The 57,073-nt window shown below is 45.6% G+C and carries 58 protein-coding genes (1 of these 58 cut by a window edge); 42 read left to right on the top strand and 16 right to left on the bottom strand.

Going from position 1 to position 57,073, the window contains the following annotated elements; translation table 11 throughout:
- Positions 1-38 precede the first annotated feature (38 nt).
- Positions 39-998 carry a nitrilase family protein gene (locus tag ACRRSW_RS20880; RefSeq protein WP_432455637.1) on the bottom strand — a complete coding sequence of 320 codons (960 nt, stop codon included), beginning with the start codon at positions 996-998 and terminating at the stop codon, positions 39-41.
- A 96-nt stretch (positions 999-1,094) separates the two neighbouring features.
- On the opposite strand from ACRRSW_RS20880, the gene ACRRSW_RS20875 reads away from it, so the two are divergent.
- The 3 genes from ACRRSW_RS20875 (at position 1,095) to ACRRSW_RS20865 (ending at position 3,235) form a co-directional block, all read left to right on the top strand.
- Positions 1,095-1,985 carry a LysR family transcriptional regulator gene (locus ACRRSW_RS20875; RefSeq protein ID WP_432455638.1) on the top strand — a complete coding sequence of 297 codons (891 nt, stop codon included), beginning with the start codon at positions 1,095-1,097 and terminating at the stop codon, positions 1,983-1,985.
- A 152-nt stretch (positions 1,986-2,137) separates the two neighbouring features.
- The gene (locus tag ACRRSW_RS20870) at positions 2,138-2,668 is read left to right on the top strand and encodes a hypothetical protein (protein ID WP_432455639.1); all 531 of its coding nucleotides are present in this window, start codon (positions 2,138-2,140) and stop codon (positions 2,666-2,668) included.
- A gap of 21 nt (positions 2,669-2,689) precedes the next feature.
- Entirely contained in the window at positions 2,690-3,235 is a 546-nt protein-coding gene (locus tag ACRRSW_RS20865) for a DUF2301 domain-containing membrane protein (RefSeq protein WP_432460340.1), read from the top strand.
- Positions 3,236-3,289: 54 nt separating this feature from the next.
- Here the strand turns inward: ACRRSW_RS20865 and ACRRSW_RS20860 are convergent, their stop codons facing one another.
- Entirely contained in the window at positions 3,290-4,084 is a 795-nt protein-coding gene (locus ACRRSW_RS20860; protein ID WP_432455641.1) for a TSUP family transporter, read from the bottom strand.
- A gap of 100 nt (positions 4,085-4,184) precedes the next feature.
- Between ACRRSW_RS20860 and ACRRSW_RS20855 the strand changes: the two genes are divergently transcribed.
- Complete coding sequence (locus tag ACRRSW_RS20855) at positions 4,185-5,090, top strand: LysR family transcriptional regulator (RefSeq protein ID WP_432455642.1); 906 nt, start codon at positions 4,185-4,187, stop codon at positions 5,088-5,090.
- 70 nt (positions 5,091-5,160) lie between these two features.
- On the opposite strand, the gene ACRRSW_RS20850 is transcribed toward ACRRSW_RS20855, so the two are convergent.
- Positions 5,161-6,567 carry a PocR ligand-binding domain-containing protein gene (locus ACRRSW_RS20850; RefSeq protein WP_432460339.1) on the bottom strand — a complete coding sequence of 469 codons (1,407 nt, stop codon included), beginning with the start codon at positions 6,565-6,567 and terminating at the stop codon, positions 5,161-5,163.
- A gap of 448 nt (positions 6,568-7,015) precedes the next feature.
- On the opposite strand from ACRRSW_RS20850, the gene ACRRSW_RS20845 reads away from it, so the two are divergent.
- Both ACRRSW_RS20845 and ACRRSW_RS20840 read left to right on the top strand, forming a co-directional pair.
- Positions 7,016-7,552, top strand: a complete 537-nt coding sequence (locus ACRRSW_RS20845) for a YbhB/YbcL family Raf kinase inhibitor-like protein (protein WP_432460338.1) — start codon at positions 7,016-7,018, stop codon at positions 7,550-7,552.
- 3 nt (positions 7,553-7,555) lie between these two features.
- Positions 7,556-8,347 (top strand): helix-turn-helix transcriptional regulator, encoded by a 792-nt coding sequence (locus tag ACRRSW_RS20840; RefSeq protein ID WP_432460337.1) that lies wholly within the window; start codon positions 7,556-7,558, stop codon positions 8,345-8,347.
- 401 nt (positions 8,348-8,748) lie between these two features.
- Here ACRRSW_RS20840 and ACRRSW_RS20835 read toward each other — a convergent pair whose 3' ends face one another.
- Positions 8,749-9,174 (bottom strand): DoxX family protein, encoded by a 426-nt coding sequence (locus tag ACRRSW_RS20835; RefSeq protein ID WP_432455646.1) that lies wholly within the window; start codon positions 9,172-9,174, stop codon positions 8,749-8,751.
- 573 nt (positions 9,175-9,747) lie between these two features.
- On the opposite strand from ACRRSW_RS20835, the gene ACRRSW_RS20830 reads away from it, so the two are divergent.
- The 7 genes from ACRRSW_RS20830 (at position 9,748) to ACRRSW_RS20800 (ending at position 16,249) form a co-directional block, all read left to right on the top strand.
- On the top strand, positions 9,748-10,701 hold the full coding sequence (locus ACRRSW_RS20830; RefSeq protein ID WP_432455647.1) for a hypothetical protein: 954 nt from the start codon (positions 9,748-9,750) through the stop codon (positions 10,699-10,701).
- Between the two features lie 398 nt (positions 10,702-11,099).
- Entirely contained in the window at positions 11,100-12,224 is a 1,125-nt protein-coding gene (locus tag ACRRSW_RS20825; protein ID WP_432455648.1) for an efflux RND transporter periplasmic adaptor subunit, read from the top strand.
- A complete protein-coding gene (locus tag ACRRSW_RS20820; protein WP_432455649.1) occupies positions 12,217-12,912 on the top strand; it encodes an ABC transporter ATP-binding protein in 696 nt (231 codons plus the stop codon). Before ACRRSW_RS20825 ends, ACRRSW_RS20820 begins: the two co-directional genes overlap by 8 nt.
- Positions 12,899-14,116 (top strand): ABC transporter permease, encoded by a 1,218-nt coding sequence (locus ACRRSW_RS20815; protein WP_432460336.1) that lies wholly within the window; start codon positions 12,899-12,901, stop codon positions 14,114-14,116. The genes ACRRSW_RS20820 and ACRRSW_RS20815 overlap by 14 nt, the downstream gene beginning before the upstream one ends.
- Entirely contained in the window at positions 14,113-15,312 is a 1,200-nt protein-coding gene (locus ACRRSW_RS20810; RefSeq protein WP_432460335.1) for an ABC transporter permease, read from the top strand. The genes ACRRSW_RS20815 and ACRRSW_RS20810 overlap by 4 nt, the downstream gene beginning before the upstream one ends.
- 210 nt (positions 15,313-15,522) lie before the next feature.
- Positions 15,523-15,729 carry a hypothetical protein gene (locus ACRRSW_RS20805; protein ID WP_432455652.1) on the top strand — a complete coding sequence of 69 codons (207 nt, stop codon included), beginning with the start codon at positions 15,523-15,525 and terminating at the stop codon, positions 15,727-15,729.
- A gap of 85 nt (positions 15,730-15,814) precedes the next feature.
- The gene (locus ACRRSW_RS20800; RefSeq protein ID WP_432455653.1) at positions 15,815-16,249 is read left to right on the top strand and encodes a GNAT family N-acetyltransferase; all 435 of its coding nucleotides are present in this window, start codon (positions 15,815-15,817) and stop codon (positions 16,247-16,249) included.
- Positions 16,250-16,264: 15 nt separating this feature from the next.
- On the opposite strand, the gene ACRRSW_RS20795 is transcribed toward ACRRSW_RS20800, so the two are convergent.
- Positions 16,265-17,050: an ABC transporter permease gene (locus ACRRSW_RS20795; RefSeq protein ID WP_432455654.1), complete on the bottom strand. Its 786-nt coding sequence runs from the start codon at positions 17,048-17,050 to the stop codon at positions 16,265-16,267.
- 130 nt (positions 17,051-17,180) lie between these two features.
- On the bottom strand, positions 17,181-18,326 hold the full coding sequence (locus ACRRSW_RS20790; protein WP_432455655.1) for a GGDEF domain-containing protein: 1,146 nt from the start codon (positions 18,324-18,326) through the stop codon (positions 17,181-17,183).
- A gap of 297 nt (positions 18,327-18,623) precedes the next feature.
- On the opposite strand from ACRRSW_RS20790, the gene ACRRSW_RS20785 reads away from it, so the two are divergent.
- Entirely contained in the window at positions 18,624-19,256 is a 633-nt protein-coding gene (locus ACRRSW_RS20785) for a YceH family protein (RefSeq protein ID WP_432455656.1), read from the top strand.
- A gap of 346 nt (positions 19,257-19,602) precedes the next feature.
- On the opposite strand, the gene ACRRSW_RS20780 is transcribed toward ACRRSW_RS20785, so the two are convergent.
- Both ACRRSW_RS20780 and ACRRSW_RS20775 read right to left on the bottom strand, forming a co-directional pair.
- Complete coding sequence (locus ACRRSW_RS20780; protein WP_432455657.1) at positions 19,603-20,745, bottom strand: HlyD family secretion protein; 1,143 nt, start codon at positions 20,743-20,745, stop codon at positions 19,603-19,605.
- The gene (locus ACRRSW_RS20775) at positions 20,745-21,131 is read right to left on the bottom strand and encodes a DUF3302 domain-containing protein (protein ID WP_432455658.1); all 387 of its coding nucleotides are present in this window, start codon (positions 21,129-21,131) and stop codon (positions 20,745-20,747) included. Before ACRRSW_RS20775 ends, ACRRSW_RS20780 begins: the two co-directional genes overlap by 1 nt.
- Before the next feature lie 179 nt (positions 21,132-21,310).
- On the opposite strand from ACRRSW_RS20775, the gene ACRRSW_RS20770 reads away from it, so the two are divergent.
- A complete protein-coding gene (locus ACRRSW_RS20770; RefSeq protein ID WP_432455659.1) occupies positions 21,311-22,237 on the top strand; it encodes an exo-alpha-sialidase in 927 nt (308 codons plus the stop codon).
- Positions 22,238-22,406: 169 nt separating this feature from the next.
- On the opposite strand, the gene ACRRSW_RS20765 is transcribed toward ACRRSW_RS20770, so the two are convergent.
- From ACRRSW_RS20765 to ACRRSW_RS20750, 4 genes are all read right to left on the bottom strand, one after another.
- A complete protein-coding gene (locus ACRRSW_RS20765; RefSeq protein WP_432460334.1) occupies positions 22,407-23,408 on the bottom strand; it encodes a DUF2860 family protein in 1,002 nt (333 codons plus the stop codon).
- A 247-nt stretch (positions 23,409-23,655) separates the two neighbouring features.
- Entirely contained in the window at positions 23,656-24,114 is a 459-nt protein-coding gene (gene pyrI / locus ACRRSW_RS20760) for an aspartate carbamoyltransferase regulatory subunit (RefSeq protein WP_432460333.1), read from the bottom strand.
- Positions 24,114-25,046, bottom strand: coding sequence for an aspartate carbamoyltransferase (pyrB, locus tag ACRRSW_RS20755; RefSeq protein ID WP_432455662.1), 933 nt, complete (start codon positions 25,044-25,046; stop codon positions 24,114-24,116). Before pyrB ends, pyrI begins: the two co-directional genes overlap by 1 nt.
- 105 nt (positions 25,047-25,151) lie before the next feature.
- Positions 25,152-25,511, bottom strand: coding sequence for a TraR/DksA family transcriptional regulator (locus ACRRSW_RS20750; protein ID WP_432455663.1), 360 nt, complete (start codon positions 25,509-25,511; stop codon positions 25,152-25,154).
- 308 nt (positions 25,512-25,819) lie between these two features.
- On the opposite strand from ACRRSW_RS20750, the gene ACRRSW_RS20745 reads away from it, so the two are divergent.
- From ACRRSW_RS20745 to ACRRSW_RS20675, 15 genes are all read left to right on the top strand, one after another.
- A complete protein-coding gene (locus ACRRSW_RS20745; RefSeq protein WP_432455664.1) occupies positions 25,820-26,917 on the top strand; it encodes an extracellular solute-binding protein in 1,098 nt (365 codons plus the stop codon).
- Positions 26,918-27,647: 730 nt separating this feature from the next.
- Positions 27,648-28,235, top strand: a complete 588-nt coding sequence (locus ACRRSW_RS20740; RefSeq protein ID WP_432455665.1) for a PEP-CTERM sorting domain-containing protein — start codon at positions 27,648-27,650, stop codon at positions 28,233-28,235.
- A gap of 90 nt (positions 28,236-28,325) precedes the next feature.
- Complete coding sequence (locus ACRRSW_RS20735) at positions 28,326-29,738, top strand: undecaprenyl-phosphate glucose phosphotransferase (protein ID WP_432455666.1); 1,413 nt, start codon at positions 28,326-28,328, stop codon at positions 29,736-29,738.
- Between the two features lie 41 nt (positions 29,739-29,779).
- Positions 29,780-30,976 carry an outer membrane beta-barrel protein gene (locus ACRRSW_RS20730; protein ID WP_432460332.1) on the top strand — a complete coding sequence of 399 codons (1,197 nt, stop codon included), beginning with the start codon at positions 29,780-29,782 and terminating at the stop codon, positions 30,974-30,976.
- Positions 30,977-31,510: a polysaccharide biosynthesis/export family protein gene (locus tag ACRRSW_RS20725; protein WP_432460331.1), complete on the top strand. Its 534-nt coding sequence runs from the start codon at positions 30,977-30,979 to the stop codon at positions 31,508-31,510.
- Between the two features lie 31 nt (positions 31,511-31,541).
- On the top strand, positions 31,542-33,839 hold the full coding sequence (locus ACRRSW_RS20720; RefSeq protein ID WP_432460330.1) for a GumC family protein: 2,298 nt from the start codon (positions 31,542-31,544) through the stop codon (positions 33,837-33,839).
- Between the two features lie 92 nt (positions 33,840-33,931).
- Positions 33,932-34,996: a polysaccharide pyruvyl transferase family protein gene (locus tag ACRRSW_RS20715; RefSeq protein ID WP_432460329.1), complete on the top strand. Its 1,065-nt coding sequence runs from the start codon at positions 33,932-33,934 to the stop codon at positions 34,994-34,996.
- Positions 34,997-36,007, top strand: coding sequence for a hypothetical protein (locus ACRRSW_RS20710; RefSeq protein ID WP_432460328.1), 1,011 nt, complete (start codon positions 34,997-34,999; stop codon positions 36,005-36,007).
- Positions 35,991-37,067 carry a hypothetical protein gene (locus ACRRSW_RS20705; RefSeq protein ID WP_432460327.1) on the top strand — a complete coding sequence of 359 codons (1,077 nt, stop codon included), beginning with the start codon at positions 35,991-35,993 and terminating at the stop codon, positions 37,065-37,067. The genes ACRRSW_RS20710 and ACRRSW_RS20705 overlap by 17 nt, the downstream gene beginning before the upstream one ends.
- Complete coding sequence (locus ACRRSW_RS20700; protein WP_432460326.1) at positions 37,064-38,137, top strand: glycosyltransferase; 1,074 nt, start codon at positions 37,064-37,066, stop codon at positions 38,135-38,137. The genes ACRRSW_RS20705 and ACRRSW_RS20700 overlap by 4 nt, the downstream gene beginning before the upstream one ends.
- A 59-nt stretch (positions 38,138-38,196) precedes the next feature.
- Entirely contained in the window at positions 38,197-38,964 is a 768-nt protein-coding gene (locus ACRRSW_RS20695) for a hypothetical protein (RefSeq protein ID WP_432460325.1), read from the top strand.
- Positions 38,955-39,371: a VanZ family protein gene (locus tag ACRRSW_RS20690; RefSeq protein WP_432455675.1), complete on the top strand. Its 417-nt coding sequence runs from the start codon at positions 38,955-38,957 to the stop codon at positions 39,369-39,371. The genes ACRRSW_RS20695 and ACRRSW_RS20690 overlap by 10 nt, the downstream gene beginning before the upstream one ends.
- Entirely contained in the window at positions 39,358-40,146 is a 789-nt protein-coding gene (locus tag ACRRSW_RS20685) for a tyrosine-protein phosphatase (protein WP_432455676.1), read from the top strand. The genes ACRRSW_RS20690 and ACRRSW_RS20685 overlap by 14 nt, the downstream gene beginning before the upstream one ends.
- Positions 40,147-40,154: 8 nt before the next feature.
- Positions 40,155-41,564, top strand: a complete 1,410-nt coding sequence (locus tag ACRRSW_RS20680) for an O-antigen ligase family protein (protein WP_432460324.1) — start codon at positions 40,155-40,157, stop codon at positions 41,562-41,564.
- 393 nt (positions 41,565-41,957) lie between these two features.
- Positions 41,958-42,209 carry a hypothetical protein gene (locus tag ACRRSW_RS20675; protein WP_432455678.1) on the top strand — a complete coding sequence of 84 codons (252 nt, stop codon included), beginning with the start codon at positions 41,958-41,960 and terminating at the stop codon, positions 42,207-42,209.
- Positions 42,210-42,366: 157 nt separating this feature from the next.
- Here ACRRSW_RS20675 and pckA read toward each other — a convergent pair whose 3' ends face one another.
- The 3 genes from pckA to hslR all read right to left on the bottom strand — a co-directional run bounded on the left by pckA (position 42,367) and on the right by hslR (position 45,461).
- Positions 42,367-43,992, bottom strand: coding sequence for a phosphoenolpyruvate carboxykinase (ATP) (gene pckA / locus ACRRSW_RS20670; protein ID WP_432460323.1), 1,626 nt, complete (start codon positions 43,990-43,992; stop codon positions 42,367-42,369).
- A 179-nt stretch (positions 43,993-44,171) separates the two neighbouring features.
- On the bottom strand, positions 44,172-45,053 hold the full coding sequence (hslO, locus tag ACRRSW_RS20665) for an Hsp33 family molecular chaperone HslO (RefSeq protein ID WP_432455680.1): 882 nt from the start codon (positions 45,051-45,053) through the stop codon (positions 44,172-44,174).
- A gap of 12 nt (positions 45,054-45,065) precedes the next feature.
- A complete protein-coding gene (hslR, locus tag ACRRSW_RS20660; protein WP_432455681.1) occupies positions 45,066-45,461 on the bottom strand; it encodes a ribosome-associated heat shock protein Hsp15 in 396 nt (131 codons plus the stop codon).
- Positions 45,462-45,716: 255 nt separating this feature from the next.
- On the opposite strand from hslR, the gene gspC reads away from it, so the two are divergent.
- From gspC to ACRRSW_RS20600, 12 genes are read left to right on the top strand one after another with little or no spacing between them, the layout of a single operon-like run.
- Entirely contained in the window at positions 45,717-46,601 is an 885-nt protein-coding gene (gene gspC / locus ACRRSW_RS20655) for a type II secretion system protein GspC (protein WP_432460322.1), read from the top strand.
- Between the two features lie 18 nt (positions 46,602-46,619).
- On the top strand, positions 46,620-48,725 hold the full coding sequence (gene gspD / locus ACRRSW_RS20650; protein WP_432460321.1) for a type II secretion system secretin GspD: 2,106 nt from the start codon (positions 46,620-46,622) through the stop codon (positions 48,723-48,725).
- Complete coding sequence (gene gspE, locus ACRRSW_RS20645; protein WP_432460320.1) at positions 48,725-50,263, top strand: type II secretion system ATPase GspE; 1,539 nt, start codon at positions 48,725-48,727, stop codon at positions 50,261-50,263. Before gspD ends, gspE begins: the two co-directional genes overlap by 1 nt.
- Positions 50,264-50,271: 8 nt before the next feature.
- Positions 50,272-51,489, top strand: a complete 1,218-nt coding sequence (gene gspF, locus ACRRSW_RS20640) for a type II secretion system inner membrane protein GspF (RefSeq protein WP_432455685.1) — start codon at positions 50,272-50,274, stop codon at positions 51,487-51,489.
- Positions 51,490-51,517: 28 nt separating this feature from the next.
- Positions 51,518-51,958, top strand: coding sequence for a type II secretion system major pseudopilin GspG (gspG, locus tag ACRRSW_RS20635; protein ID WP_432455686.1), 441 nt, complete (start codon positions 51,518-51,520; stop codon positions 51,956-51,958).
- 2 nt (positions 51,959-51,960) lie between these two features.
- Positions 51,961-52,551 carry a type II secretion system minor pseudopilin GspH gene (gspH, locus tag ACRRSW_RS20630; protein ID WP_432455687.1) on the top strand — a complete coding sequence of 197 codons (591 nt, stop codon included), beginning with the start codon at positions 51,961-51,963 and terminating at the stop codon, positions 52,549-52,551.
- A complete protein-coding gene (gspI, locus tag ACRRSW_RS20625; RefSeq protein WP_432455688.1) occupies positions 52,548-52,910 on the top strand; it encodes a type II secretion system minor pseudopilin GspI in 363 nt (120 codons plus the stop codon). Before gspH ends, gspI begins: the two co-directional genes overlap by 4 nt.
- A complete protein-coding gene (gspJ, locus tag ACRRSW_RS20620) occupies positions 52,910-53,608 on the top strand; it encodes a type II secretion system minor pseudopilin GspJ (protein WP_432460319.1) in 699 nt (232 codons plus the stop codon). The genes gspI and gspJ overlap by 1 nt, the downstream gene beginning before the upstream one ends.
- Complete coding sequence (gene gspK / locus ACRRSW_RS20615) at positions 53,608-54,591, top strand: type II secretion system minor pseudopilin GspK (protein ID WP_432460318.1); 984 nt, start codon at positions 53,608-53,610, stop codon at positions 54,589-54,591. Before gspJ ends, gspK begins: the two co-directional genes overlap by 1 nt.
- Entirely contained in the window at positions 54,588-55,790 is a 1,203-nt protein-coding gene (gene gspL / locus ACRRSW_RS20610; protein ID WP_432460317.1) for a type II secretion system protein GspL, read from the top strand. The genes gspK and gspL overlap by 4 nt, the downstream gene beginning before the upstream one ends.
- Positions 55,787-56,260, top strand: a complete 474-nt coding sequence (locus ACRRSW_RS20605; RefSeq protein WP_432460316.1) for a type II secretion system protein M — start codon at positions 55,787-55,789, stop codon at positions 56,258-56,260. Before gspL ends, ACRRSW_RS20605 begins: the two co-directional genes overlap by 4 nt.
- Entirely contained in the window at positions 56,257-57,012 is a 756-nt protein-coding gene (locus ACRRSW_RS20600; protein ID WP_432460315.1) for a type II secretion system protein N, read from the top strand. Before ACRRSW_RS20605 ends, ACRRSW_RS20600 begins: the two co-directional genes overlap by 4 nt.
- Here ACRRSW_RS20600 and yrfG read toward each other — a convergent pair.
- On the bottom strand, positions 57,001-57,073 hold the final stretch of the coding sequence (yrfG, locus tag ACRRSW_RS20595; protein ID WP_432460314.1) for a GMP/IMP nucleotidase. 611 nt of this gene lie beyond the right edge of the window; the window shows 73 of its 684 coding nt (coding positions 612-684); its start codon lies off the right edge, out of view; its stop codon occupies positions 57,001-57,003. The genes ACRRSW_RS20600 and yrfG overlap by 12 nt on opposite strands.

The raw sequence follows: 57,073 nt of genomic DNA, 5'->3' as shown, positions 1-57,073 counted from the left end.
AGCGGCTGACGCAAGCGCCGATCCACGGTTCTGTTTCGTTAGTTTTCCTGAAACCTCGCTGCATATGGATTTAGTTGGTCATCAGTGGTTTCGCAGATGGGATGATATAAGCTTGGGCGACGTCCGCGGATCCATCGTCGACCGGTGCACATTTCCAATTCATCGCCTTTTAGATCGGCTACAACCATGTCATTGTCGATCTTGTCAGATTCAACAATCACTTCTCCATATGGGTTCAGTACCATGGCATTGCCGGTCCGTACTTCATCTAAATCTAAACCAACGCCATTACTAAATATCAGGAACATTCCATTGTCGTGCGCCCGAGCAGGTAACCAACGCATCAGCCATTGACGTCCTTTTTTGCCTTGCATTTCAGCCCGTAGCGCATGTGGATTTTGTTTACGTTGATGCCAAAGTTGTGGGTCGATGAGCCCCATGGCTTGAGGGCTGCGCGAGTTACAGCCGCCAGTTTGGTGGGGCGCAATGAGAATGTCAGCGCCCATCAGGGCCGTGATTCGAGCATTCTCAACCAAGTTATTGTCCCAGCAGATCAAGATACCGACACGGCAACCGTGCGGAGTGTCGAAAACAGTATAACGATCGCCACTCGACATGTATTGGCTAATAAAGGTATGTAGTTTTCGATGTTTCTCTAGGCGACCATCGGGCATTGCCATCACATAGGTATTAAATAGTTGGTTATTGTCGGCTAACTCAATTAAGCCTGCGCCAATAGTCATCTGATATCGCTTGGCTAAATCTAATAAATGTTGGCAGCTTGGTCCTTGCGGAACGGGTTCTGCTAGCCCTCTGATCGCGTCTTCACTCAACTGAGAAACATGCCAGTAGCCAGTAATGCACATTTCTGGAAAGACGATGATTTTTACAGCTTGTGCTGCTGCCGAGATGACATAGTTTTGTATCACCGATAGATTGAAGGATTTATCATCGGCTTTATGATTAAACTGGACGGAAGCGACGCGTAGATCTTTCATGTTGACCTCTTTCTAAAACAAACGGGATGAGTAAGTGTAGAAATTTCATTTCATTCCGTATAATGAATAATTCTCAACTATTGATGAGTAAATGGAATGGATATCGATCTTATTCAGGCTTTCTGTCAGCTTGCAAAAGATAGAAATTACACGCTCGCTGCGGCTCGCCTTTTTATCAGTCAATCAGCATTGACTAAAAAAATTAAACGCTTAGAAGAGAGCATTGGGGTGGCATTGTTTACTCGCGGAAGGAATGGTGCCGAGTTGACTCAAGCGGGCGCAAGCCTTTTGCCGGAAGCTGTAAGCCTCACCGCTCGATTTGTAAGTTTCGAGCGTTTGGCCAGTTGTGTTGCTGCAGGTGAGTATGGCCATTTAAAGGTTGGTTTTGGTATTTCAACTTATCTTCAGGCTCCTTTACTGATCGCTAAATTTAAGCAGCAATTTCCCCATGTTCATATCACGCTAAATGACCTCCCTTCATCGGACCAAGTGGAGGCTTTGCTCGATGGTGACTTGCACTTGAGCTTTAACCGTTTGCCGGATATTAAGCCGCCTTTAAAAGGCATGCAGCTGTTTTCCGATGGTTTGGCTATTGCGGTGAACAGCAGTCAAAGGGTCGACGAATCTAATATTTTGGCGTCATTGGCTAAGCTAAATTATCTACAACTGCGCCCTTCTCGTGGACAGGGTTTAGCGACTCAAATTGAGCGCTATTTTAGTGCAAACCAACTTAGCGTAAGAGCGACGCAAGAGGCGAATGATATCCTGACCTTGCTGACTTTAGTTTCTGCGGATCTCGGCTATACCATTGTTCCTCAAAGTACCAGTACCATCTGCCAAGATAATATCCGTTTAATCCCGATTCATGGTCCTGATGCTGTTTGGGATGTCGGTTTAATTTGGAACGATAGCCAACAGGACGGGGTGCGTGATCAGTTTATCAATGCAGTCTCTATCAATGAAATGATCCCGCTGGGCGGTCATTAGATGTTTCTGGATGAAAGCTTGGGTCGGGGTTTATTGGGCTCTGTGGTGATTTTGATCGCGACCGTGCTTGTGAGCAATTTATCTGCAAGACCGATCTTTTAGTTAATCTGTCGCTAAACTTAAGCATCGTTCAATGATTAAGGATAGTGAAGATGGCCTGGGCTTTGACGCGAACCCAATGGGTGGTATTAATCGGTTTGCTGTTTAATATTGTGGCCGCCTTAATGACCAATTTTTATATTGACCGGGTCAGTCAAGATGCCCATGGAATGGTGCAACGCCAGCAGCAGCATGACAAATTAATCGGACAAACCTGGCAACAAGTTGACGGATTAGAGCGCAAACGAGAACTGATCTATAGCCTGCTGGCGAGTGAAGCTCAGACTCAGCGCTCGATCCCCGTTCATGTACAGCAGCTGGTCGCTAAAGATTTGCAGTATTGGTTGGAGCAAGGGGAAATTTCGGCCATAAGTTTGGATAATCTGGCGAGTCTGGACTTTTTTATTGATAAAATTCAAAATAGTTTGCGCCAGCGCATTGATCATTGGTATTTGCAGAATATCGATTTAAGCAGTCGTTATACTGAGCAAATGGCGACCATTTCAGCTTTGAGAAATTTAGCATTATTTCTACAAATTATTGGCTTGGCGCTGATTTTAGCACGCGACTTAAGTCGTCATTGATAAGCAAATAAGGGCAGTATTGTGGCCAATACCGAACATCAGGAAAACTTAGATAGTATCGATAAATTGAGTGTCTTGTCTTATCGCTTAGGCTGGCTAGTGCTGGCTTTTGCCTTTGTCTGGGCCGCTTACAGCGGTATTTATCAGCATGCCATTAGGCAGCCCTTATGGCTATTAGCCGCGGCTTGTAGTTTGTTGGCACACAATTTACATATTTACAGCAAATCGATCCGTTACTTAGTGCAAGCCTGTGGATGGGCGGCACTTTGGTTAAGTTTACTTTTCTATCTATGGCATTGGCCGCTACTGGCAAGCCTCGCGATGGGGGCTTTTTATGTGGTGGTATCGGCCTTGGTCTATAAAGAGAGCTTTTGCTTCGATTTAGGTCTACTGCGTTGGTTGCCCACGGTATTACTGGCGGATTGGTTAATTTATTTAAGTCCCTGGAGTCAATTGCGGCTGCCTTTGCTATGTTTCATCAGCATTGGCTGCGTGATTATTGCCTATCAGAAACTCAAGCAGCCGCTGCACTTTGATATTGGCAAGCGCAGCAATTACCAATTGTAGCCGCTGTGAACAAGCGCAGCGCTGGTATTGCCAAGCACAAGCGGTTTACTGCGCTTAGGCGAGTAGATTGAGCGGTAGTTGCTCGTACAGTAGCTTGGCGCTCATCAGTAGCGTAACCGAGATAAATACCGGTCTTATCAGTCGATTTCCTTGCGACATCACCAGTCGACTGCCCAGTAGTGAGCCTAAGACTTGTCCTACCCCCATGGTGAGTCCGATAGCATAATCAATACTTCCCAGATGAATGAAAAACACTAGCGAGATGATATTCCCCATTAAATTGAGGGGCTTGGTCATCATGGTGGCTTGTTTGAGGGTATGACCTAATAACATGACAAAGGCTATCATCCAGATTGAGCCAGTTCCGGGTCCAAAGAATCCATTGTAGAAGCCAATGATCGGCCCGCATATCAGCATAAATTGGGTGATGGAGAGCTTGGCTGGTGAGGCCGCACTGGTTTTTAATTGTTTGGACAGGATCGAATAAACGGTGATCGCCAACATTAAAACAGGTAACAGCACTTCCAATAGCTCTTTATTAAACAGACTGACGCAGTAGGATCCCGCTAAGGCTCCCGCGGCAGTAGTGGCGATCCCCAGACCCAGCCCCTTCAGGTTCAATTGCTTGTGCAATAAAAAACTGAGGGCGGTGGTGAGCTCTCCGATCACCGCCTGAAAGCGGTTGGTTCCTAGTACTGTCATCGCAGGAAGTCCGGCGAGCATCAAGCCTGGCACGGCAATCAGTCCGCCTCCGCCAGCAATTGCATCCACCACGCCCGCGACAATCGCGACCACAAACAAGATCAGATAAATATTGCTGTTCAGCTCGGCAAGTAGACTGGTTTGCATCGATTTTTCCATGATAATTGAATAACTGGCAATAGTTGTAACATGGCTAAGCATGTAGTTAAATTAACAGATCTTTATTCCATCATTAAGGTGAAGCTTAATGCTTAATTCTCAGGATCTGCAATTTTTTGTCGTTATCGCGGCCAGTCGGTCTTTGGCTGCGGCGGCGCGAACAATGAATGTGACTCCGCCGAGTGTGTCGCAACGCCTCAAAACGATTGAACAAAAGCTAGGGGTTAGCTTGGTGGAGCGAACCGCCCGAGCGATATCGCTGACCAGTGAAGGGCAGCTGTTGGCGGAAAGAGGCCGTTTGCTGTTAACTCATCTGGCAGCGATTAGTGAGGATATTTCAACCAACAAACTGACCGTTTCCGGCCATCTTCGGCTGGTGGCACCACTGGGACTAGGGACAAAGCATATCGGGCCAATTATTGGCGAATTTCAACAACTTTATCCCTTAACCGAGATTGAATTAATTCTGTCTGATGCCCCAAAATGGTCGGTGCATCAGAGTCCTGACTTGCTGTTGTATATTGGCGCGCTGCAGGATTCATCATTAAAGCGTGTGGTCTTGGCGCAAAATCAAAGATTATTGCTGGCATCTCCAAGCTACCTCGCCACGGCTCCGGCCCTCGTCAAGCCAGCCGATTTAGCCCAGCATCGCTGTATTGTGCTCAGAGAAAACGATGAGGATGCCAGCATGTGGCGTTTTACTGAAACCGCCACCAGGACGCCCCATTCGGTCAGAGTTGAACCTCATCTGGCGAGTAATGTGGGTCAAGTGACGAAAGACTGGTGTCTTGCTGGACGAGGGCTGATGTTGCGCTCTGGCTGGGATGTGAATAAAGAGTTGGCCCAAGGGCAACTGTTGCCGCTATTGCCCGATTACAGCTTAGCTGCGGCGGATATTGTTGCCCTGCTTTCCGCCGATAGCGATCATCGAGCTAAAAAAGTGACCGTTTTTCTCGATTTTTTAAAAGAAAAGCTTAGGCAAAGGCTTGCTTAGCGCGGGCCTCTGTTTTCAGACTGGTGGCATCAGGCGGTGTTTATATTTGCTTATAGCCATGCCACTGTCATCATAAGCTCTGTTCCAGACTCGTGGTTAACTTCTGTGCCACGCTGGCTGCATGTTGCATGTCGTTATCTACGGTTTCCATTTCGGTGGAGGTCTGCAAAATATTCTCTGACATTTCTTCTGCCATATTGGCTTGGGTTTTAACTGCACTTTCAATGGCGAGTACCGTATCATCAACTTGTTTGATGACTTGATTAATCAGTGAAATATTGGCTTGAGCATCGCTTGATGCTTGTTGAATGTCGTGTATTTTAGTACCAATATCAATAGAAGCATCCTGAGTTTGGCCTGCGAGGTGCTTCACTTCATTGGCTACGACCGCAAATCCTCGGCCAGCGTCTCCAGCCCGAGCGGCTTCAATCGCGGCATTTAAAGAGAGGAGATCGACCTGGCTGGAGATCTTACTAATTGTCTCTAATACCATGCCGATTTCTTGTGCCGCGGATTCTAGATTATCCATTTGTTTGGTCGAGTGTTTCACCTTTTCCACTGCTTGCAAAACAATGGTTCGGCTTTTACTGGCATTGTCGGAAATTTCTTTTACGGTGTTCGACATCGCAGAGGATTTTGTGGCGACTTGTTGCAAACTTCCCTTTATTTGGTTTGAAGAATTAGATACCAGCGTAATGCTGCTGGTCATTTCACTTAGGCCTGATAAGGAGGCATCGAGCAATTTTCTTGTTTTTAATCCCGTTTGAGAAAAAGCCTTGGCAATGAGTTCAAGTAGCTGGGCTGCAGAGATCAGTTTATCGGGTGAAATAATAGACACTTTACTTAAGGCTTCAAGATATTTATCTTCGTCAATATTCAGTTTTCTAGCATGCGCTCGAAATTTATCGAGATCGGGGGCTTCGGTGAGAACTTGCCCTCCGACGATACTGCCCACTTGTTTATCTTCAATGATAATTGGCACCGCAAAATCGACCAGCCCACTATGGCAACGGTATATCGCAGGTTTCGACAGGTTTGCCGCTAAGGTTCCACCCCCCGCATCACACTGGCAACATAATTTTAAACCTTCAGGATTACCGCGGTTTAATTCCATGCAAAATGACATAAAGTTACTTGGCTTTGTGATTGGAGCACCTTGATCATCAACGGTGATACTGGCGACACCAAAGGCATTGGAAAAGGCATCTTGAACTTGCTGCAATAATTCAACATCAATTAGGTCTTTCACTGAATACTTTGCGTTATTTTGAGTCGATGCGGTCTTCGGTTGAATACTCACGTGTTTTAATTGTTCATCGATGGTTTTTATTTCGATCGATAAAGAGGCATGTGGAGGGATTTTATTGGCATGCGTCGATTCTTTAGCGGAGGCAATTTTATTCTTGTAAAAGTAGCGGACAACAGAGCTTGCAACAATAAAAAAAAGACCAAAAAATATCATTTGTGCATTCGACATTAGCTTACCCTAACTCTTCTTTAAAGTATTATCCGGACTCATATAATGCGCAGCAGAGCACGGATCGGCGATAGTAAATTTAGATACTGATGTCGTAGATTGTTGATCATGTTAATGAAAATCAAGTGCTTGCCGCACAATAAAAAACATAGGATTATTTTTTACAATTATTTTTGTCAAAAAAGACTAATTTTTACAATTAAAGCGAAAGCTATTTGATATTGGCGCAAGATAAAGGTGTTTTTATCGAACTAAAAGCGGTGTGAAATGGTTTCTAAAGCTTTAAAAGCTTGGTATTTCTAGCACGCTATCAAGCGAAATAGTCCTATTAACTAAAAGTATCAACTTCGTCTGATTTTTGGTTAAATTTGAAACTTATTGGCCATTAATATCCCTTCCGCTGGGCTATGCTTATTCAGGTTGTTAATCATTAATACAGGAGTAAGCGATGAAATATATCAGTTTAGCTTTATTGGGATGGGCGAGTTTGCTTTCGATGAGTAGTCAAGCCTTACAGCTGAGTAGCCCAGATATTGCGGAAGGGAAAAAAATGGATGCCAAATTTGAGTATCAGGGTTTTGGTTGTAATGGGGGAAATCAGTCGCCTCAGCTGAATTGGCGAGACGTTCCCGAAGGCACCAAAAGTTTTGCTCTGACCGTTTATGATCCTGATGCGCCAACGGGCAGTGGTTGGTGGCATTGGATCGCTATCGATATTCCAGCTAGCACTCGACAACTCGCTGCGGGGGTTGATATTAAAAAATTGGGTGGTCTTGAATTGAACAATGACTATGGCAGTGCCAGTTTTGGAGGTGCCTGTCCGCCCAAGGGGCACGGTATGCACCGCTATGTGTTTACCCTATGGGCCTTGCCGACCGAATCGCTTAAACTTGATGTAAATGCTAGTCAGGCTGTTGCTGGCTACAAGCTTAATGCTTCGGCCTTAGCAAAGGCCAAGTTAACTGCGACTTATGTGCGTGAATAACAAATGGTGAAAGCGAGTAAGGCCTTGGAGGTGGTGTATTATCAGGGCGTTTATCAGCAGCGTTTACGTAATGTCTCCTTATTAGTACCCAGTATTATCTGGGTACGTAAGGGCACTAAGCAGCTGAGTTATCGCCAAGGCTCGTTGGATTTGGATGCTAGTCATCTGTTCATTGTGGCGGCCCATGAGCGCTTTACCTTTGTCAACCTGCCCCTTGAGCAGTGCTTTCACTCGACGCAGTTTTGTTTTCATATTGCCCCCGAAGCGTCGATGTTAAAGCGTAGCTTGGCGGTATCTAAGCGTTTCATCCCTGTGGTCACCCTTAGTCCTGCGATGCAGCAAACATTATTGTCACTGAGTGCGATCGATCTCAGTTTAATCAGTGATGCGGTGCAGAGTCATTGGGTTGCTGGCGTATACCAGCAGTTAGCCGAGGAGGGGGCGCTGCATTTGCTATTTCCCACTGCTGTGCTCAGTTTTAGCCAGCAGTTATGTCGGTTCTTGCAACAAAATCTGGCAGCGCCAAGCCTGATCGACGATGCTTGTCAGCATTTTGCTATTAGTCGGGCGACTTTAATCCGCCGCTTAAAAGCGGAAAATACTCAGTTTGGAGTATTATTGCGCGAGCTACGAATGAATCATGCGCTTGGCTTAATGCAAGCTGGCCTTGCCAATCAATTAGAGCTAGCTATTGCTTGTGGTTATCTCTCGCAGAGTCGTTTTAGCCAGCGCTTTACCGAACATTTTGGTTTAAGCCCAAAGCAATATCGAGACACCTTAGCGCTTATTGAATAAACCGGCACTGCGCGCTTTAGATGATGGTGGGAGTGTGTCAACGTTTAGGGAACATTGGCTTCAAAAGAATCTTATTTGCCGCGACTCTTGATGACTATATGTGGTTGGTATCGTTGCCTAAATCAGAATCAATCTTTTGCGCTTTCAGTTATTGGATGCTTACCGCGAAACCGATAGCTCGCATCGTGGATAAAGCAAAATGCAATATCGTGAGCCGTAAGTCATACCACCAGAGACTTACCTAGCGAGGCCACGCATTTGGTTTGGAAACTACAAGCTTGTTAGCTTTTTTCTTAAATTTAGTTGTTGAGTATGCAGTGTTGTCGAAATGTTTCGTTTACTCATGCGATAAGCGGGGGTTTTGATTCGCTCGCCTAAGACGAGCGAATTGACTGAGCATATTATCTAGCGTCAGGACGCAGCGCATATTTGCCGGGGCCGATTAGCAGTAGGGTTATTGCAGCAAATAAATATGTGGCAATACTTTCGACTGACCAAGCGCCTGTACGAGTGAGAGTGAAAAAGTCATCTATATGCATCAGGCCGATGATCACTAGACAGGTTCCTATCGTTATGCCTGCGCAGACGCGTGTATAAATCCCTAAAATAATAAGGATTGGCGCGACAACTTCACCTAAAAATACGGCGTAAGCAAAATAGCCTGGTAAGCCTAAGTTAACGAACAGTCCTTGAATAAATCCGGTGCCTGCAATTATTTTATGGATGCCGTGAAGCAAAAGCATGCCACTGAAACTGACACGCAACACCAATTTTCCTAAGTTTGGAAAATCGAACCAAGACTCAAGTTTATCTAAAAGGTACATCATTTACTCCTAATGTGTCTCTAACAAAAACATATCGTATTGTTATACCACGGTTTTTTATGTTTATTTAATATAAAAATACTAATGCCAATGATATTTGTTTGAATCTTGATCTAGATCTTTCTCAAATTAGATAGCGATCAAGGGGCCGTGAGCGTTAGTTTCGCACTGCTGAAGGGCTATGGTCTGATTTAAAATGGAGCTGGCGACTGTTTGGAGAGGGAGCAAAAGTACCGCATATCACGCCTTGGTGATTGCGAAGGTCTGATCATCCAACATGTGGCTAGCTGTTCTTTGGGAGCTTGTATGTTTTGTTTATCGCAGAAATACTGTCATGGGAAGTCGGCTGCTCTTTAGCGTCGTCAGCGCAATAAACGGCCTCGGTGGTTGTTTGTGAACCTGAGTCCTATAAAAAGTGTGCTAGCTTTAAATATGTGATCGTCGGTTCTGTTATGGCTATAGAACCAACAGGGTGGTTCTGGTTTTACCAACCCTTAAGATATGCAGTCGGTCGACGCTTTCACCTAGGGGAATGATGTCTATATAAAGCATGAATATAGCGAGGAATAGATATAAATGGATAAGCCGATTAGACCTTTTGCCCACGCAATTGATGGCAGGATTGTCGCCAATAAAAAGCTTGTTAATGTTGATGACCGTCATTTAACTCCTGGGAATAAGGAAGGCTCGCAACGCGCCTTTACCACGGTATTTGCACCAGCAAAACCGGGTTCAGCCTATAAAGATATTCATGAAGGTCTAGGGGGGAAAATTACTCCTGTTGAAGGGAGCACGAAGCAAACCTGGATCAATTTTGGGGATGCTCAAAGAGCGCAATACTATGTAGCCAGCTACTCTGAACAGCACATTAAATCGGATCTTAAGCAATCATTCAATATTGCGCAGCAGGCGGCTGATGTTGGTAGAATTATGCAAGAACGAAAAAAAGCAAAAGGTAAAAGTTCCGGCTTTAGTTCGATGAAAACAGCACTAGAAGCTCATAAAGCACGTAAAAATCGTAATCAATTTCAATTACAGGCCCCTTCGTTATTTATCAACAGCCAAACTGCTACACGGGAAAAAATCGCTAGTCAAAGAATGAATGCATGGGGGGATGCTGGCCCGGTTATTCGTGGTTTTGACGTAGAGAATAAAACTACTCGTGAAATTTTAATGTCATCGGTGGTGGAGGAAGATAAAAAAGCGACACGTTCCGAAGTGATTAATGTCGACCAAAATAAAGCCGCTAATCAGGTTGGGGTTTCAGGCAAAGGCAAGCAGCATCTATTTAAGGGAATACTGCCGAGCTCACTCGGCAGCGTCGTGTTTAACCCACAGAATATGTCTGATCAGTTTAGTAATACTTCGGGACAGGTCTCAAGCTTAAATCACTTTGAGAAAAAGTATGGCCTTTTTTCCACTGTGGGGGTCGTTGCCAGATTAAACCAACCCAGCCCAAATCGGCCGACAGTGGCTGCTGAATCGATAGTGGATAGGCGATCTAAGCGGCCAAGAAGAGAAAGAAAGTAGTTATATAAAGGTGGCTCGTATCGTCGGCTAGCCGGCTCTTCTCTGGCTTCCGGTACTACAATATCTGGCACGCGATTCCTCGCAGAGCGTTTTACTTATAATCGTGAAGTCGAATCATCCATATCCAAGCGAAAATAGAATTTGGAACTTTAAATCCGTATTTGATCATGCTGGTTGCAGCCGGGTCGTTTTGAATTTATCTAATTTGGTGATAGCACATGCCAGTGCTGTGCAAACCGATAAGTTTTGAGGCCTTTTGGGTTTCTCTATTGTTGCCTGTCTTTATTTACCAAATATCACACCCTCTCGTGTCACTTATGTTCACAGGACACTCGAACTTCTGGCGTTTATTGACCACACTTATTACATGGTTTTATGCAGAGGGTTTCGCACCGCTGATGAAGAAAATTATCACGCTCTTGCTGATTGTCGCACTGCTCATCTTCACTGCTTGGTGGTTGCGCAGTAAACCACTGTCAGTGGTTTTGGTTCGGGTGGAAGTTGGCGATGTGATCGAAACGGTGGTTAATACGCGCGCCGGTACTATTAACTCTTGCCAGCGAGCGCGTTTAGCTTTGTCGGTGGGTGGCGTGATCGCTGAGTTGCATGTTCGAGAGGGGGATCGGGTCAAGCGAGGCGAGCCTTTGCTGGCACTCTGGGATCAAGATCTGCAGGCGCAGCAAGAGCAAGCTCAGGCTCGTGTTACCTTGGCCCAGCAACACGCCCAGTTAGCTTGCTTGCAGGCTCGCTTCGAGCAACGAGAGTCACGGCGTTTACAACCGCTACAAAAGCATGCGCTGACCTCGGAAACGAGTATTGATCGGGCCGATACCTTGGCTGCTACCAGTGCCTTAAACTGTGAGGCGAGTGAAACGGAGCTGCTGATAGCGCGCGCTCAGCTTAAGCTGGCCGAGGCTCAGTTGCAACAAACCCATTTATTTGCACCCTTCAGTGGCATTGTGGCGGAAGTGAATGGCGAGCTAGGCGAGTATCTTACGCCTTCTCCGCCGGGGGTCGCGACCTTGCCTGCTATCGATCTGATTGATGTTAGTTGCCTGTATGTCTCAGCTCCCATTGACGAGGTCGACGCAGCCAAATTACGGGTCGGACAAGCGGTGAATGTGCTGCTCGATGCCTTACCAAAGCAAGTTTTTCCTGCTCGCCTAAGTCGTATTGCTCCCTATGTTCTCGATTTGGAGAAACAGGCTCGCACCGTGGAGGTGGAAGTGGAGCTAGGGGCATTGCCGAGCGATATTCAGTTACTGATTGGTTATAGCGCTGACTTGGAGATCGAGATCCAGCGCCGCGAACAGGTACTGCGCATTCCGACGGAAGCCATCACTGCTGAAGGCGTGGTCTATCTGTTTGAAAATAATAGCCTGAAGCCGCTTAAACCTGAGCTTGGACTGAGCAACTGGAGTTGGCAGGAAATCTTTTCGGGGTTGCACGAGGGTCAGCAGATTGTTCGTCAAGCGGCTCGGGTTGAATATCAGCCGGGAATGCAGGTCAGCGGCGATGATTAAATTGACTCAGGTAGATCGCAGATTCAAATTGGGAGAGCAGTTGATCAATGGTCTTAAGCAAATCAACTTGACCATTCAAGCGCAGGAGTATGTGGCAGTGATGGGGCCATCGGGTTCTGGAAAATCCACTTTGCTGAATGTGCTTGGTTTATTGGATCGTCCTGATAGTGGGCAATATCAACTGCAAGGGCAAGACACCGCCGCGATGAACGAGCGTCAACTGGCTTATCTTAGAAGTACCGCGATCGGGTTCATTTTCCAATCCTTTCATTTAGTTCCTCGTCTCACGGCGATGGAAAACATCGAACTACCGTTGATATTGGCGGGGATTACTCCCCATATTCGCCAACAAAAGGTGAGCCAGCTGCTCAGTCAGTTAGATTTAACTGCCCGTGCTGAGCATCGACCCGAGCAACTCTCTGGTGGTCAGCGGCAACGCGTGGCAATTGCGCGCGCCATGGTGATGAACCCGGCCCTATTATTGGCTGACGAACCGACTGGTAACCTCGACAGCCACGCCGGTGGTGAGGTGATTGAGCTGCTGGAACGCTTAAATCGAGAGACCGGGATCACCTTGGTCGTTGTGACTCACGATCTTAGCCTTGGTGAGCGAGCGAGGCGAATGCTGCAAATGGCCGATGGTGCGATTATTCAAGACTCGGGTGTGACTCCGCATGCGCTTGCTTGACGCCATCGGCTATGCGCTCGCTGCTTTGTTACGGCAACGGCAACGGCTACGGGCGGTAATGTTATTGGCAGCGATAGCCATCAGTGTTGGCTCTGTGGTGATGATGACCGCCCTGGGGCAAGGGGCGCGTAATTTCGTAGAGCAGGAATTCTCATTTTTAGGCAAAGATGTGCTGATCATCTTACCTGGGCGTAAGGAGACAACGGGTGGTATGCCGCCTGTGACGGGCACTAGCCTGCGAGATCTGACGCTGGCTGATATGGCGCATATCCAGCGTCGCATCCCTCATCTGCGAGTTGCGCCTCTGGTGCTGGGAGCTAGTGAGGTAAAATTTGCTAGTCGCAATCGTCAATCGATGATTCTGGGGAGCACAGCCGAGATCTTCGCCACTCACCGTTTGCGCTTGTTGCGTGGTAAAACGCTGCCCGATATTCCGCTTGAAAGTGCTCGTCCGGTGTGTGTACTCGGCGCGACTCTGGCGCAAGAATTGTTTGCTCAAGCGAATCCTTTGGGACAATGGATCCGCTTGGATAATCGTCGCTTTCGAGTCATTGGCACCTTTACTAGCGAGAGTAGCAATATGGGGCTTAAATTTGACGAGACGGTACTGATCCCAGTGGCTTCTGCTCAATCCTTATTTAATGCTCCCGGTCTGTATCGTCTGTTTGTTCAAACGCTCACACCGCAGGACTTAGCCGCGCAGGGATCTTTACTACTGCAAGTGATCGCCGAACGGCATCAAGGGGTGGCCGATGTGACTCTGCTGCGTCCCGATTCGTTACTCGCCACTTTCAACGAAATTTTGTTTACGCTCACGCTAGCCGTGACTGGGATTGGCGCTATTAGCTTAATTGTTGCCGGTATCATGATGATGAATATTATGCTGATTAGTACCCATCAACGTTGTGCCGAAATTGGTCTGCTAAAAGCTTTAGGAGCCAGTAATGGCACGGTGCGTCGCCTGTTCCTCTGCGAAGCAATGCTTCTCTCATTGGGTGGGGGCATCGTCGGTCTGCTAGTGGGATATTCGGCGGTGGTCTTGTTGGCTTGGTATTACCCGGACTTTCCGGTACAGGTTCCGCTGTGGGCTTCCGCCAGCGCCTTGCTCAGCGCCGTGGTGATCGGCCTACTGTTTGCGTTGTTGCCGGCAAATCAAGCCGCCCGCCAGAAGCCAGTGGAAAGTTTGAAGGGGAGTCATCAATGAGAGTGGGGGATTGGTTTTTTTGGTTATTGCGCAGCCTCTTGTCAGGGCGTCTACGTAATCTGCTTAGTGCGCTTGGTATTGCTATTGGGATAGCTGCCGTTACCACTTTAACCGGGATTGGCGAAGGCTTGCGTCTCTACCTTTTAGACAGCTTCTCTCAGTTTGGTTCGCACCTGATCGCCGTTACGCCCGGAAAAGTGACCACTCAGGGGCTGTCTGGTGGGGTGATCAGTACCGTGCGTCCCTTAACCTTGGCCGATGCGCAAAGTTTGCGACGGCTGGCAGGCGTGGTAGCCGTGGTGCCTGTCACCTCGGGTACTGGGGAGCTAAAAGCGGGCAAGCTGAGCCGTAACAGCGACATCCTGGGGGTGGGTTATCAAGCCGCCGAAGCTTGGCATTTTAGTATCGAACAGGGGCGTTTCTTGCCGCCGGATGAGAGTCATCGCCCGCGAAACTTGGCCGTATTGGGCAGTAAGCTAGCTGTGGAGTTGTTTCCTAACGCTGCGCCGTTGGGGCAGTTTCTGCGGGTGGGTGAGCGCCGTTTTCGCATTGTTGGTGTGATGCAGCCAAAGGGGCAATTTCTTGGCTTTGATTTGGATGATGTGGTGTATATTCCGGCCGCGCATGCGCTGGCTATCTTCAATCGCGAGAGCTTAATGGAGGTGGATGTGGTTTACCGCCCCGATATCCCTGCCACAGTCATGCAACAGCGGATTTTTGAGCGGTTGTTTCGGCGCCATGGTCGCGAAGATTTTACTCTGTATACTCAGCAAGACATGCTGGCGAGCCTGGATAAGATCCTCAGCATCATTAAGGCTGCCATCGGAGGTCTGGGGGCAATTTCTTTATTCATTGGTGCAGTGGGGATCTTCACCATCATGAGTATTGCTCAACAAGAACGGATCCCAGAGGTGGGTTTACTGCGTGCGCTTGGGGCTCGGCGTGCTACGATCTTACTGTTGTTCTTGGCCGAGGCGATCGCTTTGGCATTAAGCGGAGGGCTGGTTGGCCTGGCGCTGTTGCTTACCGTGCAACTAAGTGTTCATGCCTTGGCTCCAGAGCTTCCTTTGGTGGTTCATCCTCTTTATTTGCTGCTCGCATTGTTGCTATGTGTATGGGTTGGTCTGATAGCTGGAGTACTGCCCGCTTGGCGGGCCATGCAGCAAGATCCGGTGGAAGCGCTGCGTAACGAATAAGTATTGGTTGCTGCTTTGGCGCATTCAATAAAAAATTGGACGCACCGCTAGCGCTGGTGAGTTTGTGCTTTGCATATGATTGATTAATCGGTCACCCGTTCAGTTGATTTGTATGGCATTCGTGATTGCTGTGCATTGCTAAAAGCAGTATTTTAGCTTTCAGCTATTCGTTTTGGTTGCTCGCTTTATGATTAGCCATTAGGAGATTTGATGGATAGTAGCGCGATGATGATATGGGGGGTGCTGTTTGGCGCTATCGGTATCGGCTATTTTAGTTATGGCAGAAAGCAGCAGGCAATCGTGCCGCTATGTGTTGGTATTGCCTTGTGTATTGTGCCTTATTTTGTGTCCAGCCTGAGTATGTTATTGCTGGTTGGCTTATTACTGGCAGTGCTCCCTTATTTTATCCGCTGGTAGTGTTGGCCGCTTTTTTATCTTATCACTTTGGCTGCAGTGGCGACTTTGGCTTAAATTGATGCTCATTTAGTTGACGGAGGCTTGAATGGCAGTATTACGAGAAATGCGAGCCGCGGATTATCAAGCAGTGATGGCGCTTTGGAGGCAGGCCGAAGGGATGACCTTGCGTGATGCTGATTCGGAGCCAAGTATTGCGGCTTATTTACAGCGGAATCCGGGGTTAAGTTTTGTGGCTGTGGCGCAGCAGCAGTTGGTTGGGGCGGTATTGGCAGGCACCGACGGCAGAAGAGGTTATTTACAACACTTAGTCGTGGCGAAAGCGTATCGCTCGCAGGGCTTGGGGCGTCAGTTAGTGGCGCAAGTGGTTGCGGCCTTCAAGTGCCAGGGCATTGCGAAAACCCACCTGTTTGTGCATCTGGATAACTTACATGCTCAGCAGTTTTATCAAAGCCTGAATTGGTTCCCCCGTGACGAGGTGCGGATGTTTTCCTTTAATGCCTCGAGCAATCCAGAGGTGTGAAGTCTGGCTCGCTGATTAAGCGTGGGGACTGGGGATGTTGACTCGGCCACAGGGGCTGATGGTGGTTCGAATGCTCAGACTTAAGGTGGTCGAGACGGAAATACTGAGCATGACTAAGATCGCAATTAAAATCACCAGCTGATATTTCACCGCGACCAATGGGTCACTGCCAGCCAAAATTTGTCCAGTCATCATACCTGGTAGGGTCACGATACCAACTGTGCTCATGGAGGCTAGCAAGGGGGCGAAGGATTGCTGCATTGCCGATTGCACAAAGCTTTGAGTGGCTTGGCTGCGATTGGCTCCTAGCGCAAGGTAGCCATAATATTCTTGTTTGGCTTCGCTGAGGCGGTTAAATAGGCGCTGTAGAGCGATAATATTACCGCTGAGGCTATTGCCTAATAACATACCGGCGAGGGGGATCAGGTATTGGGCGCTGTAGCTGGGATCCGGCTTGAGCAGGCCAAACAGCAAAATGAATAACACTGGGCTTAAACCGAGTAGCAGGCCGCAAGTGACCGCTAAAAATAAACCTCGTTTAGGCAGCTTGGCTTTATCAATGATGGCGCTGGCTCCAACCATGAGCATCAGCGCTAACCAGAGTAGGTTGATCCAAAGTTTATCTAAATCAAATAGAAACTGCAGATAAACGCCGAGTAAAGCGAGCTGTGCCACCATTCTGAAGATGCTCAAGAGCATATCTTTGCCCAAAGCTAAGTGAAAATGCCAGTTAATGAGCAATGGGACCAGCAATATCAGTGAAAAAAAAGCGAGTGCAGGCCAGCTTATATCAATGGTCATGGGTGCTCCCAAATAGACTTCAAGAGAAAATTGAAGTTCAACACGGCTTGGTGTTCGCTGCAACCTTTAATCCATATTGTAGCGTTGCCGAGTTACCTCGAAATAGTGACGGCTCAGGTTGCTGAATGGTTTACTGGGCTTGCTGTTTTAGCGCCTTGTTTGCAGGTTCATCTTGCTTGGGTTGGAACATGCGCACACAATTTTTACCGTCTGCTTTGGCTTGATAAACTGCTTTGTCGGCAGCCTTGATCATCGCTTCGTGATGGGTCATTTCTGAGCTGCGACTGGCGATGCCTACACTCACACTTATTTTATATTGTTGGTTGATGGACAAATTGGCGACTCGCTGACGAATCGCAGACCCGAGCCTTAAGGCGCCGTCTTGATCGGTGTCTGGACAAATGAGTAAGAACTCATCGCCCCCTAGGCGAGCCACCACATCATCACTTCTGACCGATTCGCGTAAATTGCGCGCGAGTAACATCAATACTGTATCGCCAGCATCATGGCCTTTTTGGTCATTAATCTGTTTGAAATGGTCGGCGTCTATCATCATGCAGACTAAGGGACTTTGTTGTGTTAAGGATTGTTGCCATAATTCTTTGAGTTGAATCATTGCATGGCGTCGATTGGGCAGACCCGTGAGAACATCGGTATGGGCCAAAGATTGCAAATGTTGATTGGTTTTTTGCAAGGCGAGGGTGCGTTCTTGTACTTTTTTTTCTAAGTTTTGATTGAGTTCGAGTAACTCATGATTGCGTACGCTAACTTGATGAAATAAACCACGTAATGCGGTAATTAAGGGTTCGGTTGCCAAATCTTTAGGCTGCGCGGCTTTGCTGTAGGCGGTTGCAGGCGGTTCACCGCTTTCGATATATTGCACTTGTTTCGCGAGCTCTTGGTCAATGCCGAGAATATGATAAGCCAGCCATTGAATCAGGTAGTCTAATAGCTGCTTAACTTGGGCATGCTGGTTGCTGTTGTCTAGATGTTCAAATTTATTTATTTCGTCAAGAAATTCGCGGTGAGCTGTAATGTGGATTTTTTTATGTCGAGGGTCGACTCGGCATAATGTCATTAATTGTTCTTCTTCTTGGAAGTGCTCTACCACATAGTGATTCAGCTCTACGGTAAATGGTCTTAGTTCTTCGGTTGATATCTGTTTTTGAGTGAGAAAATTGCCAATTTTATTAATCAGATCGATTAATTGGTGATGTTGCTTGTCTATTTCCTCCAAGCCAGTTTCAAAATCAGAGGTCCAACGAAACGGTTCCATTTGTTGCTTTCCAGCCTATCTGTAATTGACTGCTCGATGATATAGCAGTGTAGCCATGATTATTCGATATGAAGCGGAGAGCTACCATACCGATGAATCTAGGCGATAACGCTAATCTACATCAATAAAACGTGAAAAATGAGCACTTTTAAAGCACTTTTTCTATTTCAGTTTTTTCAGTTTAGTTGAAGTTATCCACGAAACGCATCATGTTAAGCTGCTTGGCAATTCAGTTTGGCGTATTCTGGGGTCGGTAGTGCATTAAGCTACTGCTGTAACATGTTATTGAGGTGAGCTGTGGAACAAAATTTATCTTTAGAACAAACTCGTGTGATTGGCGCTTTACTAGAAAAAGAAACAACGACGCCAGACCAATATCCGCTGTCGCTAAATGCTTTAACCTTAGCTTGTAATCAAAAGAGTAATCGAGAGCCAGTGATGAGTTTGTCTGAAGCTGAGGTGCAAGATGCAGTGGTTCAATTACAACAATTGCGTTTAGTGACCGAGGCTCCGATGGCTGGACGGGTGGTTCGTTACCAACATCGCTTTTGCAATTCTCAGTTTGGTGGTTTACAACTCAGCGAGCAACAACGAGCGATTATTTGTTTATTGTTTTTGCGCGGGCCGCAAACCCCTGGAGAATTACGTACTCGCAGCCAGCGTTTAGCAAACTTTAGTAGTGTTCAAGAAGTGGAGCAAAATTTACAGGCGTTGAGTGAACATGAGAGTGGCAAATTTATCTCTAAATTAGAGCGCGAGCCAGGGAAACGTGAATCGCGTTATATGCATTTGTTTTCTGGAGAATCTAGCTTGGCGGTGAGCCCAGACTCTACGCGAGAAACTTCATCAGAGGGCGAGCTACAACAACAAATAAATGCGCTTAAACAAGAGTTAGCAGCCCTAAAGCGAAGAGTTGAAGACTTAGAGTAATGCTTCTTTATATTGCCATTGGCTCGTTTTTGGAAATTCAAACAGCTTTAGTTTGGAAAACAACGGAAGGATTGAATGCTCAACGGCGACGGCATGTAATACCAATCTGATTCATTATACGATCAACGTATTGCGCAGCATAAATCTGCCGATAACCAGGCATGAAGTGCAGTAACTCGTGGCTCTAATAACAAGATATATAACGCCGTTAGTGGTGATTAAGGCCAGCAAGAGTGAACCGGTAATGAGTTAGATTGGTAAAGGGCGATAAACTAGAACTTTACCTGCGTCGACATAAGAAAGGCCAAGCATATTGCTGGCCTTTTGGTTCGCGACGCCTTGGCGATTAATGAAAGGGGAAAATGTAGTTAATCCAACCTTGCATTCTGAGTAGCACTTTGCGCATCACTGAGAGATGATGGAAATGCTCGGTATAGATGGCGACTTGGCCGCTAATGCCCATTGGCAGTTGATATTCATCGAATCGAGGTTCGGGATCGATGATCACCAAACTGCGACTATGTTTAAAAAATACCGCTGCACCACTTAAGTTTCCGTTGGCTTGAAATTCACCTTCGGCAATGCTTGGCATCACTTGTCTTACGGTGCCTTTAAATACTACGCCAGGCAGCGCGGTAACAATAAATTCAGCTTGATCACCCGCTTTCAGGCGCTTGATAGAGTTTTCCCAAAAGGCGCCGACAAACATTGATTGTTCCTTGGGTATAAAAGTCATGACAGGGCGCAGCGGCATTGGTACGGCCACCATGCCTTTGCGCAATGCGACCTGGGTAACAAAGCCATCACTCGGTGCGTGGACCACGGTCTGCTCTAGATCGAACAAAGCACTATCGAGCTGCCCCTGAATGCGTGCCACGTTAGTATTCACGCCGTTGATTTGCGAATCATAGGCGAGTTTTGCAATGGTTTCGTTGGCTTGTGCCGCTTGTAGTTTAGCTTCAGCAGCAAGGTAGGCTTGTTGGCGGTTTTCGACTTCTAATTCGGTGAAGGGGCTATTTGCTCCGCCTTTCTTTCGTCCTTCGGCATAACGTTGATAAGACTTTAAGTTGCGATCTCGCTCGGCGATAGCCGCGGTGGTATTTGCTTTGGCGCTGGCCCATTGTGCCATGAGTTGGGGCACTAATTGTTGGGCACTGGCCAATTCGGCCTGACGTTGTTCAACGATGGCTTGAAATGGTGTTGGGTCCAGTTTAAATAAGATTTCACCGGCTTGTATCGGCTGATTAACTTCCACTGGAACCTCAATCACCTTACCGCGAACTAGAGGCATGATAGGGACCGAGGTATATATTTGTCGGGCGTTGGCAGTGTAGGGATGGTTATAGTTCATCAATACTATCAATACCCCAACGATGAAGATGCCACCTAATACTGCGGTTGGCACCGTCCACTTGGTGAGCGGAATACGAAAGATCTTAAAAATAGCGATACACAGGCCCGCATAGGTGAGAATAAGCAATAAATCCATTATTGACTCTCTCCTTGTTCTAGTTGTTGCACATGCTTACTGATGATGGCGACTTGGCGTTTGAGTTTACTGATTTCGGCTTCCATCACCTGTTCTCGTGAGGCGAGTTGCTGTTCTTGATTTTCTAAGTCTTGTTGGCGTTGCTCGATTTGTTGAAAGCCCCAACCTCGGTCTTCGCGATACAGCGTGGCCCAAATCCATAAAAATGGCCACAATACATGCAACGTGAATAGGCTCACCCAACCGGCAACATGGATCGCATCTTGGTGGGGGTGATTGCGATGTTTTGATATTTCATAGGGAATATCATGAATGGCTATAATTCCGTAAAACAGGGTAAGCGCGACAAAAAGCAGTAAACCTAAAGCGAAAAAATCCAAAAACATAGTCCCCCCTCGGGATATTTTTGCGAGCAACTTAAACTATTGATTTAGCTTAAACGATCATAGCCGATAACTGAACTAACTGTGTAGACTATGGTTAATTTGCAAGTAAAAGCTGCATTCACACTAAAAATCATAGGCTCATTTTTACTCAATATTGAATTAATCGCGGTGAGGTCAACATGAGATTATCTTCGGTGGAACAAGTCTGGGATAAGGCTGAGCATAATGCGTTTACTGATATGTGTGAATTTGCCGCTTCGCTGTGGCTGTGTTTTCGCGAAGCCAGTGCACATGTGAGTGAACAAGGAGACATTCGGATCTTACGTCGTGGTTTTGAGCAAACCGATTTTGAACCGGCGGCTTTCCTGCATGTGGATGGTTTGGATTTACGAGACCCTAAATTGGTTGTGAGCCCGGATGGACGTATGTTATTGACTTGCGCAGGTGTAACGCGTCACGAGCTATCATCGCAGTTACAAAGCTATATTGCTTGGTCTGATGACGGGTTAATTTGGTCGGAGTTGAGCCCACAAGGGGAAGCCGGGATGTGGTTGTGGCGTAGCCGTTATTTAGCCGATAGCGCCTATGCAGTGGCTTATAGTTATCGCTTGGATAAGGTAGATCTATATCGGATGGACGCGAAAGGGAACTATCAGCTTCATTTAGATCCCTTGTTTAGCCTTAAACAAAATGGCCTCGCTTACCCCAATGAGCATGACTTGAGTTTGCTTGATGATGGCTCGGCGCTATGTTTATTAAGGCGCGATAAAGATAGCGCAAGCGCTCAACTGGGTTATGCGAAGCCGCCTTATTTGGAATGGACATGGCAGGACTTAGCATTACAAATTGGTGGTCCGGTAATGCTTAAGCTGGACGATGGGCGGTTGCTCTGTGCACTACGTTTATACCAACCGGTGCGTACCAGTTTGTGTTGGCTTGATGCAGATCAGGGGCGCTTAAAAGAAGTGCAAGTTTTACCTTCCGGTGGCGATACCAGTTATCCAGGTTTAGTACAGCGAGGTAATACCTTGTATTGCAGTTATTACTCCAGTCATGAGGATAAGACCGCAATTTACTTAGCGGAACTGGATTTAAGCGAAGACTAACATCCAAGACCCTTGGTAAATGTTTGCAGCAGTGACTTGAGCTGTATTTGCTGGTACGCCAGGCGGCGTACCAATCGGCATGATAAAAAGTTCTTATTGCGAATCTAAGTAATGAGCAAACCTTATCGCAAAGGGCAGCTAACGCTGCCCTTGATTCAATGCTGTACCACTAAAAAGTATAACCAAAACCAAAGGTGGTGATGAAGCCTTTACTGTCGTAGAAGTTAATGTTTGAGTCGCTATTTTGATAGCCAGCGGTGACATTAAACATTGCATTCTTCCAAGCAAATGGACGTTGGTAGAGGTAAATTGCAAATAAGGAGAGTCGGTCATCCTCTTGAGTTTGCATATTAAATACCGGGTTGCCATCAGAATACTTAGTTTGACCTAACTCTAGGTTGACCGTTAATAAATGACGCTCAATTTTATAAACACTGTTTAGACGCAGGGTATAGCTATTAAAATCGTTGGCGCTACCATCCGCTTTGCTCGTCGTGTAGACCAAGGCTGGAGACAGAAACCATTGTTTGGAAAGTGGCACAAACATTTCGCCAATGACTCGGTGTAAATTGGCATTGCGATTTAGCGCTTGGGCTTGGCTGGAACCTTGGCCAAATATAGCGACCCCACTTTGTTCGTTGTCAATGCTACGTTTGGCATAAACATATTCAAGGGTAAATGGACTATCGGCAATGGATTGATAACGCAGTCGTCCCCCTTGGACATTTTCATCAGTTTCTTGTCGAGCCACATTAGTGATATAAGGATCACTCCAGGTATCATTCATCAATGGCAACTCTGGGAAGTAAGCAACGGTCAACTGACTTTTATTGCTGATCGCGCGGCGATAACCCAACTCGTATTGAAACTGGGCTCGGCCTAAGTTCTCTTTACTGTTACCCACAAAAAACTGATTTTTTAGGTCGGCAGTGGTGTAAGAGGCTCGTAACAAAGGATAGGCGATCAGCGTATTGGTGCTCTGGCCACTATTATTTAGATCATGAGTGACTTGGTTGTCATCATCAGTGGAAAATTGACTTTGCCCGCCAACATAACCCAAGTTGAGATTAAGGGTGGCCGACCATCCAGCTTGTTCTGCGAGTGGACGAGCGCCAGCGGCGAAACTCAGTAACAGACTACAGCATAAAATACTGCTAACTCGATTCAACATCGCTTACGTCCTTGTGCTAAATAATTTTAAGAAATTCATTTTGTTATGTTCATGACGCCAACTTTTGATAAGTGAGCGATTGACTGTGATTAAACAAAGCACAGCATAACTTAGGTATTGGGTAAATTAACAGCAGTATGTTGAGGATTTTTTAATATTTAGTCGAATAAGCTGTTGTTTGTAAAGTGTTCTCATTCCGAGCCACAACACCGGGTTTAGCGCATGTTGTGGCTGGGTTGGTTTGAATCTAGTCCAGTTCAGGGAATAGGCTTAGATCGAAGGATTTTTCGCAGTAATGACATTTTAGCTTGATGTCTGCTTGTTTATGACGAACATAAAAGTGACTATCGATAGGCTCGTTGTGGCTGATACAATTGCTGTTCGGGCAGGCAAATACAGCTTTGATTTGTTCCGGAGTGGAGACATGGAACTTACGCACTACTTCAAAGTCTTCAATCAAGTTGATGGTGGCATGAGGGGCAAATAAGGCTAGTTGATTGGCTTGGTTTTCATCAAAAACGGTGTTTTCAACTTTAATTAGGTCTTTCTTTTGTTGTTCTCCGCTGGGTAAGTTTAAGCCCACCGTGATCCGTTCTTGGGCCGCCGATAACTGAAAAAATTTAAGGATTTTAATTCCTTGCCCCGCAGGTACATGGTCAATCACCGTGCCGTGAGCAATCGCTTCAACTTGCAGTTTTTTCTTCATTATTGAACTCCAAATTCATTGGTCATGATTAGCGCGAGTAAAGCTTGGCGAGCATAAACACCATTTTCAGCCTGCTGGAAGTAGTAGGCGTAGGGCGTACTATCTACATCGGTGGTGATTTCGTCGACTCGGGGCAGCGGGTGTAAGATCTTGAGGTTGTCTTGCACTTGTTCAAGCATGTTGGCCCGAAGAATAAAGCTGGATTTGATATGCTGGTATTCTGTCTCATCGAAGCGCTCTTTTTGCACGCGAGTCATATACAAAATATCCAGTTCTCCAACGACCTCTTCGATGCTGTCATATAAATGATATTTTATTTTGCGCTCATTTAGCTCTTCGGTAATGTAATCAGGCATGGCCAATGCTTTCGGTGCGATAAAGTAAAATTCGCAACCAAATAAGGACAGGGCTTGGGTAAGCGAATGTACCGTACGTCCGTATTTAAGGTCACCAACAAACGCAATTTTAAGGCCTTCTAAACTCCCTTGCGTTTCATAAATGGTAAATAAGTCGAGTAAGGTCTGGGTGGGGTGTTGGTTAGAACCATCGCCGCCATTCACCACTGGCACACTGGAGAATTCACTGGCTAAGCGAGCGGCTCCCTCTTGGGGGTGGCGCATAAAAAACGCATCGCTATAAGAAGAGATCACTTTCACCGAATCCGCTAAGGTTTCGCCTTTTTTGCCCAGCGAAGTATTACCACCATCGGCAAAGCCAATCACACTCCCGCCTAAACGTTGCACTGCGGTTTCAAAAGACAAACGAGTACGGGTTGAGGCTTCAAAAAAACAGCTAGCAACAACTTTATTTTTGAGTAACTCAGGACGGGGTTGTTGTTTTATGTTTTGTGCGGTGTCGACAATTAACTCGAGTTCCTGACGGGATAAATCAGGGATGGAGATAATGTGCTTTTGATAAAGCGGGTTGTTCATGCTCGCAGATCCTAATCCGATGTGAAATCGGAACGGAATTATAACAGCGAGCAGAGCAAGTGAATATGATCTTAGTGACTAATTCTAAGATTAATTTGTAGTTGTTTAAGCATATTGGCTACTTTTACGTTCGCGGTAATCTTGGCAGTCGATGCAGTAGCGTGACTCTGGGCGAGCGTTGAGTCGTGCGGCATTGATGTCTTCACCGCAGCTTTCACAAAAACCATAGTCTTGTTCCTCAATACGACGTAATGCATCCTTAATGCTTTTTACTTGAGCAAGGTCGTGTTGGCGACGATTAAGCTGCATTTGTTGAGACTCTTCTTGATTGGCTCGATCAACGTCATCCCCTAGATCACTTTTGTCTTTAATCAACTCGTTATCTTGTTCAAGACGAAGTTGGATTTCCTCTAGTTTCTGGCTGAGTTGTTGACGAATCGTCTCAATTTGTTGGTCGTTAATCATTGTTTTGAATGTCTTCTTCCTAGTGTGTTAAACGCGAGTACGTAAGCGAACTTAGTACGTATATAACCCAAAAATTTAGTTAATCGTCGATTTTAACGACTAGTAAAGGCTTTTCAAAGCGCTTTTTTGGATAATTGTTAGCCAGCTAGCACTTGGGTTTCGATTAATTAACGAGTACTATCTCGCGGCTTTAATCTGGCAGGCTGTGATTAAATGGCTCTGCCAGTTATCAAAGCAGTTTATAGACTACATTTATAGAATAAACAAACGTGTGATGTCAGCATCACCGTATATTGAGGATTGCATGAGTGAATAAAATAAACATGCTGTTGGTTGGACTACTTGCTGTAGTGACCAATGTAGTAATGGCTCAAGAAGAGAAAGTACTGAATGTTTACAATTGGACCGAATACATTGCCGAGGACACAATTTCCGAGTTTGAAAAAGAAACGGGTATTAAAGTGATTTATGACGTATTTGATTCTAATGAAATGTTGGAGGCTAAATTGCTGTCGGGAAGCACCGGCTTTGATATTGTCGCCCCCTCTCATGACTTCTATGGTCGGCAAATTACAGCGGGTGTTTATCAAAAGCTGGACCGCAGCAAACTGAGTAACTGGGGCAATCTGGATCCGACACTTCTAGCCACGCTACAACATTATGATCCGGGTAACCTGTATGGCATCCCTTATATGTGGGGCACCACGGGTATTGGTTATAACGTGAATAAAGTAAAACAAATTTTAGGTGATGATGCTGATTTAAATAGTTGGTCGCTGGTGTTTGATCCACAGATCGCAGCGAAATTGAGCGAGTGCGGCATAGCCTTTTTGGATGCGCCCAGTGAAGTGGTTGCGGCGATGCTGAATTATATGGGGAAGGATCCCGGTAGCAGCAATATGGCAGACTATAAAGGGGAGATTGAAACACTAATGGCGCAACTGCGGCCAAGTATTCGTTATTTTCATAGCTCTCAGTATATTAATGACTTAGCCAGTGGCGATATTTGTGTCGCGATCGGCTGGTCGGGCGATGTGTTAATGGCGGATGAGCGTGCCGAAGAAGCCAAAAATGGCGTTGAACTTGAATATATCATCCCTAAAGAAGGGGCTGGTGTGTGGTTTGATATGTTTGCTATTCCCAAAGATGCGAGTCACCCGAATAACGCTCATACTTTTATCAACTATATATTACGTCCCGAAGTGATCGCCAAGGTGACCGATTTTGTGTGGTTTGCCAATCCAAATACTAAGGCGACCGCTTTAATCAATCCTGAAATTGCTCAGCATCAGGGAATTTACCCAAGCGAAGCCGCGGCTAAAAATCTCTATGGATTTACCAATGTTCCACCGAAGGTTGAACGGGTTCGTACTCGCTTATGGACCAAGTTTAAGTCGGGACGTTAACTAAACAGAACACTCCGTATTGAAATTATGCCAGCGAAATGCTGGCATTTTTTGTGGTTTATCCTGCGAAGGGTTACAGCCAGAAGGTTGACTCGAGCATATTGCAATATGCTTATCCTCTCTGAGCGCGTGGTTGCCGTTATTCGCTTGGTTGCTCTGACGCTCCTCTTTCATCGCAATTTATATTATTTTTTCAACGCTAAATTGACCTCGCCAGCTAAACCGTTACTCGTCGCTCGAACAATATATTTTTTGCTGAGCAGAATACGGCAAGTAGTTGGTGGAAATAAATCAGGGTATTAGTTATGAATGCTCTTATATAACAACAACTTGGTATTTACTCGAGTGTTGTTGGGGGTTCACTGTGTCGATGTCAGCCAACTTTACAGTGTATCGATATTTTATTGATATCCTGAATATTTAATTCTAACTAGATAAAACTGAGGAATTTGCGACAAAGTTTGGTCTTTTTTAGTTCATTGATGAGGGCAAATTACATACAGCGATAGGTCATAAAAAATACAGGAATATTGTTTTAGTAACATAGTGTCGAATTAATTTACAAACTTAATTTTATATAAGTAATCAAATTAATAATAGTGTGGAAGTAAAAGTTTTAAAAAACAGCATGTTAACAAAAAGTGTGACGAGCTTATCATTTATGGCTTAATGTTTGCCTAATTACAAATGAGAGTTGTTGCTTTTCACTATTTGGTAAAGGAAAACCGCGATGAAGGCTTCCATCTTATTTTTACTTATCAGTTTAACTACATTTAATACTTCGGCCACGATTATAACGGCCTCAGAAAACCCCAGTGTACCGGCAGGACCGGTGGTGTATTTGGGAGGATATCCCACTCCTCAGCAAGATCCGAGTAGTGGCGCTGTTCCTAGTCCGGCAAGTGTTATCGACATTGATGATGATATTCGCGCTGCCGTGAGTTTCGATCTCCAATCCTTAAATCGCTTAAGCGATGAGGGAACTGGCGGTTTTGCTAATGGTTTATTCGATATTACCTTCTATTGGTATTTTGGCGGGTTTGAGCAAGCTTTCAGTTACATGTATAGCGCTTGGGATGATATTGAAACTTGGCAGGCTTCGGGTTCTGGTTTATTGAGTTACTGGAGTGATGACTATATTGCTAGCAACGATATTTTAGAAGTCGGCGAATGGACGGTTTATGCCTATGCAGAACAGACCTATGTTGGCGGAACGACCTTTAGCGTGACTTCCGTTCCTGAACCTGGTTCGTTAGTGTTGTTTGCGCTGGTGATGGTTGGGCTATTTACACGTCGGGGACTTCCTTTTCAAAATTAAGTGGTTTACCGAGCGCTGCAGAGTCATCTGCAGCATGAATCTCTTGATATAAAATTCTTTTCGGTCAATTGATTGGCACAAGGATGTGTTATGGGAAACGAGAGAAATGGATTGGTTCGCAGCCATGAATTCGAACTGGCGTTGGTCTATCGTATTACAGATCTTGCGATCATCTTTGCCACTCTGGCTGGATTAGCGTGGTGGAGAACGGGTCAGGTTGATGATGACTTCCAGATGTTGGCTATTGGTTTAGGCATCGTCTTCTTAATTGTTGCAGAGTCATTCACGCTGTATCGTTCGTGGCGAATAGCCTCGGTAAAAGAACAAGCGAAGGTGACTCTGAGTGTCTGGTTGGTGACGGTTGCAGTGATCCTCGCAAGTAACTATTTCTTGAAGGTTTCCGATAACTATTCACGTTTGGTTCTCGGGGGCTGGCTATTAGTCACGCCTATCGCATTGATCGTTTGGCGTATCGTGTTTCGGGAAATTTTGGCGCTGTTACGCCAAACTGGCTATAACACGCGTAAGGCGTTGATTATTGGCGTCTCGGAAACGGGTCTCAGGCTTCAGCAAGAGTTAATTGCTAACCCGGATTTAGGTTTGGTTTTCATGGGATTCTTTGATGACCGAGATTGCGCTCGCTTGGCAGATGATTCCAAATATTTTGGTCCGGTTGGGCGGGTTTCCCAAGCCCTCGATTTGGCAAAAAGTGGTCAAGTAGATCATGTCTACGTGGCACTACCAATGCATGCTAAGGGTCGGATTAGCGGCTATTTGAAGCAGCTGTCCGATACCACCTGTACCACTTTCATTGTGCCTGATTTCTTTACTTATAATCTCATTCATTCCCGCTGGAGTAGTTTGGGAAACATTCAAACGGTGAGTGTATTTGACAGCCCTTTTCGTGGGCTGGCCAGTGTATTCACTAAACGAGTGCAAGACATTATCTTAGCCAGCATCATTCTGTTGCTGATTAGTCCTGTGTTAATCGCGTTGGCGATTGGCGTCAAGCTCAGCTCGCCTGGTCCAATCCTGTTCAAGCAAGATCGTTACGGCTTAGATGGTCGGAGAATTCGGGTATGGAAGTTTCGGTCGATGAAGGTAATGGAAAATGGCGGTAAGGTGACTCAGGCCACTCAGAATGATCCACGAGTGACTCGTTTTGGTTCGTTTATTCGTCGAACTTCTTTAGATGAATTGCCCCAGTTCTTTAACGTACTGATGGGTTCTATGTCGATCGTTGGCCCGCGTCCCCATGCGGTTGCTCATAATGAGGAATATCGCCAAGTGGTTGACCGTTACATGCTGCGCCATAAGGTAAAACCTGGGATCACTGGTTGGGCGCAAATTAATGGCTGCAGAGGTGAAACGGATACCCTCGACAAAATGGAGCGCCGTATCGCTTACGACTTGGAGTACATCCAATTATGGAGTTTGTGGATGGACATAAAAATTGTTTACCTCACTATTTTTAAAGGTTTTCGTAGTGAGCAGGCGTACTAGGGAATTCAAGCCTCGCCAGCAATGATTTTACAAGGAAGTTCATGGTAATTTTTCGAGCCTTTATGGTTTTAATGGGGACTTTATTTATGCTGAGTCATGTTGTGAATGCAAAGTTGGCCCCGCAGCCCTATATGACCGAGTCTGGCTTGGCACTGGTTCCAATGTTAGGGCTCGGCTATAAATATGATGACAATATTACACTCGCGGAAAAAGACTCATCCTCATCTAATATTTTGGTCTTGGATGCAGCGCTCAAGGTCCTCGCAGAACGTGATCTTGCTTCTTATGAGCTGGGCTACAAAATTTCTGCGGCTGAGTATTTCGAGAGTCATGTGGATGACTATCTCGATCACCAGCTTGCCGCTAAAGCTGAGCTTGAGTTAGCGCTTAGGCATCGGCTTAAGTTGGCTTATCGGTTCGCTCATCAGCATGAGCAAAGAGGGCGAGGATTATCGCAAGGCTTGGGGAGTGATATCCAAGAGCTGATTTATTTTCAAAGTAATAAATTGCAGAGTGTTTATTCCTATGGTGCGCCGCAGGCCTACGGGCGTGTCGACCTGCAATTGGCCTGGGAAACCAAGCAGTATCAAAATCTGGAGTCGCTAACTCAATATCGGAACTGGCGACAGCTCAGTTATGGTGCCACCTTTTTCTACCGAGTCTCCAATGCCACCGAATTGTTGTTGGAGGCTAAGCAACTCGCAAGACGTTATCGGCTGAACGCAAGCGATCAGGCCAGTCGAAATAACGATGATAGTTTTATTTATGCTGGAGCCGAGTGGGACATTAGCGGTAAGTCTAGCGGTTCTGCTCGGATCGGTTATGAGGATAAAGGCTACCAGTCAGCCCAACGCGAGCACTTCTCGGGTTTGAGTTGGTTATTGTCATTTAATTATTTGCCAGTGGAATACTCACAGTTCAATGTTTTTACTAGCAAAATTGCGAAAGATCCCGATCAATTAGGCAACTATATTGATGAAACTATTTATCAGACGAGTTGGCAGCATTACTGGCTGGATCGGCTCTCCACGGAGCTAAGTTATCGCGATACCGACCTCGCTTATACAGGTGTCGATCGTGATGAGCAGATTACGCTGGCGAAAGTGGCTATCGAATATGAGTTACGCCACTGGTTGAAGCTGAATGTTAGTTACCAAAGAGAAGACAAGTCTTCCTCGGTAGCAGGCTTAAGTTACCAGCAAAATGTCATGTTTATTCACTTCTCGGGGACTCTTTAGATGATGAATCGGTTCGCTGCTTACCTATTGTTTTTAATGTTGCTGCTACCTAGCCTAGTGAGTCAGGCGGCCAATGATGATTCCTACAGACTTGGGCCAGGTGATGTAATTAATATTCATGTTTATGGCGAAGACGATCTCAGTATGCAAGTGCTGATTAACAATAGTGGCAAAATTGATTATCCCTACCTAGGTCGTTTGACGGTGAGTGATGCAACCACTCAAACCTTGAAACAAACCATTGAGTCGGGCTTAAAAGGTGACTATTTAATTCAACCTAAAGTTTCAGTGAATATTGTCCAGTACCGACAAGTTTTTATTAATGGAGAAGTCGAGAAACCCGGTGGTTACGCCTATCAGCCAGGTTTAACCATAGAAAAGGCGGTGGCTTTAGCGGGTGGATTTACCCAGCGAGCGTCTAAATCAAATATTAATGTGACGACTGGAAATGGTGGCAGCCCTCAAAATAAGGTCAGTCTCAATACCAAGGTTGAGCCCGGAGATATTATCGTCGTCAAGGCTAGCTTTTTTTAACGACAAGATACTGGATTAACAAGGAAGTCTAATGGTGAATCACACAGCCCAACGCAACGTCCTGCATATAGACAACCCAGCTTCCAGGCTCGGACTTAATTCTTTGCAGCGACCAGTGAATAAAGATGAGTTTATTGATTTGAGCCAGTACTTTTCGGTAATACGTCGACGGGCTTGGATGATTATTGGTTTTACTTTTTTGGCTGCCTTACTTGCCGCCTTGATTACATTTTCGATTACCCCGGTTTATCGAGCTTCGGCGGTGCTATTGATCGAAGCGGAGCAAAGAAAAGCGGTCTCGATTGAAGACGTGATTGGGGTTGATACCTCTAAACAAGAATACTATCTCACCCAGTTTGAACTATTAAAATCCCGTACCATTGCGCAAAAAGTGATCCAAGGGTTACAGCTAGAGCAGTACCCTGAATTAAATGGAGAGCAAGCCGACAGTGGCTGGATGCAACTGAAGAATCCTCTCGAGACGCTGTATAATCTTGGCGCTCATTCGCCTTTGTTGCTGAGTTTATTGCCATTACGAGAGCCGCTCAGTGAACAGATGCTGCTCCAAAAAAGGCAGCAAACGGTGATGGAGAATTTTCGTAAGCGTTTAAGTATTAGCCCACTACGAAAAACTCAGTTGGTAAAAATCATCTTTGAATCCGAGGATCCTCAATTGGCTGCGCAAGTTGCAAATGCTGTTGGGGAAGCCTACATCGAAAATAACCGAGAATCTCGATTGTATGCCAATCAAGAGGCGAGCACTTGGTTAGAGACTCGTTTAGATAAACTGAGAGCATTGGTCGAGCAATCAGAGAGTCGCCAAGCCGCTTTTTTAACGTCGGAAGGACTGGTTGATGTGAGCGGTGTCGATAGTTTGGCTTCGAATGAGTTAAATGATTTAAGTCGCCGGCTCAGCGATGCCAGAGATCGCCGAGTGGCCGCAGAGTCACTCTACTATGTACTACAAGATAACCGGAACGCCGGTTTAGCTGAACTGTCTTCGATTTCTGTCATTTCCAATCACCCGCAATTGCGTGATGTTCGTGTCGCTGAGATTGAAGCGGAACGTTTGGTTTCTGAATTGAGTAAGCGTTATGGTCCGAAACATGACAAAATGATCCAAGCCCAAGCACAGTTAGCGGCAGTGCGAGAGAGAGCTGGTCGGGTGCTTAACGATTTGGCCACGGGGATAGAAAAAGAGTTAAGAGGGGCTGTTAAGCAAGAAAATTCAATTCAAGCAGAATTAGCCAGTAAGAAAACTCAGTTCCAAGCGATTGCGGTGAAGCGCGCGACCTATGACGCTCTTAAACGTGAGGTTGATAGTAATCGTAAGCTCTATGATCTGTTCTTGAATCGACAGAAAGAGACTGCAGCGACCAATGATTTTCAGTCGGCAGTGGCGCGGTTTAGCGATCGCGCGGTCATCCCTTTAGATCCAGCGAAGCCCAATAAAGGTCTCATCATTGCCTTAGTTGCTTTGGCCAGTTTGCTGTTTTCCATGGTCTTAGTGTTAATTACGGATGCTTTTCATAACACTATCGAGAAGTCATCCGACATCCAAGAAAAGCTGGGCTTACATCCGCTCGGTGCAATCCCAAAAATCAACGCTAAAAAATATAAGAATAAGCTGATGGATAGTCAGGTGTTTTTTGATGAAAAGCAGCGATATTTTAGTGAATCGATCCGCACTATTCGAACTTCCCTGTTATTTAATTTGGTCAACAACCAGCGTAAACGGGTGTGCATTACTTCTTCGGTACCTGGCGAAGGTAAGAGCACTACGGCCATGAACCTAGCGATGGCAATGGCGGGCATGGAAAAAGTATTGCTGATTGAAGCTGATTTACGCAAACCTAGCTTGTCTGAGCGTTTTGGTTTTAATCAAAATCCGTTGGGCCTCACTAATCATCTGGTGATGGGCGCAGAGCTGAGTGATTGTATTTATCATCATAAAAAATCGGGTCTTGATACCTTATTTGGTGGCATGTTGATCCCGAATCCTCAGGAGCTATTAGCCTCAAATAAGTTTGCGATGTTGATTGAACAGTTAGAGCAGCGCTATGACAAGATTGTTATTGATTCGCCCCCGCTATTGGCGGTGAGCGATGGTTTATTACTCAGCCGCTTAGCAGGAGCCGCATTGTTGGTGGTTCAAGCCGGAAGCACCAATATAAAGCAACTGAATAGTAGTTTAGAAAGTCTTATAAAACATGATATTGCCATCGATGGTGTGGTGATTAATAAAGCCAGTCCTAAACAGAAAAATGAATATGGGGAGTACCAATACTACGGATATCAAAATCAGAGCGGTAAGGCCACACAGTCATAAGAACTTAGTTTTAGCCTCGCGCTATGGATGTAAACAACAATTGAGGTTCGCTGGTTTAGCGCATCCTTAGCTTTAAAGGGAAGGAAAGCCGAATGAAAGTCGCTTTGATGAATTGCTATTCGTCTAAAAACTCGGGTGATGGTTTGCTGGTTGAGCTAGCTTGCCAATATATAAAGAAGCAACATGGCCAAGATACCGAGATCATCATTGTTTGTAGTGATCCCGATAGTTTTAACGGCGATTACCAGGTGCTTGGTAATGAATTTTCCCGTAGCGGCATACTGGGGCACGTCGCGGTATTATTGAAAGTGATTGGCTTTCTGCTGTTTGGGCGCTATTCAGCAAAACAATACCAGTCCTTACAACATTGTGATCGTTTCTACTCCGTTGGTGGCGGATATTTAAGGTTTGGTTCCCTCAGCGAAGCCCTAAAAACGCTGATTGTGCACTGCTCACAAATTGCTTGGGTTAAAAGCAACATTAATCAGCCGCATATTCTACTCTCACAGAGTATTGGTCCGCTGCGCTATGTCTATTCTGCGTGGTTGAGTCGCTTACTGGCCAATACTGAGCAAGTGTTTGTTCGCGATGATAAAACCGTCGCAGAGCTTAAAAATATTAATCTCCAAAGCACGCGTGTGAAAGATATGGCCGTTTCGGAGTTGATCCGTAAATTTGACTCGCTAGAAGTTTCAACATTGCCTCACTCTTCCACTTGTATCTTGATCTTAAGGGATTTACGCCGTGGCAAAGCGGTTAACCATAAGTTTTTGAAAGAGTTAGAGCCAGTATTGGCGCAATTCGAGAGCGTTGTTTATGCGGTGCAAAGTGAGGTCAATTCTAATAACGATGGTGATTTTTACCAACAACACGGGATTAGTGATTTTATTTCGGTGAAGGAGGCCTTAACAAAATACCCGCAAGCGCTAGTGATTTCAGTTCGTTTGCATGGTGCCATTGAATCGCTATTAGCAGGCTTTAAAACCTTTCATCTCAGTTATGAGAGGAAGGGGTTTGGTGCATATCAAGATTTGAATATCTCAGAGTACGTTGATAACGCATACAATTTTAATAGTGTAGCGGTAGAAGAGCGAGTCGCTAAGCTGAGAGCAATGAATGAAATGGATTTTTTTAATCAGATTCGAGCCAGTTTATAAATGTATATTCGTAAAGAGAGTAAATACTACAAGTATCTATTCTTCTCACTATGGTTGGTGGCTTTTTTAGTGGTCTTCCTCTGGGGAGAGGCTATTTTGCCCGAAAAATATTTTCGCGATTCTGAATTGATTATGGAGATGGCGAGTGGTAGCGCGTCTCCGTCTTCACAAGATGGTTCCTATTATTATACGACTTTGGTGTTTGAGTTCCTTGGTGAGCATTTATCTAGCCTATTAGTGTTTGTTACAGGCATTGCCTATATTGCCACCATGTCATTTTTTGTTCGGCGCTGGGACGAATTAGCCTATGGCTCTGTGCTATTGATGCCTCATTTGGTTCTTGGCTTATCTCGGCCCCAAAAAGAAACCTTGGTTTCTATTTTAGTTATTGCTTGTTTCTTTGTGTATCGCAAATCTAAGAATCTCTCATATACCTTGTTACTGATCTTTGCTTTGTACCTTAGCTATGGCTTGGTTCGTAATTATTACTTACTGATCATCGCCGTATTTGCTTTATTGTTATTAATGGAACGCTTGAATTTTGAATATAAAGCGCTGGTGGTATTGCTTGTCTTATTCTCTTTATTTTTGCTTCCAGAGGATTTCTTTTTTAAGGTGCAAGGTACCCGAGATATTTTTAATTCCTTAAGACCAATGGGAGGAGCGGGACACGAAACGATCTATTTTAACCCCTTGACTCCCGATTCAGCGCAGGCTTTTATGGGGAATTATTTTTCTAGCTTGGTTTATTTTAATTTCCCGGTTTTTTTTGTTTTCACCGGCAACTCGCTCTACCTTCAGATTTATATCCTTATTTTACTCGTGTCTTTTTTTAAGTTCTCTCAAATCGAGAGCATAGAGTTGCGTCTATTTGGCTTGTTATTTATAAGTCACTTACTGGTTCTACTCTTATTTGAACCCGATCTCGGCAGTTACATGCGTCATTTATCTTCTGTTTCAATTTATATCATGATGTATTTTTCTTGGATGAAATATGAACGCACTAATTAGTTTTATGAATCCAATTATTCAGTGGCTGATCCCGCTGATGCTGATTCGGCATTACGACTTAAGTTATGTTGGACAGTACTCTTTATTTTTAAGCTTTGCTTCATCAATTGTGATTGTATTGATGTTATCAAGTAAGAATTTCTCTTTAGCGGGATATTTTTCGAGTCGCGAAAATCAGAGTGCCTATCAGGTGCATAAGAGTATTCGATTTAGTCTATTAGTCGTTTTGTTATTCGCTTATTTACTTTGTTTGTTATTCGCTTGGGATATTTTTAAAATTATATTTTTTGTGAAGTTTGTTGATGTCTACTTGGATTCAATGGTGTCGTTTTCGAAACAAGAGCGTTACCAAAAGTACCAGCTTTTTGCTCTTATTATTGCCGTTCTTATGGTCTGCTTATCAATTAATCATCCGCTTGTTGCCTTTGATTATTTTGTTGGTATTTTTTTGTTTTTGTTCCTATTGATGTTTTATTTGAACCATCGGCCCGCAGCATATGTTTCTTTGCCAGTGATTAAATCGGCGCTTAACTCGGTAAGCTATCAGTTCTCATCGACTTTTTTGATGTTCTTTCAGCGTTATTTTATTGCTGCGGTTTCTTCTATGGAAGCGCTTGGCTTTTATAGTCTTCTATTACAGTTTGTTGTATTCTGGTCGATTTTTATACAGGCAGCATTTGCCCAATTTAATACCAAAATTTTCAGTGCTACGGTATTTAAGATATTTTTTGTGCTGGCCGCTCTGCTAGCGATCCCTTCTATTTATTTAGTGTTTCAATATATCTATTTAATTTTGCCCCCTAGTGGCAGCGACTTCCTGTTGCTACTGGTTATTTTTGCCTGCGTATTTATTGAGCTGTCTTTTTACATTGGTGGTTTAAAAGAGAACAAAATTAAATTCTATTTGCCCAATCTTGTGGTGCTTTGCATGTTAGTGATGGTGACTGGTTTGTCGGTTCATCTTTCTCAGAGTTATGCTCCTTTGGTGGTGGTTTGTTTGAGTTACATACTGCGTTGCGGGATTTTTTATTGGATGAGTAAAAGGACCTTAATATCATGAAAGTGCTTATTTTTACTGAATGCCTTGCCGGCGGGGTATGCTCTGTTATTTCTGACCAAATTCAATATTTAGCCGCTGAGGATAAGCAACTCCAGTTTGATTTGTTGTATAGCAAAAAGGATGAAACTCCGAAGGATCTTGCACAGCGTTTCCCTGATGTGGGTTTAATTGAGATACCTTACGAGCGGGGAGAGCGTTTCTTTTTACTGAAAGTCTTTTGCTATCTGCTATTTCGTGTGAAGACCAAGAATTATTCGGTGATCCACCTGCATTCTTCGTTCTCTGGTTTCTTGGGACGGATCGCATTTGGCTTGAGCGCGCACAAGCTCTGTTACACCCCCCATTGCTTTGCCTTTTTATCGGAGGAGTTTTCTCCCTTAAAACAAAAAGTATTCTATTGGATAGAAAAACGACTCAGTCTGATTGGCTGTATCGTTGCTTGTGGCGGATCTGAAGCAAAACTGGCCAAGGGATTCAGCACTAAGGTGCGGGTGCATACTATCTCTAATGGGGTGAATTTCTCGGATCTAACTTCCTCGGTGACCAGCTCGCAGGCTGACATTATCTCGGTGGGCCGGATCTGTAAACAAAAGGGCTTTGACGACTTTAAGGCGCTGTATGCTTTAGCCAGTCATCAATATAGTCTCGTTTGGCTTGGTGGACCGAAACCCGATGGGATTGATTATGTCTCTGGCTGGTTATCGCGTGAGGCTTTGTTTCAATATTACAGCTCGGCTCGATTGTATGTTTCAACTGCGCATTGGGAAGGAATGCCGGTGGCTCCCATTGAGGCCCAGTATTTTGGATTACCAGTGGTCGCAATCAGAACTCATGGCGTGGTGGACTGCGTCGTAGATGGCGAAACGGGTTATCTATGTGACAGCATAGAAGAACTGTATCAACGTTGTCAGCAGTTACTCTCCGATGCGAGTGAATACCAACGGCTGTCTCACAATGCCAAAGCGCATATCCGCAAACATTTTTCTTTAGCAAATTATGCCGGATTATTAAGTCTATATCGGCAAATTGCGGCTGACACCTTAGCGCTATCAGAGCAAACACTCAGTTAATCGTATGGTTTCAGGTGAGCGAACGATGTACGCGGGAGTTAATGATTTAAGGAGATGCAATGGAAGCATCTATTGAAATGCAAGCAAGAAGCGCAGTTTATTTTGGGCGAATGTTATGGCGTTATTTCGGTTTGGCGACAATGGTCGCGATTTCGCTAACGGTGTTGGTATTGGCGTTTCAGTTAGGTTTGGCCAACGTTTATTCCTATGCGTTACGTAACTGGCATGAGCGATGGCTGCAAGACTATAGCCATTCACTTAGCGAACAAAACGTTCTGATTGCAGAGCTCGTGTCTCAACAAATGTTGGCATGGCGTCATGATGATCCACTTTATTTAACCCTTGCTGCCAAGCAGGTCGAGTGGCGCAATTTTTATCAATTAGTGATCTCAAGTGAAGATAATAAAGCGCAACAGCGAGTTCAAAATTTGGCTAAGGCTTACTCTTTTTATCAGCAAGCGGCGAATCTAAGGCCGACGTGGCCAGATACTTATGTTGCGCTTGCGAGTAACCGCCAAGCGATGGGAGAGCCAGCAGCGGTTTGGTTTGCTTACTTGGCGCAAGGTGTAGCGGTGGCGCCAAAAACCAAGGCAAGTTTGCTCGGTATGGTTAATTTAGGGATTGCTAATTGGGAGCGATTGGATCCGCTTCAGCAGCAAGTGGTAGAAAGCTCGCTAGTGAGTTTACTCGAGAATCCAGCGATCAATCGCAAACTAAAGCGAGAGATACCTTCGGCACTGGTGAGAGATCGGATTTGTTACCTACTGACTTATCAAGGTTCGATTGCTCAAGCCGAATTTTGTAAGGCGCAATCGTCATGGCAGTAATTAATTTAAAAGTGGTAGCAGTAACGGTTGTTTCGCTGGTGGTTTTAGGCAGTGTGCTTAAATCTCTTGGCTGGTTTTCTTTGTCCCTTTGGCGACTGGAAATAGCTTTAGGTGGCGACAAGATGACTCATCTTATTTTTTCCTACCTGTGTACCATTGCTTTGTTATTTGGTTTTTGTCGTTTTGGAAAAGCGCACCGAGAGCGCGTTCGTCGTTTTATTTTACTGCTCATATTGGTTTTTGCAGTGGATGAAAATTTACAGCGTTTTATCCCTACGCGAGAGTTTTCGTGGACCGATTTAATCAGTAACTTGTTTGGTATTTTATGCGCGCTGACCAGCTGGTTATTGCTTCATTACCTCTTTCTTCTTAAGCAAAAAAAGGAGCAGCAACATGGGCTTCGTTGATATTCACTGTCACATTCTACCCGGAATTGATGATGGGGCAAAAGACTTAAGACAAAGTATAAAAATGCTCTGTGCTGCAGTAGATGATGGCATAGAAGTGATGCTGGCTACCCCCCATATCTTACCGGGAGTTTTTGATAATACCCCACAATCGATCCGCCATAGCTACAAGCTATTAAATCGAGAGCTTCATGCTCAGCAACTTCCTTTGCAACTATATTACGCTGCCGAAGTGCACCTGTGCCCAGAAATTATGCTTTGGCATAAACAGGGAAAGTTGCCTTTATTGGGACGCTTTAAAGATAAAGATGTATTGCTACTGGAGCTTCCCCATGGACATGTTCCACAAGGGTTTAATAATTTTATTAAGTGGTTAACGGCGAGAAATATCACTCCCTTAATCGCTCATCCCGAGCGAAATCGTGGGGTATGGAATGAAATTAATCTGGTCAGCCAATGGCGTCGTTTAGGCTGTTTATTTCAAGTGACAGCCGGTGCATTGTTGGGAGAATTTCGCCAGACGGCTCAACAAACAGCATTTCAAATGCTAGAGGATGATTTGGTTGACGTGGTCGCGAGTGATTGCCATGGATTGGAGAAGCGTCAGCCAAATTTGAGTCAAGCTTACGATAAGGTGAGTTTGCTTTGTGGGCAGCCGCGAGCGCAACGTTTGTTTATTGATACCCCCGGAATGATTGCGGCTAGCTGTCAAGGAACACTGGCAACGACCGTCACATCACTGATTGAGCCTGATATTTTTAGTCGTAAAGCCTAGGAGCCTTGATGGACATGTTTTCTCCCAAAACAGAGCGATTTGCTTTTGGCCTATTACTGTTGTTAGTGGTGTGGCTGCCAATTCCATTAGCCAGCAATCGACCTTGGGCTTGGTCGATTATGGAAGGATTGATTGCTCTGCAAAGTTTGATACTGGTTTACTGTTGGCGCCAGGCCCTTCCTTGGGGGTGGCTAAAAACCAACCGATTTTTGTTACTCGGTTTAGGGATCTTGCAGTTGGTGGCTTTGGCTCAGTTACTTCCCTTGTCTATTGATATGCTTAGCTTGTGGAGCGGTGCTGCCGCCAGCTTTCGTGAACTTGCAAGCGTTAGCGTTGAGCCGCTCAGCGAGGCACCGTTGTCACTGGATCCCAATCGGACCTTGGTTAATTTAGTGATGGGCTGCAGTTATCTCTTACTCGCGGTCAATTGTTGTTTGTTATTGAATTGCCGCGAACGCATGCAAGTGCTGATGCTAGCTTTTGTCGTGAGTGGGACCTTTCAAGCTTTTTACGGCACCATGCTCATTTTAAGTGATGTTGCGGCATCTCCAGTATTTGAGATCCCTACGGCAAGCCATGCGACGGGTTCCTTTGTGTATAAAAACCACTTTGCGAATTATCTTATTTTATGTTTGTGCATGAGTTTAAGCCTCGTCGTGTCGGAGCTGAATGCCCAACAAAGTAGCAGCTGGCAGCAGTCCTTAAAACGCATTCTTGAAGCATTCATGAGTCGTAAAATGTTGATCAGGCTCTGCATGGTGATTATGGTGATTGGTTTGGTTATGTCGCGTTCGCGGATGGGCAATAGTGCTTTTTTTGTGAGTACTATTATTGGCGCTTGTTTTGCTCTGGTTTTGTTTCGGAAGCGGCCACGTACGTTAACCGTCTTCTTTGTGAGTGTCTTGTTGATCGATGTATTGATTGTGAGTTCCTTATTTGGTTTAGACAATCTAAGAGAGCGACTAAGTTCGACAGTATTGGCAGAAGAAGAGCGGGTCGCGGTGTTTGATTGGAGTTTGAACATGCTTCAAGACTTCTTTATCACGGGCAGCGGTGCCGGTAGTTTTTATGCCTTGTTTCAAAACTACGCGCCTCAGCCTTTAGCTCAATTTTACGATCATGCACACAACGACTATCTGCAGTTTAGTATTGAGTACGGAGTGTTTGCTACGGCGGTTTTAGGCGCAGCGGTGCTTTGGACTCTAATTAGATGTTTGATCGCAATCAGAAAAAGAATGGACCCACTCATGCGGGCCACAGCGTTGGGATGCATGATGGCGATTGTGGCGATGTTGATCCACATTAGTGTCGATTTTAATCTTCAGGCCCCTGCCAATGCCGCTAGTTTCATTATTGTATTATGCCTGGGAATGGTTGCTGCGACGATGCCGAAAGAAGGGCATCTAAGGGATGTATAGGCGCTGTTCGCTGTTTATACAGTCGAGGAAAATGTTATGAGTCACTGGAAAACAGAGGATCGATGGTGGTAATGACTGTTATCAGTCGAGTCTCTCAGAATGGATGAACGACTTATGCTGCATTTATTACGTCGATCAGAGTGAGGCGGTTAGCCCTTAGAAATAACCGCAGCTAAGTTTGTCAATTTATTTTACATGGCTCACAAAACAGAAAAAATTATTTTAATAACGTATTGATTTTTCTGTGCAAATTATTTGGATTGTTATTTGCATGGATTTTGTAAAAGAAGTGTATTTGGTGTTGAAATCGTGACCGTAGAGCTTTTTTGAGCTTGATGCTATTTCAACAGTAAGTAAATTTGTAGTTATGCCACGCTAGTTCAAGGAGGACTTATGAGGCAAATACGGTTAACAAAATGGCTACTGATCTTAGTCTCGGCAGGGCAAATGATGGCGGCAGGACTAGCGCTTGCTGCCGATCCGCCTCAGCCTTTACCCGCACCGCCTGCTGGGCTTTCGGCACCATTTTTTCCTGCTGCGCTGAATCCTGTAGGTTTATTGACGCCACCACCGCCACCGAGTATGCCTGGTGTTGGTAGTGGTGGTGCAGGTTCTGGTGGGAGTGGTTTTGCGTCTGCTAGTTAAATGAGTCGTTGTACGCTATGAAAATAATCAAAGGCTAGCTTTCACTAGCCTTTTTTCGTCTTGCCGCCAGAGCGATAAACCCGTTCCAACTGACGGAAATAAAAATGCCAGCTGGTATCACCATCTGGCATTTTATCGTTCAATCAATGTGAATTGATTAGTCGAGTTGTGGACCCGCTGCGACTAAAGCTTTTCCTTCGGCATTATCAGTATATTTATCAAAGTTTTTGATAAAACGCTGGGCCAAATCTTCAGCTTTACTTTGCCATTGCAATGGATCCTGATAGGTATCTCGTGGATCTAAGATCTCACTATCTGCCCCCGGCAATGCTGTGGGGACTTCTAGATTGAAGATCGGCAAGATTTTAGTGGTTTGCTGTTCAATAGAACCATCGAGAATTGCATCGATGATTGCTCGTGTATCTTTAATCGAGATCCGTTTACCAGTACCGTTCCAACCGGTGTTCACCAAGTAAGCTTCTGCGCCAGCCGCTTCCATCCGTTTGACCAGTACTTCAGCATATTGGGTGGGGTGTAAAGTTAGAAACGCCGCTCCAAAACAGGCAGAGAAGGTTGGTGTTGGCTCAGTAATCCCACGTTCTGTACCCGCTAATTTGGCGGTAAAGCCAGATAGGAAATGATACTTGGTTTGTTCTGCGGTGAGTTTGGCAACTGGTGGTAGCACGCCAAATGCATCGGCAGTTAAGAAAATTACTTTTTGCGCAGGTCCGGCCTTAGATACTGGCTTCACGATATTTTCAATGTGGTAAATCGGGTAAGAAACGCGAGTATTTTCGGTTTTCGACCCATCGTCATAGTTTACGCTGCCATCATTGCGCACGGTTACGTTTTCTAACAAGGCATCCCGTTTAATCGCATGATAAATATCAGGCTCAGCTTCTTTACTCAATTTGATGGTTTTTGCGTAGCAGCCACCTTCAAAGTTAAATATGCCTTCATCGTCCCAGCCGTGCTCGTCATCCCCAATGAGTTGGCGTTTCGGATCGGTTGACAGAGTGGTTTTCCCAGTGCCTGATAGACCAAAGAAAATCGCTGTATCACCTTTTTCACCCACGTTGGCAGAGCAATGCATCGAGGCTACGCCATTGAGTGGCAAATAGTAGTTCATCATGGCGAACATGCCTTTCTTCATTTCGCCGCCGTACCAAGTACCACCAATGACTTGCATTTTTTCGGTCATATTGAAAACCGTAAAGTTCTCGGAGTTAAGACCTTGTTTTTGCCAGTTAGGATTGGTGGTTTTAGAGCCGTTCATCACTACGAAGTCTGGCTCATAATCGACCAGCTCTTCTGCGCTTGGACGAATAAACATATTGGTCACAAAGTGGGCTTGCCAAGCCACTTCTACAATGAAACGCACTTTTAAACGCGTATCGGGGTTGGCACCACAAAAGGTGTCGACCACAAACAGGCGTTTACCAGAGAGTTGGTCGGCTACTATTTTTTTGAGATCGGTCCAGACTGCCGGATCGATCGGTTTGTTATCATTTTTAGCTTGCTCAGAAGTCCACCACATACTGTCTCGGGTGGAATCATCTAACACGATGTATTTATCTTTGGGGGAACGTCCGGTAAAGATCCCGGTGTCAACCGCAACGGCTCCAGACTGAGTTACAATTCCTTTTTCGTAACCAGTTAATTCGGGTCGGGTTTCTTCTTGGTAGAGTGTTTCATAAGAAGGGTTGTAAATAATTTCCGACACGTCTTTGATGCCGTATTGCGTCAGGTTGATCACCTGATCCTTTTCTGCAACGTCTAGCATAGCAGTCTCCTGTAGGTAGAGAGGTAAGATTTATATTATATTTTTGTTAGTAATGGTTTTGATTCTAGCTCTTTAACGGGTGTAAAAAGAGAAGGGCGTCAAATTACCAGCACATTTTATTATGGTTATATTTATTGTGATCAGGAAATGCGATGAAACACGCATTCCCTTGGCCTAGTTTAGTGAAGGTTGCTTGGGTTTGTCGATAGTTTGTCTTGAGAAAAGTTTTCTATGTCGGCTTCGTTGAATTGATACTCATGCCCGCAATAGTCGCAATGCATGGAAATATGTCCACGTTCATGACAAATATCTAACAATTCTTGATGGTCTATGTTCATTAATGCAGTTTCACAGCGCTGTGTTGAGCAACTACATTTGAAACTGACTTGTTGTGGCTCATACAATCTAACTTGATGCTCATGATATAGACGGTAGAGTAATTGCTCCGCGTCCAATTCAAAGCTCTCTGCCGCCGTGGTGGTATCGCTTAAAGTGGCGATTAGTTGAAAGTGTTCCTTATCTTCTGCTTGGCTGGCTGGCAGAGCTTGTAGGAATAAGCCACTCGCGTAAGGCTGTTGTTGATGGATCCCAGTAAATAACCAAATGCGGGTATTGAGTTGTTCTGACTGCTGAAAGTAGCTTTCGATACTGGCTGCCACTCCTGCAGGATCAATATTCACGATCCCTTGGTAGCGTTCGCCTTGGGTTGGGGTAATGGTAATTACAATGTGCCCTTTACCCACCAGTTCGCTAAAGCTGATTTGAGGGTCGATGGCTCCTTTCCAATTCGCTACGCCGCGCATTTGTTGTTGTTCGGTGCCACTCACGGCAACCATGCTAACCGGGCCATCGCCTTGAATTTGCACGGTGATGTCACCTTCAAATTTTAGCGTCGCGGTCAGTAAGCAAGTTGCGGCAAGCAACTCACCTAATAAGTTTTGGATGGGGCTTGGGTAGTTTTTTTGTCCGACGATTTCTTGGTAGCTTTGCTGTAGCTGAACTAACTCACCACGCAGATTATAATCTTCGAATATATAACGGTTTAGAATGTCTTGCTTCATGTTTAGACCTGACTATTTTTGTTTAAACTGAATTATTTGACGACGCTGCTTTTTATCGGGGCGTCGTTCTGGACTAGTATTTTGTGCTAACAGCTTACGTTGTAATGTTTGTTGTTCGCGTTTCTTGAGGCTGTCCTCGGTTTCTTGATAGAGTTGTTGAGCCTGAGATGCTGGGCCGCGTTTGTCACTGACTTGTAATATTACCAGTTCAATATATTGCTGGCCTTGCCATAGACTCATGGTGGCACCAATTTCAACGTTGCGACTTGGTTTACAGCGTTGTTGGTTGTAGTGGACTTTTCCGCCCATCACCATTTCGCGAGCGAGTCCACGAGTTTTATAAAAACGAGCGGCCCACAACCATTTGTCGATGCGCGTTGCTGAGTCTTTAGATGTTTGAGGTTTCATAAAAAGTTTAGCTTGCTGGTCTATTAGTTGTTAAATTATATCAGCTTTATGGACGCTCGCTATCGCCCAGTTTAGTGCGTTATACAACATAAAAGTAATAAAAGTGCAAAACAACGCAACTTTTGTTCTTACAGCACTTGTTCTGTTGCCAAGTGTCTTTAGAATGAATAACTTCCGTGCTTGGCGGCTTACCTTGGATATTTCATAAGGAACCTGGATAATCGTATAGCGATGTCAGATGTATTATAAGAATAAATGGATATTAAATCTCTCTCAGCTCAGCTTGTTCGCTATGTTCCATCACGAAAGAGTAGTGTCGTCGTCACTGTGCTTTTGTTATGTATTGCGGCCTATCAGTTAGCCACGATTACTTGGTTGTTATTCCCTCGACAGGCGCCGTCTTTTCGCTGGGTTCCACAAGCAGTAGATACCCTTGGTAACCATCAACAAGTCGATTTGACTCGCTTGCTTAAACTGAATTTGTTTGGTGAATATCAGGCTAAAAAAGCCTCTAAAGTGATTGCTCGACCAGCTTCGACCGAAGCACCGAAGACCTCTTTAAAATTAACACTTTCCGGTTTGGTTGCGAGTAGTGACCCTGCCAAATCGCTGGCGATTATTGAAAATAAAGGTAAGCAACAAACCTATGGTTTAGATGAGTCGATCCAAGGTACGCAAGCGGTGATTAAAGAAATCCAAGTCGATCGGGTTATTTTGTTGCACCGTGGGGTTTACGAAAGTCTGTTATTAGATCCCGACAATAAAGTTGCATCTGCTCGCACTAATCTTCGCTTTAAAGCAACTGGCTCTAGTACCGCAACAGCAAAACAGCTTAAAGTGGACGTGAAAGAAGTCTTGAAAGATCCTTCTAAGTTAACTGATTACATCAGAATTTCCCCGGTGCGACGAGATGGTGCTTTAACTGGCTATCGAGTGAATCCAGGTAAAAATAAGGGAGTGTTTGAGCAAGTTGGATTAAAAGCGGGGGATTTAGCGGTTGCGCTAAATGGATTTGATCTGCGCGATAACGCGCAAGCAATGCAAGTGATGCAAGAGATGGCGGATCTCACGGATATTACGATAACCGTAGAACGAGATGGCCAGCTACAGGATATTTTCTTCAGCCTGCCGAATGAATAGTACCGGAGATATTTTTAGATGAAGTTGCAAGCGTTACGCTATATTCACCACATATTGATTGGCCTGATTGGATTAGGGCTATGCACAGTGGTGAGTGCCACCGAGTTCTCGGCTAATTTTAAAGACGCCGATATTAATGAGTTAATTACCACGGTGGGGCGTAATCTCAATAAAACCATCATTGTCGATCCTGCTGTACGCGGTAAGGTGAATGTTCGGAGTTACGATTTACTGGATGAGAAGCAGTATTATCAGTTTTTCCTCAATGTCTTAGAAGTTTATGGCTTTGCCGCTATTGATATGCCTAATGGCGTGGTGAAGGTTGTTCGCTCTAAAGATGCCAAGGCTGGGGCGATCCCTGTGGTGGACCAGGATGGTCAAGCCGCGGGTGATGAAATGGTGACTCGGGTGGTTGCTGTTAAAAATGTTTCGGTTCGAGAACTTGCCCCCTTGTTGCGCCAGCTGAATGATAACGCTGGTGGCGGTAACGTTGTGCACTATGACCCTTCCAACGTGATTATGCTAACCGGTCGCGCCGCGGTGGTGAATCGTTTAGTTGAAATTATTCGTCGGGTGGATAAAGCGGGTGATCAGGAAGTGGATATTATTCGCCTGAAATTTGCATCTGCCGGTGAGTTGGTACGCATTATTGAATCCTTAACCACCAATAAAAGTGGTAAGGGAGCAGCGGCTAGTTTATTGATACCCAAAGTGGTTGCCGATGAGCGAACCAATAGCATTGTTGTATCTGGAGAGCCAGGCGCGCGTGCGCGGGTGGTCAGCTTAGTGAGTAAGTTAGATAGTGAACTCGAAACCTATGGCAATACTCGCGTATTTTATTTGAAGTATGCCAAAGCCACCGACTTAGTGGATGTGCTGAAAGGGGTTAGTGAGACGGTGGCCGCCGAAGCTGCAGGGGGCGGAAAAAAGGCCTCTGCCAATAATGCTCGCGGTAATTTTTCGATTGAAGCTCACGAGGATACCAATGCCTTAGTGATCACCGCCCAACCCGATACTATGCGCACCCTAGAAGGGGTGATTAACCAGCTTGATATTCGTCGCGCGCAAGTCAATGTAGAGGCGATCATTGTAGAAGTGGCGGAAGGAGATGGCGTGAGTCTTGGGGTTCAATGGGCCACTGCTGCCGGAGGGACCCAGTTTAATAATGTAGGTATGTCTGTCTCTGAGCTTGGCGCGGGTATTTACGATGCTCAACCGACCAAAGGGAGTACGGTGTGTAATGATGGCACTTGTACTGTAAACCCAGATACCGATGGTGATGTTTCTACTTTGGCTAGCGCCTTATCTAAGGTCACCGGGGCTGCCTTTGGTTTCTATGGCACCGATTGGGGAGTATTACTACAAGCGGCTGCGACCGATTCTCGTTCTAATTTACTCGCGACACCATCGATCACCACCCTTGATAATCAGGAAGCCTACTTTACCGTGGGTGAAGAAGTTCCGGTGCTTACCGGTTCTGCCTCAAGTAGCGGAAATGATAATCCCTTCACTACGGTGGATCGTAAAGAGGTCGGGGTGAAATTGAAAGTCACGCCACAAATCAATGAGGGCAATGCAGTACAGCTAACCATTGAGCAAGAAGTCTCTAAGGTGCAAGGGCAAACCTCGGTGGACATCGTGTTTGCCAAACGTCAACTTTCGACCACGGTATTGGTAGACAGTGGCGATACCATTATCTTAGGGGGTCTATTAGACGACCAAATCGAAGAAAGTGAGTCGAAGGTGCCTTTGCTGGGGGATATTCCAATATTGGGACATTTATTCCGCTCTACCAATTCCAAGAAGACCAAACGTAATCTGATGATTTTTATTCGTCCGACCATCATTCGTGATGCGGCAACCATGCAAAATATTAGCTCTCGCAAATATAGCCAAATTCGAGCGCAACAATTGCTACGTGAAGAGTTGGGTGTAGCCTTAATGCCCGAAACAAAAGTACCCGTTTTACCTGAATTTAATTCGGTGGATGACGTTTCTCCAGAAGTTCAAGAATATATTGATTATTTAAAAGAAAAACAATTACGCGAGCAAAAGAAAGCGGGTGAAGCGAGCGGCGCAGCAACTTCAGATAGCGAAGAGTCTACGAAGGTGAGTGCTGAGTAATGGATGTAAAAGCTGAACTTAATTATGTCGAAGATGAAAAAGCCTTGGTCTCCGATATTCCGCACTTGCAGGGGATTGAGGGTTGGCAGTTACCTTATATGTTTGCCAAAAACTTCGGCGTGATGTTAGAAAAAACCGTAAGTGGTTGGCGGGTATTTCATCATTCTAAAATTGAGTTAGCTGCTTTGCAGGAAATTCGTCGGGTCTTAAAGCAAGAATTTGTCTGTGAAGTCCTATCGGACGAGCAGTTTGAGCAGCATCTGACCGAAGCTTATCAGCGTGATTCTTCACAAGCTCGCCAGTTAATGGAAGATATCGGCAACGATATGGACTTTTACACCTTGGCCGAAGAATTACCCGAAAATGAAGACTTACTCGAAACCGAAGACGATGCGCCGATTATTAAACTAATTAACGCGATGTTAGGTGAGGCAATTAAGGAAGGGGCCAGTGATATTCATATTGAAACCTTCGAAACCATCTTAGTGATCCGCTTTCGTATCGATGGCGTGTTGCGTGAAATTTTGCGACCACATCGTAAGTTGGCCGCTTTATTGGTTTCACGGATCAAGGTCATGGCGCGTTTAGACATTGCCGAAAAGCGGGTGCCCCAAGATGGTCGAATCTCCTTGAGAATTGCTGGCCGAGCAGTGGATGTTAGGGTTTCAACCATGCCATCAAGCCATGGTGAACGGGTGGTATTACGACTGCTGGATAAAAATAATGCACGCCTGAATTTAGCCAATTTAGGCTTAATGGCACCGCATCGAGAGATTATTAGTGAATTATTGTTAAAACCTCACGGGATCATTCTCGTGACGGGGCCAACTGGTTCGGGGAAAAGTACCACGCTGTATGCCGGTTTAAGTGAAATTAACAGTAAAGACCGTAATATCCTAACCGTAGAAGATCCCATTGAATATAATATTGAGGGCATTGGCCAAACTCAGGTGAATACTAAGGTAGATATGACCTTTGCTCGGGGGCTGCGGGCGATTTTACGCCAAGATCCCGATGTGGTGATGATTGGTGAGATCCGTGATTTAGAGACCGCGCAAATAGCAGTGCAGGCCAGCTTAACCGGCCACTTAGTGTTGTCTACTTTGCACACCAATACCGCGATTGGTTCGGTAACCCGTTTACGCGACATGGGGGTGGAGCCTTTCTTATTATCTTCTAGTTTATTAGCCGTGTTAGCCCAGCGCTTGGTTCGAACGCTTTGTGTCGAATGCCGTGAAGCGCATGTGGTGAGTGAGCGAGAGCACCAGTTATTAGGCGTAGCAAAAGATGCTACCGTATATCGTCCAGTGGGTTGTGAGCATTGTAATCATACTGGCTACCGCGGTCGAACTGGGATCCATGAGTTGTTGCCGATCACTGACGAGGTACGCGATATGATCCATGCGGGTAGCAGTGAGCAGGAAATTGAAACTGCGGTTAGAGAGAGTTGCCCAAGTATTCGCCAAGATGGGGTTGCCAAAGTGCTGCAGGGGATTACTAGCTTAGAAGAAGTATTGCGGGTCACCCGCGAAGGATAGTTAGGGTTATGCCGGCATTTGAATATCAAGCCTTTAATCAGAAAGGTAAAAAAGCTAACGGAGTACATGAAGCCGATACCGCGCGTCAAGTGCGCGCTTATTTGCGTGAGCAAGGACTTACCCCCCTAAAGATCGAACAAGTCGCCGAAAAATCTACGGCTAAAGCTGCTGGATTTCGCTTCAAACGGAAAATTAGCACCAGCGATTTGGCCTTGTTGACGAGACAGTTAGCCACCTTAGTTGCGGCGGCAATGCCGATTGAGGAATCCTTGAAAGCGGTGGCGCAACAGGCTGACAAACCCAAATTAAAGAGTGTTATTTTAGGGGTTCGCTCTAAAGTTGTAGAGGGCTACAGCCTCGCCGACAGTATGGGCGATTTCCCAGAGGTCTTTGAAAAACTGTATTGCGCCATGGTGGCGGCGGGAGAAAAGTCGGGTCACCTGGATAAGGTTCTAGAAAGGTTGGCCGATTATACCGAGCAACGCCAAGCGATGCGCATGAAAACCATGCAGGCTTTAATCTACCCGGCGGTATTAACGCTGGTGTGTATATCGGTGATTGCCATCTTACTGGTTTCGGTGGTGCCTAAAGTCGTCGCGCAGTTCGAGCATATGGGACAAACGCTGCCAGCGGCAACCCGTTTCTTAATTTATATCAGCGACTTGGTGAGAGATTACGGTTTAGTTTTTGTGATTGTTATTGTTTTGGCAATGGTCCTTTGGCAGCGGATGTTGCAGAAGGATAAAATTAGAATGAACTGGCACCATCGCTTACTGTCGATACCAGTGCTTGGTAAAGTCACTAAAGGTCTAAATACGGCGCGTTTTGCTCGAACCCTGAGTATTCTTAACGCCAGCGCGGTTCCCTTACTTGAGGGGATGGGCATTGCAGGCGAAGTATTGACTAACGATTTTGCGCGTGCGCAGGTACTTGATGCTGCTGCCAAAGTACGTGAAGGAGAGAGCCTACATCAGTCGTTAGAGGCAACGAAGCTGTTCCCGCCGATGATGTTACACATGATCGCCAGCGGTGAACGCTCCGGTGAGTTAGAAGGAATGCTGGAGCGTGCCGCTGACAACCAAGACCGTCAGTTTGAAACTCAAGTAAACATAGCTTTAGGGATATTTGAGCCCGCCTTGATCGTTAGCATGGCGGGTATCGTGCTATTTATTGTGATGGCTATCTTAATGCCAATTTTGGAACTTAATAATATGGTAGGGCTTTAGAACCTACCCGTTTTTCGGAGTAAATAGAATGCAAAAATCGATGTGCTTACCGCGAACTAGCCGAGGCTTTACTTTGCTAGAAGTCATGGTAGTGATTGTTATTTTAGGGATCTTAGCCGGCTTGATTGTCCCTAATTTATTAGGGAATAAAGAAAAGGCCGATATCCAAAAGGCGAAAACGGATATCGTGGCTCTGGAAAATGCTCTCGATATGTATCGTCTCGATAACTCCCGCTACCCGACAACGGAACAGGGCTTAGAAGCTTTGGTAAGCAAACCGACATCATCTCCGGAACCTCGTAATTACCCAGAAGATGGTTACTTACGCCGTTTACAGAAAGACCCTTGGGGCAATGAATACATTATTGTGAGTCCCGGTGAGCATGGTCGTATTGATATCTTTAGTGCTGGCTTAGATGGTGAAGAAGGGACCGAAGACGATATCGGTAACTGGGATCTCGATAAGTAATTTTGGCTGCTTCTGCTTGCAATCCTCAAACCCGCCAGCAAGGTTTTACCTTGCTGGAAGTGATCTTGGTATTGCTGCTGATGTCGATTGGTATTTATACGGTGGTGATGTCGGTGTCGGGTTCCAGTGAGCAGAAAATACTCGAACAAAAAGCCAAGCATTTGGCTGCTTTAGTGCAATATGCTCAAGAACAGGCCCTGTTAACGGGTTACGATTATGGGATCTACGCTGATGTTGAGCATTACCAGTTCGTGAGAATGGAAAAGCAACGCTGGGTGGCACTGGACGATAAGATCTTTAAAAAAGAGAAATTTGAAGAACCCTACGCCTTAGCACTGAGTTTAGAAGACGAGCAGCAGTTAAATCAGGGTTATGGTAGCGGAAAATTGGGTTTTACCGATAATCCTTTGTTTGAAGAAAACTTCATCACCGAAGACGTTGAGCAAAAAATCGTGCCACAAATATTATTATTGAGTAGTGGTGAAGTCACGCCTTTTAGTTTGCAATTTATATTTGGCGAAAGTCCATCTACTTGGCAGGTAAAGAGTGATGATTTGGGCCAATTAAGTATTGATCGGCAGTCAAGCCAATGAAAGCGCAACGAGGGATGACGCTGCTCGAAGTGATGGTTGCGTTGGCCGTATTGGCCATCGCTGGCACAGCGGTCATGAAAAGTGCTTCAGAGAATCTGCTTAGTCTGAATTATATTCAAGATAAGACCTTCGCCCTATGGGTGGCCGACAATCAAATGGCCGAACTGAAACTCAGCGGGACTTGGCCGGGCACCTCGAGCCGAAAGGGCAACACCGAGTTTGCTGGTCAGCAATGGTATTGGCGCTCGCAAGGGGTTGCAACCAGTGATAGTGATTTTATCGCGGTAACTCTGTCGGTTTATCGCAGCGCCGAAGAAAAATCAGCGCTGGCTGAAGTCACTAGTTATTTGAGCCGCTAATGAAGCAACGCGGATTTACGCTATTAGAGATGTTGGTGGCTATCGCTATTTTTGCCATGTTATCGATAGCGGCCTATCAAGTCTTGCAAGGGGTTTTGCATAGTGATCAGATTTCGCAACGCCATGGTGAACGATTAAGGCTATTACAGCGAGCTATGTTCTTGATGCAGCGTGATTTTAGCCAAATCGCGCCGCGCTCTGTTCGGGATGAAACGGAAGAACAGCGAGCGCTGCTTGTGGTTGGTAAGTATCTGCTGGATAGCGATGATATGGGGATTGAAATGGTCAGCTTAGGCTGGCGGAACCCCTCTTCGGTGCTCAATCGCTCTCATTTGCAGCGAGTTGCATATTTGATAAAAGATCAAAAGTTAATTAAGCGTTTTTATCAATATCCCGATGTTGTTGTGGGCTACGAGCCGCGAGAAATGGTATTGCTGGACGATGTCGAGGGTTTGAGTTTTCGTTTCTATGGTTCTAAGGGGTGGAGCGAGCAGCCGCCAGAAGGGAGTCAGTTGCCCAGTGGTGTGGAAGTGACACTGCGATTGAAAGACTATGGTGAATTACGCAGGGTTTATATCACCGCAGCAGGTAGTCGAGCCGCTGTGGCGAGCAAAGCACAAGAAAATACCAATACCAACGATGGCAAGACTGGCGATAACGGTTCATCTAACGATCAATCCAGTAAGGGTGCCGAATAATGCAAGGGTTCTCAGCTCAGCGCCAGCGCGGGGTCGCATTATTAACCGTCATGCTTATTTTGGCGGTGATGGTGGTGGTGGCTGCACAGTTTAGTCAGCGCTTGCAGCTCGACCTAGCGCGAGCCAGCAACTTACAACAATCTATACGTGCTCATTGGCTATTATCGGGGGCGGAAGCGTTTGCCATTAAAGTCTTAAAACAAGATCTAAAAGATGATGATAGGGTGCATCTGGGGCAATACTGGGCCACTGAGGGAATGGTGTTCCCTGTCGAAGATTCGGTGATTAAGGGCAGTATTCATGATTTACAGGCCTGCTTTAATTTAAATGCTCTAGGGCAACCGAATAAAACGGATGGACAGCCGCCCAAAGTGGCTGCGCAATTTACCGGTTTATTAGTGGCCTTGGGCGTGGACGCTTATCTCGCTGAGCAGATCACGGATGCCACTCGGGATTGGATTGATGCGGATACAATTCCTTTGGCGCAGGGTGCCGAAGACGGTGTATATGAAGGCTTAATTCCGCCTTATTTACCGGCGAATATGCCGATGGTTGAGCGCAGCGAATTTCGAGCGGTATATGGCGTAAATGCTGCGATTTATCGCAAAGTCTCTCCTTATATTTGCGCTTTGCCGCAGTCGACTTTGGCGATTAATGTGAACACAATTGCACTCGATCAGCCGCAATTGCTTGAAGCGCTGTTTTACCCGGATTTAGATAACAGTAGCGCGCAACAGGTCTTGAATGACCGACCAGATGAAGGCTATCGTAGTTTAGATGAAATGATGGCACATAATGCTTTATCAGGCATTTCTCTGAGTGCGTCAGGGCTTAAGTCGTCGCTAACATTAAATTCAAATTATTTTATGGCACAACTGCAAATAGAAAATGAACAAGGACAAGCACAGATGACCAGCGTTATTCAGCGCAGTGGCAAGGCCGATCTTAAGTCGATCCGCAGAACTTACGGAGGCGCACAGTGAACGAGCAACTGTTAATCCGCTTACCCAGTAGCGACCAAGATGTCATCAACTGGATGGTTTGGTCTGATAACGAACAAGAAGTGATTGCCGCTGGAGAGCTTAGCGGAAGTGCGGCGTTGAGTTCATTACAAGAAAAAGCCGAACATCGGCGAGTCACGGTGTTGGTGCCAGCCTGTGATGTGACACAACATCATTTAATTTTGCCGAAGTCGGCGCAGCGTTCTTGGCAACAAGTCGTCCCATTTATGTTGGAAGAGCAACTCGCTCAAGATCCCGACGATTTACATATTTGTATTTTGGCTAAAGCTAAAGATGGGGTTGACGTTGCTTGTGTGAGTCAGCAGCAAATGTCGGATTGGCTGGAGATGCTGGAAGATGCGAATATCTCTAGTCAGGCGTGGCATGTGGATAGCTTTTGTTTACCTCAGCCAGAGACGGAGCAAGCCAGTGCGTTGCAGATTAATCAGCAGTGGTTATTTCGCTTTGCCGATGGGCGTGGCATGTGTATTGACCAAGCCTGGTTAAGTGTTGCTTTACCATTGTTAGTCAAAGATGACCAACAATTGCTGATTAAGCACTATAGTCCGGCACCCGATATCGAAGTTGCGGGCATTGAGTGGCAGGCCGCTTCACCAGAATTACCGATGAAGCTGTTGGCCGACGGTGCAAAAAAGGCAAGTTTCAATTTATTACAAGGCCGCTACGCTACCGAAAATCCAGTGACCAAGTTATGGGCACAGTGGAAGAAAGCTGCGATAGCCGCTGGGCTTTGTTTTGCGCTAGCGCTCACTTATCAGCTGCTTGATACCTACAATACCGAACAACAATTAGCCACTGTCGATGCCAATCTTCGTCAGGTTTATAAGAAGGTATTTCCTCAGGTCTCACGGATCCGAGATAGTCGGATCCGCAGTGACTTTCGCAAAGCTATAGCTGCACTTGATCAAGCGCCTCAGCAAGACTTTTTAATGATGATGACTCAGCTGTCATCAGCCTTCGGTAATACTGATAATTTTAAGCCATTGAGTTTGCGTTATGAGCAAAAGAAGGGCGAAATCCGTTTACAAGCCCAGGCACCATCGTTCCAAAGTTTTGAACAGTTTCGCCAAGCTTTAAAGCCCTATGCGAGCGAGCAAGGTACGTTAAGTAACAAGGCGGGTGGGGTTGTTGGAACGCTGATCATAAGGAAGGCTTTATGAAACAATGGTGGCAAAGTTTAAATAAGCGTGAGCAAAACTTAGTGATGCTGGCTAGCATCTTGTGTTTTGTCGCCGTTTTATATTGGGGTGTTTGGTCGCCGGTGGCGCAAGCAAACCAAGCTGCGAAACAGCGTTTAGCGACACAACAGCAAACCCTATTGTGGGCGCAACAGCAAGGTGCGGTGATTTTAGCGAATGGCCATACGCAAGCCAATGCTGGCACAATTAAAGTGAATCAAGCGGTCAGTAGTAGCGCCCGTCAACAGCGTATTAGCATTAGTCGAATTCAACCTAAGGGCGATAGTGAAGTTGAAGTATGGATTGAAAATGTCCCTTTTAATCAATTGTTGGGGTGGTTGAATATGCTTAGTCAACGTTACGGTGTCGTTGTTGAAAGTATCGATTTAGATGAAGGGAAGCAAGCCGGTATGGTTGGTGTGCGCCGCTTACGTTTAGGTAAGGCAGAATGAAGAAGTATTTTGGATTAGCGCTGTTATTGATTTCTGTTTATTTGGTTAGTTTGGTGGTCACCATGCCTTTGTCGGTGGTCCTCAATTATCTTCCAATTCCCAAACAAGTGGTCTTGAATCAGCCTCGCGGTTCGGTGTGGGATGGTCAGTTAGCGAGTATTAACTTACCTCAGCTGAGTTTAAAACAAGTGCATTGGCAGGTGAAACCGAGTGCCTTATTGAGCGGCCGACTCATGGCTGAGTTGAGTTTGGGGAACGATCATGAGCTCGCAGGACAGGGTTTAGTTGGGCTTGGTCTGTCGGGATGGTTTGTCAAAGATTGGCAGCTTAACGCGCCAGCAAGCTGGCTGATGCAACAGTTACCGTTGGGGCTTCCAGTTTCGGTTGACGGCGAACTTCAACTGCAATTGACGGAAGCAAGCCAAGGTAGTCCATGGTGTGAACAATTACAGGGACAGCTGCGTTGGTTGGCACCATTGATCAATTCGCCCTTAGGTGAATTACAGCTAGCAAATGCGAAGGCTGAGCTTGCTTGTAAGCAAGGACAGCCGACAATTCAGTTGAATCATCGTGACTCGCAAGTCGAACTTGAGTGGTTCGCTTCACTGACTTCTTCGAGTTGGGCTGCCGAAGGCAAAATTAAAGCCGGAGCGGAAATGCCCAGTGGTTTAAGTAACAATCTTAAATATATTGGAAGAGTCGATCCACAGGGATATTATCGGTTCAAAGAGCAGGGGCGTTTACCTCGTTAACATCGGGCCTGAGCTTACCAATTGTTGGGTGAGCGGCTGGTAATCGTCAACGGATGGGAAG

It is taken from the genome of Agarivorans sp. QJM3NY_25 (assembly GCF_050870875.2).
GTDB lineage: Bacteria > Pseudomonadota > Gammaproteobacteria > Enterobacterales > Celerinatantimonadaceae > Agarivorans.
The sequence above is the reverse complement of the archived record's forward strand: the minus strand, read 5'-3'. Positions and strand labels throughout refer to the sequence as shown.

Coding starts and splice junctions, on each gene's coding strand:
- ACRRSW_RS20825 (WP_432455648.1), top strand. CDS start 11,100: ATGAAGAAAATTATCACGCTCTTGCTGATTGTCGCACTGCTCATCTTC.
- pckA (WP_432460323.1), bottom strand. CDS start 43,992: ATGCTAGACGTTGCAGAAAAGGATCAGGTGATCAACCTGACGCAATAC.
- ACRRSW_RS20690 (WP_432455675.1), top strand. CDS start 38,955: ATGGCAGTAATTAATTTAAAAGTGGTAGCAGTAACGGTTGTTTCGCTG.
- ACRRSW_RS20870 (WP_432455639.1), top strand. CDS start 2,138: ATGGCCTGGGCTTTGACGCGAACCCAATGGGTGGTATTAATCGGTTTG.
- ACRRSW_RS20780 (WP_432455657.1), bottom strand. CDS start 20,745: ATGGATTTATTGCTTATTCTCACCTATGCGGGCCTGTGTATCGCTATT.
- ACRRSW_RS20740 (WP_432455665.1), top strand. CDS start 27,648: ATGAAGGCTTCCATCTTATTTTTACTTATCAGTTTAACTACATTTAAT.
- ACRRSW_RS20850 (WP_432460339.1), bottom strand. CDS start 6,567: ATGTCGAATGCACAAATGATATTTTTTGGTCTTTTTTTTATTGTTGCA.
- ACRRSW_RS20715 (WP_432460329.1), top strand. CDS start 33,932: ATGAAAGTCGCTTTGATGAATTGCTATTCGTCTAAAAACTCGGGTGAT.
- gspD (WP_432460321.1), top strand. CDS start 46,620: ATGAAGTTGCAAGCGTTACGCTATATTCACCACATATTGATTGGCCTG.
- ACRRSW_RS20735 (WP_432455666.1), top strand. CDS start 28,326: ATGGGAAACGAGAGAAATGGATTGGTTCGCAGCCATGAATTCGAACTG.
- ACRRSW_RS20705 (WP_432460327.1), top strand. CDS start 35,991: ATGAACGCACTAATTAGTTTTATGAATCCAATTATTCAGTGGCTGATC.
- ACRRSW_RS20600 (WP_432460315.1), top strand. CDS start 56,257: ATGAAGAAGTATTTTGGATTAGCGCTGTTATTGATTTCTGTTTATTTG.
- gspK (WP_432460318.1), top strand. CDS start 53,608: ATGCAAGGGTTCTCAGCTCAGCGCCAGCGCGGGGTCGCATTATTAACC.
- gspC (WP_432460322.1), top strand. CDS start 45,717: ATGGATATTAAATCTCTCTCAGCTCAGCTTGTTCGCTATGTTCCATCA.
- gspG (WP_432455686.1), top strand. CDS start 51,518: ATGCAAAAATCGATGTGCTTACCGCGAACTAGCCGAGGCTTTACTTTG.
- ACRRSW_RS20700 (WP_432460326.1), top strand. CDS start 37,064: ATGAAAGTGCTTATTTTTACTGAATGCCTTGCCGGCGGGGTATGCTCT.
- ACRRSW_RS20855 (WP_432455642.1), top strand. CDS start 4,185: ATGCTTAATTCTCAGGATCTGCAATTTTTTGTCGTTATCGCGGCCAGT.
- ACRRSW_RS20775 (WP_432455658.1), bottom strand. CDS start 21,131: ATGTTTTTGGATTTTTTCGCTTTAGGTTTACTGCTTTTTGTCGCGCTT.
- ACRRSW_RS20840 (WP_432460337.1), top strand. CDS start 7,556: ATGGTGAAAGCGAGTAAGGCCTTGGAGGTGGTGTATTATCAGGGCGTT.
- ACRRSW_RS20730 (WP_432460332.1), top strand. CDS start 29,780: ATGGTAATTTTTCGAGCCTTTATGGTTTTAATGGGGACTTTATTTATG.
- ACRRSW_RS20765 (WP_432460334.1), bottom strand. CDS start 23,408: ATGTTGAATCGAGTTAGCAGTATTTTATGCTGTAGTCTGTTACTGAGT.
- ACRRSW_RS20750 (WP_432455663.1), bottom strand. CDS start 25,511: ATGATTAACGACCAACAAATTGAGACGATTCGTCAACAACTCAGCCAG.
- gspE (WP_432460320.1), top strand. CDS start 48,725: ATGGATGTAAAAGCTGAACTTAATTATGTCGAAGATGAAAAAGCCTTG.
- ACRRSW_RS20880 (WP_432455637.1), bottom strand. CDS start 998: ATGAAAGATCTACGCGTCGCTTCCGTCCAGTTTAATCATAAAGCCGAT.
- gspJ (WP_432460319.1), top strand. CDS start 52,910: ATGAAGCAACGCGGATTTACGCTATTAGAGATGTTGGTGGCTATCGCT.
- gspI (WP_432455688.1), top strand. CDS start 52,548: ATGAAAGCGCAACGAGGGATGACGCTGCTCGAAGTGATGGTTGCGTTG.
- pyrB (WP_432455662.1), bottom strand. CDS start 25,046: ATGAACAACCCGCTTTATCAAAAGCACATTATCTCCATCCCTGATTTA.
- ACRRSW_RS20680 (WP_432460324.1), top strand. CDS start 40,155: ATGGACATGTTTTCTCCCAAAACAGAGCGATTTGCTTTTGGCCTATTA.
- ACRRSW_RS20820 (WP_432455649.1), top strand. CDS start 12,217: ATGATTAAATTGACTCAGGTAGATCGCAGATTCAAATTGGGAGAGCAG.
- ACRRSW_RS20795 (WP_432455654.1), bottom strand. CDS start 17,050: ATGACCATTGATATAAGCTGGCCTGCACTCGCTTTTTTTTCACTGATA.
- hslO (WP_432455680.1), bottom strand. CDS start 45,053: ATGAAGCAAGACATTCTAAACCGTTATATATTCGAAGATTATAATCTG.
- hslR (WP_432455681.1), bottom strand. CDS start 45,461: ATGAAACCTCAAACATCTAAAGACTCAGCAACGCGCATCGACAAATGG.
- ACRRSW_RS20685 (WP_432455676.1), top strand. CDS start 39,358: ATGGGCTTCGTTGATATTCACTGTCACATTCTACCCGGAATTGATGAT.
- ACRRSW_RS20830 (WP_432455647.1), top strand. CDS start 9,748: ATGGATAAGCCGATTAGACCTTTTGCCCACGCAATTGATGGCAGGATT.
- ACRRSW_RS20810 (WP_432460335.1), top strand. CDS start 14,113: ATGAGAGTGGGGGATTGGTTTTTTTGGTTATTGCGCAGCCTCTTGTCA.
- ACRRSW_RS20800 (WP_432455653.1), top strand. CDS start 15,815: ATGGCAGTATTACGAGAAATGCGAGCCGCGGATTATCAAGCAGTGATG.
- gspF (WP_432455685.1), top strand. CDS start 50,272: ATGCCGGCATTTGAATATCAAGCCTTTAATCAGAAAGGTAAAAAAGCT.
- ACRRSW_RS20720 (WP_432460330.1), top strand. CDS start 31,542: ATGGTGAATCACACAGCCCAACGCAACGTCCTGCATATAGACAACCCA.
- ACRRSW_RS20845 (WP_432460338.1), top strand. CDS start 7,016: ATGAAATATATCAGTTTAGCTTTATTGGGATGGGCGAGTTTGCTTTCG.
- ACRRSW_RS20875 (WP_432455638.1), top strand. CDS start 1,095: ATGGATATCGATCTTATTCAGGCTTTCTGTCAGCTTGCAAAAGATAGA.
- ACRRSW_RS20675 (WP_432455678.1), top strand. CDS start 41,958: ATGAGGCAAATACGGTTAACAAAATGGCTACTGATCTTAGTCTCGGCA.
- pyrI (WP_432460333.1), bottom strand. CDS start 24,114: ATGAAGAAAAAACTGCAAGTTGAAGCGATTGCTCACGGCACGGTGATT.
- ACRRSW_RS20770 (WP_432455659.1), top strand. CDS start 21,311: ATGAGATTATCTTCGGTGGAACAAGTCTGGGATAAGGCTGAGCATAAT.
- ACRRSW_RS20695 (WP_432460325.1), top strand. CDS start 38,197: ATGGAAGCATCTATTGAAATGCAAGCAAGAAGCGCAGTTTATTTTGGG.
- ACRRSW_RS20835 (WP_432455646.1), bottom strand. CDS start 9,174: ATGATGTACCTTTTAGATAAACTTGAGTCTTGGTTCGATTTTCCAAAC.
- ACRRSW_RS20725 (WP_432460331.1), top strand. CDS start 30,977: ATGATGAATCGGTTCGCTGCTTACCTATTGTTTTTAATGTTGCTGCTA.
- ACRRSW_RS20605 (WP_432460316.1), top strand. CDS start 55,787: ATGAAACAATGGTGGCAAAGTTTAAATAAGCGTGAGCAAAACTTAGTG.
- ACRRSW_RS20710 (WP_432460328.1), top strand. CDS start 34,997: ATGTATATTCGTAAAGAGAGTAAATACTACAAGTATCTATTCTTCTCA.
- ACRRSW_RS20805 (WP_432455652.1), top strand. CDS start 15,523: ATGGATAGTAGCGCGATGATGATATGGGGGGTGCTGTTTGGCGCTATC.
- ACRRSW_RS20790 (WP_432455655.1), bottom strand. CDS start 18,326: ATGGAACCGTTTCGTTGGACCTCTGATTTTGAAACTGGCTTGGAGGAA.
- ACRRSW_RS20860 (WP_432455641.1), bottom strand. CDS start 4,084: ATGCAAACCAGTCTACTTGCCGAGCTGAACAGCAATATTTATCTGATC.
- ACRRSW_RS20815 (WP_432460336.1), top strand. CDS start 12,899: ATGCGCTTGCTTGACGCCATCGGCTATGCGCTCGCTGCTTTGTTACGG.